This is a genomic window from Cellvibrio sp., from assembly GCF_039207905.1.
GTDB lineage: Bacteria > Pseudomonadota > Gammaproteobacteria > Pseudomonadales > Cellvibrionaceae > Cellvibrio.
The window spans coordinates 1-57,671 of record NZ_JBCECX010000015.1 but is presented as its reverse complement, the minus strand read 5'-3'; the positions used below and the strand labels follow the sequence as shown (position 1 = coordinate 57,671).

Sequence of the window (57,671 nt, the reverse complement as noted above, 5' to 3'; positions counted from 1 at the left end):
TGTCCGCACTACTGAGCCGAGGCTGCGTTGGCGTCCATTGTTTATCTGCAGCAAAAATCCACGGCCAAAACCGGCCAGTGTTGCGATCAATCAAACCGGTAACGGGCATTTGATTGAGCGAGTCGATACTCACAGGTGCTCCAACGCGCGCAATTAAATCGGGCGTGCCCACAACGTGCAAATAAACCTTGGCAAGTTGTCGCGCAATAAAACGACTATCGCGAATAAAACCGATACGCACACCTATATCGATTTTTTCATCGACCACATCAACGCGCTCATCGCTCAGCGTTAAATCAATATCCAGCTGCGGGTGCGCAGCTGTTAGCTTCATCAAGATCGGCATCAACCGTTTATGGCCAAAGCCAATCGGTGCGGTGATACGCACGCGTCCATGTAATTCATTGCTACCGGGTTTTGCGCTTGTTTGGAAAAGATCATCCACCGCAAGCAATCGTTCTTTCGCTTTGGCTGCCAGCTCCTCGCCCACCTGCGTTACCTGCACTTGGCGGGTATTGCGATGGAACAGCAGCTCACCTTGCAATTGTTCCAGCTCTTTAACTGCACGGGTTACCGCCTGGGGGGAGATTCCCAAACGATGCGCAGCCTCTTTAAAACTGGTGGCCTCAGCAGCAGCACAGAAAATCCGCAACATTTCGAGTCGATTCAGCATATGCACTCACCCAAGTGGCTTATCTCATTTATTCCATTTTTTGGAATTATGAAATCATAACATTTCCATTTATTGGTTTGTTGGCGGGCAGCATACTGAACCCGTTCCTTCAACATTCATCCCAATGAGGCAAGCAAAATGAGCAGCAATATCAGTAACAACACCAGCAACAATATCAGCAATAAAGTAATCGTAATTACCGGCGGCAGCAGTGGTTTGGGCGAGGCAACTGCCCGTTATTTGGCAAGCCTGGGCGCAAGCGTCGTGCTTGGCGCACGCCGCGTAGAAAGACTGGAAGCCATAGCCGCAGATATCCGCGCAGCCGGTGGCAAAGTCGCCGTTCAAGCCACTGACGTTACCCGCCCGGATCAAGTTCAGGCATTGGTAAAACTAGCGCACGACAACTTCGGCAAAGTAGATGTGATCATCAACAACGCAGGCTTTATGGCACTCGCCCCCCTCACCGATACACGCATCGAAGAATGGGACCGCATGATTGATATCAACGTAAAAGGTTTGCTCTACGGCGTAGCCGCTGCGCTACCGGTATTTAAAGCACAAAACTCAGGGCACTTTATTAATATCGCGTCGGTCGCAGGTACCAAAGTATTTAGCCCGGGCGGCACTGTTTATAGCGGTACAAAATTCGCAGTGCGCGCGATTACTGAAGGCCTGCGCCATGAAGTTGGTGGCAGCATCCGCACCACCATTATTTCACCGGGTGCCGTTCGCTCGGAATTGAAACTGGGTAGCTCCAATGAACAAAGCGCTACCGCAGTGAATGAATGGTATGAGCAAAATGAAATCTCGGAAGACTCAGTAGCGCGCGCAATTGCCTATGCTATCGAGCAACCAGCCGATGTTGATATCAGTGAAATTGTGTTACGCCCTACTGTGCAGGAATTCTAATAGCCTTGTGAATCACTGCTACAGAAAACAAAAAACCTCGATCAGTCATGATCGAGGTTTTTTATTAATACCGATAGCTTAATCAACGCTATTGGATAGCTGAATAAATCAGTGGAGTGAACCGGATAACTTCCGGTTTTGCAAATACTCAAATATCGTTTTTAAAATCAGGGTAAGCAACGCGATAGAGGCGAGCAACAAAGCAGCAGTAAACGCACCTACACTGTTGTAGTCCTGCTGCAACAATTGCACATGCAGCGGCAAGGTATTGGTATGGCCGCGAATCGCGCCCGAGACTACCGCCACTGAACCAAACTCCCCCACCGCACGCGCCGTCGTTAACACTGTGCCGTACAGCAGCGCCCATTTGATATTGGGCAAAGTCACACACAAAAACATACGTAAGCCACTTGCACCCAATACCATTGCCGCCTCTTCCTCCTCGGAACCCTGCGCCTCCATTAACGGAATCAATTCGCGCGCAACATAAGGACTGGTGACAAAAATAGTGACCAATACAATCACTGGCCAGGCAAAAATTACTTGTATGCCTTGGCTATCCAACCAACCACCGAGCCAGCTTTGGTTGCCATACAACAATAAATAACACAGGCCAGCAACCACTGGTGAGATTGCGTAAGGCGCATCGATAAAAGCGATTAATAATTTTCGCCCGGTGAACTGAAATTTGGTGACACACCAGGCGATCAAAGTACCGAACACCAAATTCACCGGCACGGTTAATAGCGCAACCCAGAGCGTCAGACGAATTGCAGCGAGCATATCTTTGTCGAGCAAATTGCTGGTAAACAATTCCCAGCCACCGCGAAAAGCAGAAACAAAAATCAGCGTAAGCGGCAGTATCAGCAACAGGAATACAAAAAATAGGCCCAAGCCAATCAGGACTTTGCCGAGGGTTTTAGGCTTTTGTGCAATATAAGTCTGCATAATTAAACCCTAGTGTGCCGTTTGCCGTAATAATTTTGCAGCAGCTGCACTGCAAGTAACAGGAGCAGTGAGGTAATTAAAATCAGCATCGCCACTGCCGCTGCAGCAGGATAATTATATTCACCGATATAGGTGAAGATCATCAGCGATACAACTTCTGTCTCGTAAGGCATGTTACCGGCGATAAAAATTACCGCCCCAAATTCCCCGAGGCTGCGTACAAAAGACAAGGCCACTCCAATCATTAACGCCGGCGTCATATGGGGCAAGATAATGCGAAAGAAAATTTGCCGCTTATTTGCACCGAGGGTTTCAGCAGCTTCTTCAAATTCGGGAGACAGATCTTCAAGCACAGGCTGCAAGGTGCGCACCACGAATGGAATACTGGTAAACACCATCGCCAAAATAATACCTAAAAAGGTATAGGAGATTTTGATATCAAACGGCACCAACAATTGCCCTACCCAGCCATTTTGGGCAAACAATGCGGAGAGGGTTAAACCGGCAACAGCAGTAGGCAGCGCGAAAGGTAAATCGATCAGGGTATCAACCAGTTTTTTACCGGGAAATTGGTAGCGCACTAAAATCCAGGCAAGCAAGACACCGAGAAACAGATTCAGCACCGTCGCAATACCTGCAGCCAAAAAGGTTACGCGGAAGCTAGACAAGAGGCGGGGATCAGTAATGTAAAAAACAAATTCATCCCAGCTAATATGCAAGGACTGCAATACCAGGGTAATTGCAGGCAGCAAAACCACAAGGCTTAAATAAAATACGCCCAGTCCAAGGCTGAGCGTAAATCCGGGGAGTACACGTAAGGATTTTTTTGTCACAAGCGCTTAATCACATTGTTGGTTGTCAAAACCAATAGTGAGAGCCACTCAGGAACCAACCCTCACCACTAGCCAATTATTTTTTGGCTTGACGCAACAATTGATCGAGGATGCCACCGGTGGCAAAGTGCTTGTCATTAACGTCTTTCCAGGAACCAAACACAGATTCGACGGTAACCAGTTTCAACTCGGGGAATTGCTTGGCGTAAGCGGCCTTTACCTTATCATCATGGATACGATAAAAGAAGCTCGCCAATACATCTTGCGCCGTAGGTGAATACAAGTAATTCAAATATTCAGTCGCGACTTTTTCAGTACCTTTGGCTTTTACCACTGACTCCACTACTGCCACCGGGAATTCTGCCAGCACGCTGATCTTGGGAACCACGGTGTCGTACTTATCAGTGCCGTACTCTTTGCGAATCAAATTGACTTCCGATTCAAAAGTCAGCAACACATCGCCTTGTGCACGATCTACAAATGAAGTGGTAGCGCCGCGACCGCCGGTATCAAACACCACTACATTGCCCAAAACCTTGGCAACGAAATCTTTGATTTTTTTCTCATCGCCATTAAAGGCATTGTTAGCGTAGATCCAGGCCGCAAGATAAGTGTAACGTGCGTTACCAGAGGTTTTTGGATTGGGGAACACCAGCTTCACATCAGCACGGGCGAGATCATCCCAGTCTTTAATATTTTTAGGATTGCCTTTGCGCACCAGGAAGGCGGTAGTTGAATAAAACGGTGAAGCATTATTCGGGAATTTATTCCGCCAGTCAGGGCTGACGAATTTCCCTTTTTGATGCAATACATCAATGTCAGTCGATTGGTTGAAGGTAACCACATCCGCCTTTAAACCTTGCAAGATTGCAGCTGCTTGCGCCGAGGAACCGGCATGGGATTGCTGGATGGTGACATCTTCACCGGATTTTTCTTTCCAATACTGCTGGAACTTTGGATTGATAGTGACAAACAACTCACGTGATACATCATAAGATGTATTCAGAATTTCCTGCGCTGCGCTAGCAGAAAATGCCAGTGATAAGCCCAGTGATGCAGCAAAGAATTTTACCAATTTGTTCACAGCCACGCTTAGCTCCTCAAATGTTGTGGTCAACAGTGGTCACAGTTAATCATATTTCGCCAACAGGATTTAGATTATTAATGCCTATGCTTATTACAAGCACCTGCACTTCGCGTTTATTCAATCTCTGCCAACAACCTTTTAACAACTTCAATATCCATGGGTTTAGTCATGTGATGATCAAACCCCGCTGCTTTTGATTCAGCGCGATCATTCTCAGCTCCCCAGCCAGTTAGCGCAATGAGGACAATATTTTCAATCGCAGGCTCCTTCTTAACCGCCACCGCAACTTGATTGCCGCTCATGCCCGGCATTCCGATATCAAGGAAGGCGATATCTGGCACAAAGCGTTGCGCTGCTTGAAGGGCTTGAATTCCATCGTGGGCGATGCAAGTTTCGTGGCCCATCAACTGAAATAATTTCACCAGCGATTCAGCCGCATCAATATTATCGTCAGCCACCAAAATACGCAGGCTTTTATCGCGCAGCCTGTGGGGCACAGGCGTAACGGGAATTGTAGTTACCTGAGTTGTTTCACTGCAAATAATAGCGGGCAAACGCACAGTAAATGTACTGCCTTTACCAACACCCTCGCTTTGTACACTCACCTTTCCGCCGTGCATATCAACAAGCCGATCCACCAATGAAAGCCCAATTCCCAGACCACCTTGTGCCCTGCTCATGTTAAGGCCGACTTGCGTAAACATCGCAAAAATTATTGGCAATGATTCCGCGGGAATACCAATACCATTGTCTGAAACCGCAATAACTAACTCAGCGCCTTGTATTTGCACGCTTAATGTAATCTGGCCACCGACAGGTGTGTATTTGGCGGCGTTGGTTAGCAAATTACCAAGTACCTGCGACAAACGCATCTGGTCTGCGTTGAGAAAAATCGCTTGCTCGGGTGTATCGACGGTTAATGCATGTTGATTCGCATTGATAATCGGCATACTGGTTTCAATGGCATGGCCGATAATTTTGCTGAGCGCGACGCGCTCTTTTTTAAGTTCGAGTTTGCCATTGCTAATGCGTGCGATATCCAGAAGATCATCGATCAGGTGAACCATCTGATCCACTTGACGCTGCATCATGTCCCGCACCTTGCTGAAGGCGACTGGATCATCGCCGGTCAAACGCAGCACTTCCAATCCGTTGCGAATCGGTGCAAGTGGGTTGCGCAATTCATGGGCGAGAATAGCGAGGAATTCTGTTTTATGTTGATTGGATTGTGACAATTCAGTTGCGAGATTGCGCAAGCCATTTTCTGCACGCTGGCGCTCTGTGCTATCAATACCATGCACCAGAATTCCGTAGACCTGATCATCCGCGTCCCTTAAGGGTAAATAAACGAAATCCAGAATTCGCTCCTCTTGCGGTTCATTTGCTTTGCGCTGCAACATTACATGTGCATCTTTTGCGACAAATGAATTCCCGCTTCGATAGACCTCATCCAAAATCTGCACATAACCCTGTTCAATGATTTCTGGCAAACCTTCACCAACGGTTTTACCTATCACATCGCGCTGACCAATAAGCTGGAAATAATTTTCGTTCACATTTTCAAAAATATGCCGCGGCCCTTTTAGGGTACACATAAATGCCGGTGCTTTTTGAAAAACCTCGGTCATCTGCGCATGCGCTGCTTGAACTTGACGGAACAGATGCTCGCTTTCAAGTTCAGCGGTTTTTTGTGCGCTGATATCTTTAAATAAAATGGCTACCAAATGGCTACCTTCACCACCTATGCGAAAAGCATAAACATCAAACCAGCGATTCATACTCGGTGCATCGAGCACAAAGCGCAACGGGATACCTGTTCGCGCTACACTGCCATACTGCTCAAACCAATGCTGCTCCAAATTGGGGACAAGTTTACTCGCAGTATTGCCTACAACGTTGTGCAAACCTGTTTGCCCTTCAAACACTGCATTTGCTTGTAGAAAGCGATAATCAAATGGTTTGCCATTCTCATCAAACAACATCTCGATGGTGCAAAATCCCTCATCGATTGAGTTGAACAACATTTTATAACGCTCTTCACTAGCGCGAATTTTTTCTTCAACCTTAGCGGCGTTATACAAATCGATAAAAATTTTAACTTTAGAGCACAACACAACAGGGGAAACAGGCAACAGGATGTAGTCAATCGCCCCCAGCGAATAGGCATCGTCCAGCGGGAATTCGGTTACTGGCAGATGATCGAGAAATATAATGGGTGTTGCAGGTGCAGGTGTCGCAGTGCGAATAAACTGGGCAAAATCTATTGCATGTGCGATGGGTAATTGAAGATTAATGATGATGACCGCGAAGTCGGTCGAGAGAAGATTGTAGCGCGCCGCATCATAAGTGTGCGCGTGAACCAGATTAACATTAAGTCCAGCCAACGCATCACTAATGAACGGCAGTTCAGTTGACTCAGAATCTATTAACAGGATATCGATCAATGGCGAGGCGCTCATTCTACATGCTCCTTGGTGCGCGATTTTTCTATTGCTGGATGCAGCATGGAATTAAATTAGCCAAACCAGGATTTCCCTCGCCGGGGCAATTAAATGCAGGGCTATAGTTGCAAGTGCCATAATTGGATGTGCCGTAATTAACGGGACTGCAATTAAAAGGACTATATTGAGAAAACATTTTCGGGTCAAGAAAGCATAGGCTTATTAGAAAACATAGATTTTAAAATATTAGTGCTACTGTAAAAATCATCGAATTGCTAAACTTGGCATTATAAAATTTTGTTAAGCGCAGCAAAAACCACCCTCTTAAAATACGCTCTATGCGCTAACGAACAGACAACCACTCAATACTAATTAGCTATTCAGGCACACCATTTACATGAGCACCTACACCATCCTCGCCCAAGCCGTTGAAAATACAACTGAGGAAAAGAACAGCGATTTCCTGACATTTCTTCATCCTGTCACTTCACGCGAGGAAGCTATGGAGCAAATTGATCAGTATCGCCAAACTTACGCAGATGCGAACCATGTGTGCTGGGCTTATGTGATTGGCAATACGCGACAACCGCAAACCCAAGCATTCAGCGATGCAGGCGAACCCTCGGGTACTGCGGGAAAACCTATGCTGCATGTGTTGACCGAGCGTGATGTGGGCAATTCACTCGCGGTAGTGGTACGTTATTTCGGTGGCGTTAAATTGGGGGCGGGCGGTTTGGTGCGCGCCTATTCCGGTGCGGTTTCCGAGGCAGTCAATCGTGCAGAACTGACCCAGGTGATACCGAGCCAGGAAATTCAGGTTGTCGCCAGCTTTGCCCACGAAGCTAAAGTTCGCCATCTTATTGCCCAGCATCAGGGCGCCCTGTTGCAGGTTGACTATCAGGCGGATGTCACCTTGAATATCAGCCTGCCGATCACGCAAATGCCATTGTTTACGCAGCAAGTTGTCAACGAAACCGCCGGTAACGCCGTGGTGCAAGAAAAAATAATGAATAAATAATTTTTCTATTGTCGATTTGGAAGAAGCCGGTTCGACTATGGGTTAGCAACAACATTTTTACCCAACACAATAGTTCATATAGGAGATATAAAAATGAAAGTTATGGTAATGGTTAAAGCATCCCCCAGTTCCGAAGCCGGCAAAATGCCGAGTGAAGAATTATTGACTGCAATGGGCAAGTTCAACGAAGAGCTAGTCGGTGCCGGCATTATGGAATCCGGTGACGGACTAAAGCCCAGCAGCCAAGGTGTGCGGGTAAGATTCAGCGGCAACAAACGCGTGGTCACTACCGGCCCATTTACCGAAACCAATGAATTAATCGCCGGTTATTGGATTTGGAATGTGAACTCGCTGGAGGAAGCCATCGAGTGGGTAAAAAAATGTCCCAACCCTATGGAAGAAGATTCTGATATCGAAATCCGCACCTTCTACACCATGGAAGATTTTGCCGAGATAGATCCGGACGGCAAAGAAGCCGCACACGAAGATGCAATGCGCCACACCATCGCGATGCGCAAAGCCAAGGTCAATAATTATTTATTCTTCTCCGGCCGCTGCGAAGAAGCGATGAATTTTTATCAACAACATTTGGGCGCGCGTATTAATTTTATGCTGCGCTTTAATGAAAGCCCCGATCCCGTTCCAGAAGGTATGCTGCAAGCTGGTTTTGAAAATAAAATCATGCATGCAGATTTCACGCTGGGTGATGCCAATATTTACGCGTCCGACGGCTGCGATGATGCGACAAGCTTCAGCGGATTCAGCCTGTCTTTAACTTTGCAAACCGCAGAAGATGCACACAAGGCATTTAATGCGCTGGCAGAAGGCGGCAAAGTGAATATGCCGCTCGCAAAAACCTTCTGGTCACCACTCTATGGCCAGCTGGTCGATAAGTTCGGCATTGCCTGGATGATAATGTTGCCCGGTGAAGATGCCCCGCAATAACCGCCCTCACCTACCGAATAACCATCATCGAAAACCGGTCGATCATCTTACTGATCGTCGGTCTAGATGGTGGAACCTGCAGCCCTCCCCTTTCCCAACCGTCCCAACTCCCGATCCATATATTCTCGCCGCGCAAAAATCTGCCTAATCTATAACCAAATAAAATTTGGTATTTTTACCTAATCTTGGTATTTTTACCTAAACTCATAAATCACCACTTTCTATGCAGGGTAAAAGACGGTGAAAACCAAAGAAAAAATACTCAATGCCGCCGTGGACGTCCTGTTGCAGGAGGGATTTCCCGCGCTAACGCAAACCCGTGTTGCTGAAGTGGCAGGAGTCAGGCAGGGCTTGCTGACCTACCACTACCCCAAGCGCATTGACCTATTAACCGCCGTGGTAGATGAAAGTAAAAGACGCATGAATGAATCGCGTTTTGGACCTGACAACAAGCCCCTGACGCTCGCGTCGCTAAAAGAAATGATGATTCATTTTGCAGTTACCCAAACCTTCCCGCGCATGATGCTCGCGGTAACCGTAGCGGCCGATGATGATCCATCGCTCTCCGCCTGGTTCACTGAGACAGATATACAGTCCCGACAAATCATGCGCGAACTGCTGAAACAAAGTGGATGGCAGGTTGAAGAAAATGTACTGCATACGCTGCGCGCCATCGTCATAGGTGCATCGCTAATTAATTTGCAACAAAACACCATCGAATCAGAGGCTCGGGTGCGCATAGTGATTGACTCTGCGTTCCAATACCTCACCGACAATTTGAAACCCCTTTAAACTTTCCGGAACAATCAACATGCTGTTATCGAATTACGATCCGCAAGATGAATGCAAATGTAAGTATCTCATCCTGAATATTATTGTGGTTATCGGTTTGCTACTGATGACCGCAGCACCTTTTGTTTTTGCTGCCGATGCAGACAAAGATGAAGATAAAGCACCACGCACACAAGTCACTACTGCAATCGCCAAGACGGCGGACTGGACAGTCTCTATTCCCGCACAAGGTGAAGTATTGCCTTGGGAAGTAGCCATTATCAGTGCAAAAACCAATGGCATAAGTGCAACAGAAATTAATGTTGTTGAAGGCGATAGCGTACGCAAAGGCCAGGTGCTGGCGCGCTTTGATGATCGCTTATTGCGCGCAGAACTAGCACAGGCGAAAGCAAATCTCGCACTCGCCGAATCCAACCTGCAACTGGCTAACAGCAATTTAAAACGCTTTGAACAGCTCAAAATAAAACAAACATTAAGCGAACAAGAGTTTGAACAAGTTTCCACCCAGGCAGCTACCGCAACCGCCACACGCGACCAAGCCGCAGCAGCAGTATCGCTCGCGCAAATTAAATTAACCGATGCCACTGTAGTTGCACCCGATGATGGAAAAATTCTGGAGCGCAATATTGAATCAGGTAAAGTGCCCGCTGCCGGTGAAGCCCTGTTTCGCTTGCTGCGCCAACACAAACTCGAATGGGTGGTACAGATTGATTCAGCCGATCTCGATCGCGTAAAGCCAGCCATGCAAGCCCAAATTAATTTACCCAACAACAAAACCCTGAACGGAAAAATCCGCAGCGTTTCACCGCAACTCAGCAGCAGTTCGCGCCTTGCAAAAGTGCGCGTCATTTTGGACGGCGCACCGGATGTAGCGGTAAACACTTATGCCGATGGAAAAATTATGGTGGGTAACGCCCAAGCGATTATCCTGCCAGCAGATACATTGGTGATTAAAGACGGCAAGACGTGGATCTTCCGTGTAAAAAATAACGCAGCCGAACAAGTGCTAGTGACACTTGGACGCCGTATGGGACAAGAAATTGAAATTTTGTCCGGCATTAAAACTGGCGATCAAGTGGTATTGGAAGGTGCTGGATTTTTAAATGATGGCGACAAACTCGCTGTGAAAGCAGCAAAAGCCAGCGGAGCCAAATAATGAATTTTGCAACCTGGTCTTTGCGTAACCCTAGCGCCGCTATCCTGATTTTTATTTTATTGACCTTCGCAGGCTTGTGGGGATTCCACAAGTTGAATGTGCAAGACTTCCCCGATATGGATTTGCCGATGGTCAATGTCTCATTGAACCAGCCCGGCGCAGCGCCATCACAACTTGAAACGGAAGTTGCACGCAAAGCCGAAGACGCTCTCGCCAACTTACAACTGCTGCGCCACATACACACCACCATTTCGCGTGGCAATGTGTCGATGGTGGTTGAGTTTGATTTGGAAAAAAATCTCTCCGATGCCGTCGCTGATGTTAAGGATGCACTCGACACTATTCGCAGCGATTTACCGCAGGACTTGCTTGAACCCCAAGTGAGTAAAGTTGAACTGGGTGCAGATAACCCTACCGTAACCTACGCTGTTTCTGCCGATCATTTATCCGAGGAAGAATTATCCTGGTATGTGGATAACACACTCGGGAAAAAAGTGATGTCGGTGCGCGGCGTTGGAAAATTCACTCGCCTCGGTGGTGTCAGCCGCGAGGTACAAGTGCTCGTTGATCCGCTGAAGCTTAATGCGCTTGGTGTTACCGCGACTGATTTATCCAAAACGATTAAAGAAATCCAGCAGGAAAATTCCGGTGGGCGCAGCCAACTCGGCGGCTCAGAGCAAGGTGTGCGCACCATCAACACCATGAAAACCGTGAGTGAATTAGAGCAGCTGCCCATTTATATGGCGAATGGCCAAACGCTGCGTTTGGGACAAGTTGCGCAAGTGATCGACACCAATGCGGAACGTACTCAATCCGCATTACTCGACGGTGAAGCAGCGATTGGCTTTCAAGTATTGCGCTCTAAAGGTTTCGATGAAACACGTTTAGCTACTGATATAGATGTGGTGCTACAAGAATTAGCGCAAGAAAATCCGGATGTATCCTTTCATTTAATTCGCTCCAGCGTGCCAAAAATCCTGGAGCAATATGAAGGTTCAATGAATATGCTGTACGAGGGCGCGTTCCTCGCAGTACTCGTGATCTTTTTCTTTTTACGCGATTGGCGCGCAACCCTAATCGGCGCTATTGCACTGCCGCTCTCTATTATTCCCACCTTTGCGTTTATGTCATGGGCGGATTTCTCGCTCAACACCATTACCTTATTGGCAATGGCAGTCGTTGTCGGCGTCTTGGTCGATGATGCAATTGTGGAAGTAGAAAATATTGCACGGCACCAACGCATGGGAAAATCCATCAAGCAGGCCACTATAGATGCAGTGAATGAAATTGCGCTCGCCGTTATCGCAACAACGGCAACCTTGGTGGTGGTATTTTTACCAACCGCATTGATGAGTGGTATTCCCGGCTTGGTGTTTAAACAATTCGGTTGGACGCTGGTTATTGCTGTACTTATTTCATTGCTGGTTGCCCGTATTATCACACCTATGACGGCGGTATTTTTACTCAAGCCGATTGAGCATGAAGAGAAGGAAGGAAAGTTTTTACCACATTATCTTAAAGCTGCGCACTGGTGTTTGTTGCATCGAAAGACAACACTCGCTGCCGGAACCATTTTCTTTATTTTTTCTATTGGCTTGCTTGCATTCCTTCCTGCTGGTTTTATTCCTGCATCCGATGAAGGCATGACCAACGTTCAAATTGAAACACCGCCGGGCAGCAGTTTTTTAACTACCCAAAACAAAGCCGAAGAAGTGCGCAACGCAATAAAAGATATTCCCGGTGTTGCACAAATCTTTACCACCATTGGCACAGCAACTGCAAATGGTGGCGCAGCTGGAATGTCATTGGGTGAGGTGCGCAAAGCAACCTTGATGGTCATCTTCAGCAAGTCACGGCCTACTCAAACGGAAATTGAAAATAGTATCCGCGCAAAACTGGAAACCATTGCGGGAATTAAATATTCCGCAGGTGCAGGCGGCCCTGGTGAAAAATTCCAGATCTTACTGACCGGCGACGATTCAGTTGCCCTCGCAACCAGCGCACGTGCCATTGAAAAAGAAATCCGCAATTTAGGCTACTTGAGTGGCGTTACCTCTACCGCCAGTTTGGAACAACAGGAAATACAAGTTATCCCCAACAGCGTGCAAGCCAGTGAGCGCGGTGTTTCCACTCAAGCGATTGGCGAAACCCTGCGTATCGCATTGGCCGGTGATTACGATCATATTTTGCCGAAGTTAAATCTGGATCAACGCCAATTGGGCATTCGGGTAATGCTGCCGCCCGAGATGCGCACCGATGTAGATACTATTGCCAATTTGCGAGTACGCTCCAATGACGGATTGATACCTTTAAAAAGTGTAGCGACTATCGAGTTGCGCAGTGCACCTTCGCAAATTTTGCGCATTGATCGCCAACAGCAAGTTTCAATTTCCGCAGACCTCGGTGGCCATTCGTTAGGTACCGCACTGGAAGATGCGAAAAAATTACCTAGCATGCAATCTTTGCCATCATCGGTTCAGTTTATGGAAGGTGGCGATGCGGAAATTATGGTGGATTTATTTATGGGCTTTATTATCGCCCTACTCACCGGTGTTTTCTGTGTGTACGCGGTACTGGTTCTGTTGTTTAAAGATTGGTTGCAACCGATCACCATTTTATCCGCAGTGCCCTTATCCGTTGGCGGTGCATTTGTTGCGCTGCTGATTGCAGGTGCAGAATTAGGTTTACCGGCACTGATTGGTTTGGTAATGCTGCTGGGAATTGTGACCAAAAATTCTATCTTGTTGGTGGACTTTGCCATCATCTCCATGCAGCAACCGCATGAATCCAAAAATGCCGCCATTCTTGAAGCATCGGGAAAACGTGCGCGCCCGGTACTCATGACGAGTGTGGCAATGATTGCAGGCATGTTGCCACTGGCACTTGGATTTGGTGGCGACGCCAGCTTCCGCCAGCCAATGGCGATTGCTGTGATCGGGGGATTAGTTACCTCGACTGCATTGAGCTTATTGGTCGTACCTGTTGTCTTCTCCTATATGACCGGATTTGAAGCGCGTCTGAAAAAACGCTTTGCATCCTTTGGCAGTCACCCAATCGCTACGGCTGACTCATAGTCAGCCGCAACTAACATTTAATTATTGAGGGTCACTGCCAGAAGGATAATAATTGCCAAGGTTGTGCACTTAAAGGAAAACCAAGTGAGCCCTCAATGACTAAAGAAATTGAATTACGAAAATCCAAACGCCTTGCGCTTTACTTTCTGGCGTTTGCTGCACTCACGTTTATCACCACGCTATTCTTACCTGCTGAGCGTTGGTGGGTTGGTCTGATCCGCGCAATTTCAGAAGCGGCGATGGTGGGAGCATTGGCTGATTGGTTTGCGGTAGTGGCGCTCTTTAAACGCGTTCCCATTCCCATCGTCTCCGCCCATACTGAAATTATCCCCAAGAACAAAGATAAAATTGCCGACAATCTCGCGATTTTTGTGCGCGATAAATTTCTGGATGTGAATTCACTGGTTGCCCTAATCCAAAAACACGATCCCGCACAAAAAGCAGCGGATTGGTTGAGTTCTGCCGACAACGCCAAAACCATGGGTACTTATTTGGTCAAAGTCACCGCTGGCATGCTCGATTTTATTGAAGACCGCGCAGTTCACAAATTTATGACCAAGGCTATTCATGCCATGCTGGATAAAATTGATTTATCCCAATCAGCAGGCATGTTGCTGGAAGTATTAACCAAAGATAACCGCCATCAAGCATTACTTAACGAAGGTATTAATCAATTTGCATCGATTTTGGCGGAAGAAGAAACACAGGTGTTTATCGCCGAAGGGATTGTCAATTGGCTGAAAGAAGAACATCCCGTTGCCGAAAAAATTATGCCCTCTGGCTGGGTTGGCCGCACCGGCGCCGACATAGCAGTTAAAGCCGCAAGCCGTTTATTGAATGAAATTAATGAAAACCCTGAGCATCAATTGCGCATTAAATTTGATGCTTACACCAAAGATTTTATTACCCGCTTGAAAACTGACCCTGAGTTTTTTGAAAAAGCAGAAGCGATTAAACGCTATTTAAAAAATGATGAAGCGTTCAATACGTATATGGGTGAACTCTGGCGCGATCTAAAGGATTGGCTCAAACGCGATTGCGTCGATGAACATTCAGTGCTGCATCAAAAAATAAGCAACGCAGGTCAATGGTTAGGAAAGACCTTGGCGGAAGATGCAAGCTTGCGCCAATCGCTCAACCAACATATGGAAGATGCAGCAAGCAAAATGGCTCCGGATTTTGCGCAGTTCCTCACCACCCATATTCGCGATACGGTAAAAGGTTGGGATAGCAAAGAAATGTCACGCCAGATCGAATTGAATATCGGCAAAGACCTGCAATATATTCGTATCAACGGCACAATTGTCGGTGGGTGTATCGGTTGCTTGCTGTACCTGATTGCGCACGCACAGGAGTTTTTCGTTTTTATCCGATCTATTTAACAACCATCGTTTGAGCTGCAGAAAAATTGTTAGTTGTTATTTAAAGGATGCGACGCAAGGGTAAATTGGAATTGAGTAGCAACCGCCTCTTTGTAAGCGGTTTCCAATAAGCCCAAGGTGGTAGCATCCAGCTTATCGCGCTGATCCAACACCGACATAAATGTGCGCTCGTAGTGTTCGCGCGGCTTAACAACCAGATAGACATCTACAATTCCACCTTCGCTGTAACCAGCAGGCAAGGCCACGCTGATGCGCCGTTTTTCTCCGGCAGGAATTCGTGTATCAAACACTTCCTGTTCAAGCCCTATATCAACATTCCAACCGATAATATCGCTTGCCAGCAACCTAAATTGCGCTGCATTTTTTTCGTGATAGCGCAATTCCACCGTGACTTTTGGAACCATATAAGTTGGAAAATAATGTCCGGCACCGGTATTGATAATATCGACATGAATTTGGTTGCCGTCGCGCGTCAGCACTGTAGTCAATGCTTTAGTCACCATCTGCTGGTCGTGAATACCACGCCATTGGTGCTTGCGATCAGGCATATGGCACGACTGGCATTGTTGCCCTGCTTTACCATAAGAAGAAGCTTGCCACTGCGCATAGGTATCTTCACGCAATTTGTTATTGGTGCGCGGACCGTCTTCAGGAAATTGATGGCAAGTCGCACAAAAACGGCCGTCGGAAAATGCCGGTGCGATAGTAAAACCATCGTGCGGTAATACTGCAGCGATTTCTTTGCGCGGCTCTGGCCCAAAGCGTTGGTGATTGCGCACATGGCATGCAGCACACACCAAACCTTGATGACCTAAATCCGCAGGCACATATGCAGGTGGTGCTTGTGTAGGCGCATTAGGCCAACCGTGGCTCTGCGCAACCAATGCTTTTTGTTCGGCGAGCGGTGCATGGCATTTCATGCATTTGTTTGCGTCCTCCTGCGGCATTAATTGGAATTGCCATAAAATTCCAGCGCCCATGGTGTGGCTGTGCAAACTTTGCGACCAATCGCGAAATTGTTCCTGATGACATTGACCACAACTCTCGGGCGCGAGCGATGCTTCGCCGTGAGAAAAGTGTGCAGGAGGTTTGCCTTGCGGCGGCAAAGGATCGCGCCAATGAGATGCTAAAAACGCAGCCACTGGATCTGTTGATGAAACAGCGTGGGATTGTGTATTTGCAGCGACTGAAGGTTGGGGAATAACAGTCGCAGCATCCGGTGATCTATTCAACCACCAGAAAAGCGCTGCGACCGCAACTAACACTAAACCGGCAACAGGAATTGCATTGCGTAATTTCATTAGATCCTGTTCCGGTTTTAAATCAGGCTTTGCGGATCGACCAGGTAAATGTGCCGGCTTGCTCGTCGCGCGCGAATAGATCGTCGCCGCTGGCGGTGCACAAATAAGTGATCGACTCACCTGAAGATGGATTATCAAACACCACAGTTAAACTTTTGCCACTGTCGATTTTCTTCAGCGCTTTTTCAGTATAGATCTGCACATGTGGGCAACCATAGCCGCGCACATCCAATGAAAAATTGCCATTTTCAATTTCTTCAAAAACGACAGACTCTTTTAACTTTAGACCCATTTTCTGTTCTCCACCTGTACTACCAATAAAAATCTGCTGTGCGCGTATTAAAAATCTGCGGTACGTGACAACTGCCAATCAATCCAGGCTTTAATCGCTTTGACCGCGAAGTAACCACCAATCGTCATACCCGCAAGGAATACCCAGCCGCTGATATCGCCGTTAGTGACAGTCGCAAAAAAGGCGCCGATGTTACAGCCCATACCGATACGCGAGCCCAAGCCCATTAATGCACCGCCAACTAACGCAAGGATAACGGTTTCGGTGTTAGGCCATTTCCATTTAAATTCACCGGTAATATTCGCCAGCATTGCTGCGCCGAGGATAATCCCGATGGACATCATGCCCGGTGCATTCAACAGTGGATTGGGTATGCCATTTTCCAAACCGAAGAAAATATTATCCATCATATTGAAACCCAATTTATCTAACACCCAACCGCCCCACTGCGCTTCCTGAGTGGTGATGTACCAGTAACCCGGATCAAATACACTGTCCTGAATGGATAAACCGGATGTATAACCCATCTCCGCTAACAATTCACCGAAGTTAAATATGTTGTAGTGCTCGCGCAATTCGCCAGTGAGTAACATATGCAACCCGGCAAAAATACCCAAACCGACACCGGCAATTGCCGTGTTGCGCGATTGAGTGAACATCGACCATATGCCTTTCAATTCGTAAGCGAAAGAAATGCGGCTTGATGCAGGCAACGGGTGTTGGCGAATAAAAATTTTGCGGTAGTTAAAGCGATACAACAACACTAATAAAATCAGCGACGGCAAAATCGCCACGACAAACGCATTAGCGAATAAATAATTACCGAGATTCTCGCCCCAGCCAGATAAAGTAGCCGCGGTAGTACCATTTAATTCCCACAAATAACCCGCAGTAAATTGATCAAACCAACCATCGGTTGCGGAAAGTTCATCGGGCATTTGCGCATTGGCCGCTGCGGCAGTCCAGGCTTCCGGCACAAGATTATTTAACCAACCGCCAGCACTGACAAACCACGCCTGTGAAAACGAAATGGAAAACAATACCAATGCACCAGCCAGATTGCCCTCACCGGTTTTATACAGTGAACTCGATGCACAGCCGCCGCTGAATACCATGCCCAAACCAAAAATCAAACCGCCAATCAATACATGCCAGCCCAGCGGATGCGCATGAAAACTATTAAAACCAGCATCCTGGATAAAGGCGGAAATAACCGCGTAGAGAATAATCGCGATAAGCACACCCACGGCCATACGCGGCACACCGACGGCAAACAAATCACGAATTGCCGATGCCATACAAAAACGGCCGTACTGCAAAAAGATGCCGTACACCACACCAAACCAGGCATAGACCAACAAATAAATAAAACGTGCATCTACCGCGAGATAGACCAGCGACACAGCCAACACAACGATAGCGATGGCTGCAGAGAATAAATAACCACGGCGGCGACTTTTCGTCGCCGTCGTGGCAGTGGTGCTAAGCCCCTGCATGAATTAACCCTTTCATTACAAAATAAATTGGAATCCAAATGTTGTTTGGTAGTTATCCTGCAATGAAGGAACTGACTCCACCGGATTCGCATAATCATTGCGACGATATTCGAGAGTTAATTTAATGCGCTGTCCATCGATGTAATAGTTCGCACCGCCACTAAATACACGTCTATCCAAAGTACCACCGGGGAGGTCGTATTCAGTTCCATCGTGACGGGCAAACAATTGCAAACGGCCAGGACCAACAGGATTCGGGAACAAATAACCCGCTTTCACATAAATACCGTCTTGCTGGGTGTTCGACGGTAATTCAGGGTCGGGTAACAGATTAATTGCATCACCTAAATCGTAATTAAAGTAAGCGGCCGAAAATGTGTAAGTACCACTTTTAAATGGATACTCAACAAAACCATCCACTGTCCAGGCCGAATAATCTTTGATCTCTTCACGATTTTCGTAATCCGCATAAGCGGCATCGGCTTGATAATCGTACGCAGCGCCGATGGTCAGAATTTTACGCGTACCCAAATAAGTACCGCGATAACCGTAATCGTATTCCGGATCTAAAAAGCTCCAGTGCACACGCGTTGTCACACGCGGCGATTTAATCGGCACATAATCGCCTTCACGACCATCAGCAATCATTAACCGATACTGGAATTTGGCGTCGGCAAGGTTGCCCCAAATTGCCGCACCGGTATCACGCGTACCCGCAAACGGCGTGTAGGAAATATCGCTACGATCCAACGTTAACGGCTCAAGACAAGCTTCCAGGTTCTCACGCGAGAACGTATTTTTAAAACGGCCGACGATAAAACGATATTCATCGGAGTAATCAAGCGTGACGTAAGCATCGCGGTAATAAACTTCGCGGTCATCCTGCCCTGCCTTACTGTCATTACCGGCTTCCAATTGTGCATAGAAACCAACGTAATCGTTGTACTGGCCGCTCAAGGTGATGCGGTTGCGACGTAAATAAATATCGGTAGTATCGCCATCGTGGTTGTTAGACGTATAGCTGCTGTTGGTTGCCCATACTTGCAAGGCGTAGTTAAATTGCAGCGAGCTTTCATCGCCAAATTCAATTGTTGGACCTGCATAAGCTGCGGAAGAAACCCCGGCCGCTAATGCCAGTACCAACGGATTTTTTAACCAAATGCTGGATAAGGTTTTCACGGATTAATACCTTCTACATTTTCAAATAGACGTGGATGACTTGTGCGATACACTGAAAGTAGACGGGTCGTTTCTTCGCCCGAGTGACAGGTAGCACAGGTTTTTTCCGACTGGGATACAGCATTGACGACTAAATTTTTGTGGGCGATTTCCTGCTTGAGAATGCGCGGATTTCCCTGATGGCAGCCAGTACAGGAGTAATTCACACTCTTGTGTTGGGCGTGCCAGGGCGCATCGACAGGAGAATAATTAGGCGCTTTTGCACGTTTGTCGTTGTGGCAACGGAAGCAACTGGAAGCACCCAGTCCGCAGGCATTGGCAAATGCAATTGGCGATAACTCGCGCGCCTGCTCATGAATAATTTCCAATGCCTCTGCGCCCCATGCATCATTGCTAACAATAGATTGCTGAATTGCAGGTACAGGGTTTGCCACAGCCACTGGTTGCGTGCGGGTTTCCAAATAATATCCACCCACTGCAATTGCACTGCTAACGACAAATAACGCTGCCCACAAAATAGAAGTAAGCGCAGTTGCTTTTGCTAAATGCTGTAACGATTTTTTTAAAATTTGATAAAGCGATTTCACGGCGAATTACCTTTTGTTTTCACCGGATTCTGTAGCTCCGGTTGCGGTTGCTCGATTAATCAGTTGTCTGTTTTTCGGTTCCGTTTTTGTCAGTGCTGCTGTCGATATCACCGGCGTTTTGCTTTGCCTTTTTAATATCTTTTTCCTGCAAACCATCAGCACACAAACACAAAGGGCCATCACGGAAACGCAGGCGCTTCGATTTTTTCTTTAGCTCCTGGCTCAGCGGATCAAGGCTCGGGCTGGAGTTTTCCCGTGCAGGCTCAAGCACTATTGTCTTATTGCCTCGTTCCTCGCTGGCACCACTCTTATCGCTCGCGTCACCGGTGTTAACCGAATCCTCAGCGAATGCAAAAACTGGCGATAACAGCGCAAGACTTAGCGCGCACAACAAGCTTCTGGAAAAAATTCTCATCGCTATTTCTCCGTAAAGGGTGAGCCTGCATCTCCAGGCTCACCATTTTTTGCGCGATTAACCGCCGCAAGGATTGGATGGAAGCGTTACGCCTTTTGAGCTACTGCTGCCACTGCTGGTGTTGCCACTACCTGCAGAAGAACTTGCAGCAGCCGGACGAATGTAGGCTTTATCTTCATTGATAACCTGGTAGGTATTTGCACCAAAACCATCCAGGATGCGCGGCGCAGCAGCGGTGTATTCCGCATCGCGTGGATTGATCAACTCCGGTTTGTTAGGGAAGTAAGGTGCAGATAATGCAGCGGTATCCCAAGGTGAATTTTTGGCAAGGATTAAATGGCCATCCTTATCGGTAAATCCAGCACTGAGAGAGTTCCACTCGATCATAGATGCGTCGTAAATACGGGTTGGCAAACCCAATACCACTACAGCAGCAATTTGTGTTACCGCCGCACGTGCAGCAGTTTCACACCACAAAATAATCTGGTCGCCTTTTTGATACGCATTGCCTGCACCTACATGTTTGTAAGTACCATCAACAAAACCTTTACCGGCCGCATCGATATTGCCTTCCAAATAAGCGCGCAGTTGTGCTTTGGTTTTAAATAAACCGGTTGCAGTATCAATCAAGTTGGTCCAGTTCAAATTCAATGCACCGCGTGGGTGACTTTGACGCGGAGCATTATTTTGGAAGCTGGAGTAACGGTTGGTTAATACGCCGCCAGCCTCACTCGCTTCGCCTGCACTGAATTGGTCAAGGCTGCGGCCATCCCACAAGAAATAACCATCTTTGGTGTTGTTGGTATCGTGAGTTGGCAACACATTAATCAAATCCTGCGCAGTTGCTTGCAAAATGGTGTTATCAACACCTAAATCGCGCACACTGCTAACGGGCTTATTAATGATCGGGCTTGGTTGATTTGCTACAGCGCCACTAAATGCAGTCGCAGTAAAATCTTCAGCAGTCCAGGTACCGCTCAGGAAATTATTTCCGCCGTCGAGGATCGCGAGATTTTTTGCATCTACGCCCCAATAACGGAAGGTGTACCAGCAGCGGCCTTGATCCATTGCTGCGCTACCACCAGTACCTTGCGCACACAAAATCAAATCGTTTTTCAGATCGATACCGTATCTACGTACCAATGCATCGGTGGTTTCACCGGAAATAACAATACCTTCAATTTCAGTCACGCCATTAAAGCGCGGCTCACGCCAGGTGTTTTCCAAATAAGTAAATACATTGGTGTTGTTAGGTTTGATAAATTCAAAACCAGCGCGGCCTTTTGTTGCCTGGAAAATAACAAGCTTGCCGGTAATGCCTGCCGGACGCTCTTTTTCCCAATTGCTGATCCAACGCTTCAAGGTTTTTCCGGTGATAACACCATTGAGGTTGTCATCGTAATTTTCGGCTGACTCCTGCGCGATATCCTTAGGTGTATTCACCTTGAATTGTGCTTGCTCAGGTGGAGTAACGGGAGTTGTATCCTTATCTTTGCTGGCTTCACCACCGCAACCGGTGAGTGCAAGGCCGATACTGATTAATAAGGTAACGATTAACGGTCGTTTACGAATGCTGTGAACGGTTGATTTCATTGTAGTAATCCTGTGCTTGGTAAAAAAAAGACAAATAGATACCATCCGCCGATGGTATTAGTGATCTAGTAACCAGGCGGGTCTTACAAATTTTTTAATAGATACTATTTGTTCAGCGCATGTTGGCTGTTTGGTACAGATCGATGCGCTGTTGCGAACAAAAAATTTCCAACCACAATGTGGAAATAAAAAAGCGAAGGAGAATCCGTTACTGCGCGAGTAGGCAAACTCTAGCTATGTCCTATAAGTTCCTACTTCCGTGATAGGCGTGTGTCTTCGATAACATAAATGCATTTACTGTGCATTATGGCGCCATGGTAAACACAACAGCTTTTAATGCCAATTTAAAATCCGGCAATATCTAGATTCATTATTTATATGCTAATAACTTAATGACTGTTTAAGCCATCATTCTGCTTTTGTTATAGTTTTCATCTGAAATGTGAATTTTATTTTTTGAATAAACATTGAGAGTGTTGTTTGCTTTTCAAACAAACCAAATTCAATTTGAAAACAATTCTCAACGTGACCCAAAAAAATATTAAATTATTTTTAAATATGTAAAGTTATACAAAGGCAACTATGGCTCGCTTTCCGCTACTCATTTCCGGCAAAGAACTTTCTGCTCATTTGGGCGAACAAAACCTGATTGTTGTAGATGTTGGAAAATCAACAGTTTACTCCCAGGCACATATTCCCGGTGCAATTCACGTTGATTATCGTCGACTACAGAAAGGCGAATTGCCTGTACCTGGTCTGGCGCCAGCGCTAGAAGATGTAGCAGCACTACTCACAGAAATTGGTGTAACACCTGAAACTCATGTCGTTGCTTACGATGATGAAGGTGGTACGCGGGCTGCGCGTTTTTTGTGGCTGCTTGATGCCTTTAGCCATCAGCATTTCAGTTTTCTCGATGGCGGTATCCACGCATGGCTTGCCGAAGATTTGCCTTATGAAGTTGAACCTGCGGTAGCAACATCAGTGCAATATCCACTCACATCATTAATTGCAAAACCACAAATAAACCTTGATTACTTGTTGAATCATTATCGTGATGAAGATGTGCAGATATGGGATGCACGCACTCCCGAAGAATTTTCAGGTGAGCGAGTTATGGCCCAGCGTCGCGGGCACATTCCCGGAGCGATTAATTACAACTGGGAAAACGCAATAGATCGTGCAAATGATGACCGGGTGCGTAACATCGATATAATTCGCACAGAATTAAATCGCGCGGGGATCAGCGGCGATAAAAAAATTATCACTCACTGCCAAACACACCATCGCTCCAGCTTCACTTGGCTGCTGGGGAAAATATTGGGGTTTGATATTATCGGTTATCCGGGTGCATGGGCAGAGTGGGGAAACCACCCTGCCACTCCGGTAGCGACCCTTTATCAAACTGAAGATTTATCAAGCTAAAAATCAAGCAGTAAAGCCGGCAGCAATTGTCGTGGATATAGTAGGAGTACCAAAAAAAAATCGCAGGCTATTAACCTGCGATTTTTTTATTTACTTTTTGCTGCGCATTAGTGAGCGCTTATCACTTCCTTTTTCAGCGAACAATTTTCCCATGCCGCTACAATAATAAGTACGCCGGTAGTAGCGGCGCTCATCGCCAACGCAGACCAATGCAATAGCGATGCTATGGGAACCAATAGTATTAACAACAAAATACCAATCAGGTGTGACAAAGGCGGCGCACGCCGATCATTAGTTACCCACTTAAACAACATACAACCGAGCAAATAGAGTGCAGGGCCGCCGAAGATTGCCGCTATACCCGCAGCAGATGCGTGATCGGGATGAACGAGCACCAACTCATCCGCAACAGCGCACACGATAATGCCGGCAACAATAGGTGCGTGCAGATAGGTGTACGCAAGCCGCGCCTGGCTGCCAGGATCAGCGGAGCCAAGAATGCGATGATGGGCGCGTTCCAGACCGGAATCAAAATAAATCCACCAAAGCGCGATTGACCCTGTCACTGCAACTAAAAAAGCGGCGATCACTTTTCCATCCCATTGTTGGTCGGAAAAAGTAGCACCAGTCACCAGCAGCGATTCGCCCAAGGCAATAATCACAAACAGTGCGCAACGCTCGGCCATGTGATTGCCTTCCACATCCCAATCCATTGTGCTCCCACGCCCCAAACCCGGCACCCAAAAAAGTGCGGCAGGTGAAATAAATTCAATAAAAAAAGCGATGCACCACAATAAAAATCGCGTAGGCCCTTCCGCAAGCCCACCGGCAATCCAGAAGATTGCAGACAGACACAACCAAATAAAAATCCGCTGGAAGCTACGCACAAAATGACGAGCACTATTGCGGATTGCATACAGGAAAAATGCTGTGCGCCCTACTTGCATACACACATAGGCGCTGGCGAATAATAATCCGCGCTCACCAAATGCATCGGGAATAGACACTGACATTAGCAAGCCAGCCAACATGAGTGCGAATAAACATAAACGCACCGGCAATCGGTCCGGGTCAAGCCAATTGGTTACCCAGGAGGTATAAATCCAAACCCACCATACCGCTAATAACAATAGGAAATGTTTGAGCGCACCGTCGAGCGTTAAATTGGCTAACAGGGAATGGGATATTTGGGTGATAGCAAATACAAATACGAGGTCGAAAAACAATTCGACCATAGTGACTTTGCCACTATGGTCGCTGCCACGTGTCCGCAATAGCGACAACATGCATCAGGTTCCTTTTTTGAAATGGGTGAATCGCCACCAGAGAAAAACTGCCGCAGCAGCAGGAACAGCGAAATTTAAAATAAACAGCGGTAACTCTTGCATAAAAGTGTAACCCGCCTGCGTAACACCGACCCACATATTCACTGCGGTCACAATAAACCAGAGCGGAATAAAAACTTGTACACCGCGCCGCATAGGTGTGAGCCCCGGCCCCGCGAACGCGCGCGCAACTAACAAGCAAAAAAACAATAATACAAAACCAGCAGTTAATACCATGATTGTATGCATAAAGCCTCCGGAAACACGGTTAGTCAGTTTATTATCATTTTCGTATGAGGTATTGCTGTACATCCACTTCATCAATTTGCGCAGGTGCAAGAAACCGCTGCGCATAATTCATATAGGTACCACTTGTTAGAAATAATTCAAATACATCGCGATCAATATGCTCATCAAGCATCATTTTGTGCAATATAGCAATGGATTCGCTCATCGACTTGGCTTTTTTATAGGGGCGATCAGCCGCCGTCAAGGCTTCAAAAATATCAGCCACTGCCAGTATCCGTTCCGGAATAGATAAGTCCTCCCCTTTTAGTTTGCGTGGATAGCCAGTGCCTTTCATAGTCTCATGGTGGGTGGATGCATACTTTGGCACCCGCGCCAGCTCCGCCGGAAACGGCAGCCCCTCCAACATACGAATGGTACTGATCATATGTTCATTGATTTTAAATCGGTCCTCTGGAGTTAGAGTGCCGCGCGCAATAGCCAAATTATGAAGCTCGCCCATGTTGTAGAGATGCTCAGGCACATCCATTTTGATGTTGTAACGGGCATGATGCTCCACACCGCCGGTGCGCGCAATAATGTGCTCCGGCTTATCCGCCAGTAAATATTCCTGCACTGGAAGTGCGACATCCCCCTGACTGAAACGCACTTCTTCTACCGGCGACAGTCCGAGGCGATTATCAAAATGGCGCTCCCAAGTGATCTGTGCAATTTCCTGCAAACGCTCGCTATCTGCCTGACTAAAAAATTCACCACCAATATTGGATTTGGCGATAAACGCAAAATCATCATGTAACTTACGACGTTGCTGCTCCAATTCAGTTTTAATTTGATCAGCTGCTTGTGGATGCTCTGCGATGGATTTTAAATAAACGATTTCCGCATCGCGCCACAAGACTTCAAAACGCATACGCACTTCGTGGATGCGATTATAAATTGCCTCCAGTTTGCTGCCCTTGTCGGCAACATGTTCCGGTACGGTAATTTTTCCACAGTCATGTAACCAGGCAGCAATCCTGAACTCCCGATACTCTTCTTCTGATGCAAATGAAAAATCCTTAAACGCTGGATCAGTGGAAGCGACAGCAGCGTCCACCAGCATTAATGCCAACTCGGGCACTCGCTCGCAATGGCCGCCGGTGTAAGGTGATTTTTGGTCGATGGCTTCGGCAATTAATTTAATAAAAGCCTCCATTAAATCACGCTGCTCCTGTTCGTGTTTGCGAATCGATGCAGCCATATCGACCATAGCGCGAGAGAGTTCATCAATTTCCTTGATCATACTCGGGTGATATTGCACCTGATTATATTGCCGCTCTTTAACACTGATGCTTTTTTCAAACAATTTACTGATCGGCTTAACCACCGGATTTGCCACCAACCAACACAGCGGCAAAAGCAATAGCAAACAACTACCGGACACGATAATAGAAACCGAAATGCGATCCAAACTGTCCTGTACTATCTTGCTCGCCGGAACAACAACCGCAAAATAATCTGGCTGGTTGTGAAGTTGTCCTAACGGAGTCACATAGGCAAAATATTTTTCTCCATTGAGTTCGAATCTCTGTAATTCATTATCTACATAACCAATTTTTGTTATATCAATCAGTTCCTTGTAGGGTAATTCTTTTATTGCAAGCGTTGATGCCAGCACCTCACCCGAATCGCGATAAACAAAAATTTCCCCTTCAGCACCACGCTGCTGTTGCTGCAAATATTCTGAGAAAGATTCGAGGGTGATATCGATCCCCAGTACAGCACCAGAGCTGGGCAAACGGATCGCATAGGTCTGCCCGGTAACTTGCTGATACGGAAATACATAGGGCAGGGATTTTTCTACACTATTTTCATGTGCGTTTTTAAACCACGGACGAGTGCGCGGATCGTAATCGCTGGCTTCATAACTAGTGGTGCGCAAATGAAATGCAGCATCAAAATAATCCAACCGCCGAACGCGTTTACCATCAACCTCGCTTACCGTATTGACTACCCAGCGATCTTCCACATTAGCCTTGATGCTAGTGCGTACCCCCTGGCTATTCTCCAGATTAATCAGTTCATAGAAGCGGCCATTGGGCATGCCCAGATAAAGACTGTAAAAAATATTGTTGTTGCGGATGATCTGTGCAAACAGATCACGTACACCCGGCGCTTCATTTTCTGCATCAATCAACAGTGGATATTGCACCACTACACTGGCGACCTGGCTCGCCCGTTTTTCAATAGCTTCAATAAAGGTTCCGGTGTTTTTTGCAGTCGCTTGATAGTTGGCTAGTGCATTATCAATCGCCATGCTGCGACTGAAATAATACTGCAAGCCTATAGCAAAGCAGGAGGTAATGAACGCGGTCATCATTACCAAACCAACTACCATCAGTCGGGCGGAAATGCGGAAGGGTATGGATGAAATCAGGGTTGGGTTTTGCGGGCTCGACGGAGGCTCGGAAGACAAAATACGTTTCCTTTAAACAGTAAACATTGAAATGCAAGGTACGCGGCGCGCACTCTATCAGCTATAACATACCATTGTGACGTGAATAAAAATACTTTGAGTTAAAACAAAAAAGAGCGAAATTTCTTTCGCTTTTACATTTTTTAACGCGCAATATTTATACTGCCGGTTTAATTAGTAAACAGCGACTCACTAATTCCACCATCGCAGTCAATTGCTCATTCAATTCAGCAACCAATGCACTTTCGTATTTTCCGGTGTGTAACTGCTGTTCAAGATTAAAACAAATAATCTCCAGTTGATTCATCCCTAAACTGCCCGCTAGCGATTTAAGCGAGTGCACCTGATTAAGTGCCTCCGATAAATTAGCCACCAAAAGCTGACGTAATTGATCAGGAAATTGAGCGCGTTCCTGAGCAAAACGTTCCAGCAGGCGACGATACAACGCCTCGTTGTTCATCAGATTATGCAGCGCGCGTGCGGTGTCTATGCCACCATGTTGTAAAAATTCAAACGTGTTCGCCTTGGGCACCAAACTTTCCGCAAGGCGGCAGGTGTGGCCCCACAGCTCTAACACCTGATGTAATTGGGTCGGTTCAATGGGCTTGGATAAATAGTCATCCATTCCCGCTGCCAGATAAGTTTCTTTATCGCCCGGCAATGCATTGGCGGTGACGGCCACTATAGGCAAATGTTTACCTACAGCCAGTTCACGAATGCGCGCCGTCGCTTCTACGCCATCCATACCAGGCAATTGGATATCCATTAATACCAAATCAAAAACCTGTTGTTGAATCGCTGCAATCGCCTCAGGCCCGGAGCCAACGCAGAGCGCTTTTACCTCCATGGATTCCAATAGCGACAGCATAATCTCCTGATTCAATAAATTATCTTCCACCACTAATACGGTGCAATTAATCGGTGTTAATTTGGTTGGTGCAGTAGCTGCTTTGATCAGGTTCGCTGGTGCGACTTGCCGATTATTTTTTTCCAATTGCACCCGCAGCATAAAACAACTACCCTGCCCCAACTGGCTTTTTACATCGATATGCGCGTTCATTAATTCAGCGAGATTTTTGCAGATAGATAAACCCAAGCCTGTTCCTTCAAACCGGCGGGTGCTGGATGAGTCGACTTGCTGGAAAGGTTTAAACAATTTTTCCAACTTATCCGCATCTATTCCAATACCAGAATCTTCCACTTCAAATAATAATTCAACCCGCTCTTGCCAATCGCGCACCTGGGTGACGCGAATACTGATGCTGCCTTGATCGGTAAATTTCACCGCATTCGCACAAAAATTGATAAGGATTTGCCCGAGCCGCAGCGCATCACCAAGCAATCGAGGTGGAATATTTTTGTCGATATTGACCTTAACGTCCAAACCTTTTTCTGCCGCTTTTTCCCAAATCAAATCAACAACTTTATCGATTAATTGATCAATCGAAAATTCGCTGTGGTCGAGTGCGAGCTTGCCCGCCTCCATCCGCGAGAAATTTAAAATATCATTGATAACTTGCAACAAATGCTCACCCGAGCCGCGCATTTTTTCCAAATAGGTACGCTGCCTCGGTTCAGGTTTACTCGCGAGTGCAATGTGCGCAAGACCGATAATCGCATTTAACGGCGTGCGAATTTCATGGCTCATATTGGCGAGGAATTCGGCTTTGGCTTGCGATGCAGCAAGCGCTTCATCTTTTGCGCGCATCAATTCATGGGTGCGTTCATTTACCAAATATTCAAGATTGTGATTCACCTCTGCCAAGCGCTGGCTGGTGATTACCTGATCGGTTGCATCCATCCATAAGCAGGCAAATGAATGGGGAATTTGTTCTTCGCTGTAAATAACAGGGAAGCGCACAATGCGGTAATAACACTGTTTTCCATCGGGATCACGCAGCGCAGTAATAAAATCATTCCAGTAGGATTCGGGACCAATATGTTCTTCAGCTTGCATCAAGGGCGTAAGCCATTTGGGTGCAGGAACTTCGTGGAGGTTGCGGCCGAGCAAATCACTCTTATCTATTTTCATAAGTTTGCAAAACGCAGGATTCACCACCAATAGGCGATGATCTACTGAGGTCATATGTGTCGCCGCAGGCAAATTATCGAGCAGCGAACGGAAGCGGCCTTCGCGCACAATCAAACGACGACGGTTGGCAATTGCGGTCATGGTCAAGACCACAATCAACACAATCGCACTCAAACTTAAACCAATAATAATATTGCGCGATGCGAGATAGGGAGCCATTGCCTCACGCACATCCTGCTCGATGATAACGCCCAACTCCATTTCGCTAATCCAACGACCAGCACCCGCGACCGACATACCGCGATAATCGTCGTAACCAATTTTAATAAAACCGGCTTCACGATTAATTAAAAAATCCACCATTTCTGTCAGCACTCCGGGTTCACCATCAGCGTCGGGAACTTTAACCTCTGTGCCGATACGCGAGTCATCCCAGTGGGGCTCGGTACTGGTTAAATTGGTCGACCCAAAACGCGGTGGGGTGATAAAGCGGCCGTGATTATCGATTGCATAAATTTCGCCGGAAGCGCCATTGCGGCCTTTAAAAAAAATCGGGAAAAAACTCGATTGCGTATTAAAACGCAAACAAAAATAACCGGGCGCGGTAACTTCCGATTCAAATAACACGCACATGTTTTGCATAAGTGAACCCGCCGGTTGCAGGCCACGCGGGCCATCAAGCGGGCGAATTGCCACCACCGGGCGGGAAATTGCCGGGCGCCGTGTAAGCGCTTTATCCAGTACTTCCATCGTCTCGGGCAACAGCACTGGTTGTTTGCGATAGGAACTGGTGCTGGCCGCCACAATAATCCGCTCGTGATTAATCACCGAAAAACCATCAAAGCCCATTACGGTCAGCACAGGATAAAGCCAATCGCCCAAAGCCTCGTGAGTCACAGGATTATCGCCCTGCTCCAACAACACTTGTTTTAATAAAATTTTACCTTGCGACGAATTAACCAGCATTTGCAGCGCACCGAGATTCTGCTGCTGCCAGATAGTGATCAACTCAGAGAAGGAATTAAGTGAGGTTTGTAAATGCGCGCGGATTACCCGCTCCTGGCTGGAGTGGATGTGGCGCAATGCGAGGGTAGTAAAAAAAAATAGCAGCACTATTGCTAGCGCTGCCGATAACAGGGTGGGATTGACTAGCGAGAAAAATCGAAAGTGTTTGTTTATCCAATACTTGAGGTTTGGCATATGGTTGATTTACGTTGTAGATCCTGTTCGACCCAGCCTATCAGATCGCGCCCCGGCATGGGTCGCGCTAATAAGAAGCCCTGCACCTGTTTACAACCCAGGCTTTTGAGCAAGTGTAGCTCGGCTTCGGTCTCTACACCTTCTGCAACGGTAGTAATTCCTAAACGTTGACCCATTTCGATGGCCGATTTCAAAATATTGCGCATATATTGTCGCGCCGGCGCGCCGTTAATAAACGAGCGATCTATTTTCAATTCGGAAAAGGGGAAGCGCGACAACTGCTGCATGGATGAAAAACCCGTGCCGTAATCATCGATAGAAATGCCAAAACCTTTGAGGCGCAAGCGGCTGATAGTAGCCAATGCAGATGGTAGATCCACCACCAATGCGCTCTCGGTAATTTCAAAGGTGAGGTAGTGCGCAGGAATACCCTGACGGATAACGCGCTGGATAATTTCGTTGGCCAGGTTAAATTCAGCGAGAGATTTAGCGGAGAGATTGATGGCCACGGGAATATACTGGCCCTGGTCCCACCAACTATTCATATCCTGCAAAACCTGATCGAGCACCGAGAGGGTCAAGTCGCCAATCAAACCGTGCTCTTCGGCCAAAGGAATAAATACGCTTGGCTGAACCCATTCACCTTGATGATTTTTCCAACGCGCCAGCGCTTCAACGCCCGCTACACGCATGGATTCAAGATCAATTTTTGGTTGGTAATACACCTGGATGCGCGCGCGATCCAATGCGGTTTTTAATTGCCCGACATCGGTGCTGACCGCATCGCCGGATGCGGCATCCAATGGACAAATACCGGAGTTGTAACTATTGAGCGCGTCCGCTAAATCGGTTGGGTTTACTGGCTTGCGAAATGCGCCGAGCAAGGTAATTCCCAAGGCTTCAGCCATAGTGGCAACTGCACTGATAAGCACTTCATCGGAACTGCTCGCGAGAACCACAGCAGGTTTGTGCGATAACTCCGCCAATTGTTGCAGCACTTCAATGCCGTCCATTACCGGCATTTCCAAATCGAGCAACATCACCGCCGGAACTTGTGCGAGCTGACCCAATTGATCCATCGCCAATTTACCATTGGCCGCTTCGTATACCTGATTAATTCCAAACGCGCGCAAGCACAGATGCGCACTGTATCTGTGCATGCTGCTGTCATCGACAACCATTACGCCACGCTCATGAATATTTTCATGCAGGTTGACGGCCTGGCTCAGGTTCGCTGATGTATTAAGAGAAATCATAAATCGCTCAGAAGCTCCGAAGTACGGAAGAATAGCAAATTTATACACATTAATAGCTACCTGTTCCGGTTAACTTGCAAAACGCTTGAATGCAGCGGCTGCTTGCGGCTTGCGATAAATCGATGGCCGCACAGTGGTCAGGCCAGTATTCAAACCTTGTAAGCTCTCGCAATGCCCCAGAATTAACCAACCACCAGGACGCAGTGCGCGCAATAAATTTTCAACCACTTTTTGCTTGGTTGCGTTGTCGAAATAAATCATTACATTGCGCAAAAAAATAACATCGAATTGCGCATCGTCTTCGCGGGCATTTAACAGATTGTGTTGTTCGAAGGTGATGTGCGAGCGCAGTGACGGTACTACCGCAAGCATACCTTCGTATTCACCAATACCGCGACGGCAATAATTTTTGAGGTAATCTTCAGGAATTTGGTTGATGCGTTCAGCGCGGTATACACCCGTGCGGGCGTGTTCAAGCACTTTGCCGGAAATGTCGGTGGCCAAAATATCCCAATTGGTTTTACCCAAGGTATCGGCCAGCACCATTGCGATACTGTGAGCTTCTTCACCAGTGGATGAAGCTGCGCACCAGACGCGCATTTTGTTGTAGCCCTGCTGCGGAATAATTTCATCGCGCAGGAAATTAAAATGCGCTGGCTCGCGGAAAAAATAGGTTTCGTTGGTGGTCAATAAATCCAGCATGGTATTGCGCTCTTGCGCACCCTTGGGGCTGGAGACAAACGAAAAATAGGCTTCATAACTATCAAACCCGAACAGCTCCAGTCGACGCCACAGACGGCCAGTCACCAATGCAGTTTTATCTGCACCGATAATAATACCCGCCGTGCGATGCACGTAATCGCGAATCTTGTGGAATGCAAAAGAGCTGATTTGAGTTTGGGAGCCCATGGTCTTAGGCCACCTGCCTGGTTGGAGTCATTGATGAAATCAAAGGTCTGTTCATTAGGTGGTTCCTTGACTGTTAAGAGCGAATATATTGATGAGCGTGAATAAAACCTTATTGCGAATTACGGGAGCTATTTACCGGGCACTTTGGACACCAGTTGCAGTGGTTCCCAGTGTGGGGGTTTGGCAAAAAACCGGTGAGAGTAAAAATACTCAGGTGGCGTGAGGAATTACCCCTAGGACAACCTTGTCAGCAATGACCCAATCCATAGGCCGGTTCCGCTGTAGCTGCAGGATAACGGCTACAGCAGAGGTAAATCCCAAGGATCTGGCATCTCGATCAGGTGCGGAAAAAGCCCATGACTTCTTTGAGCTGCAACGCCTGGCTACTCATCTCTTCAGCCGTTGCGGTCAACTCTTCCGAGGCAGAAGCATTGGTTTGGGTGGTGAGGGATAGATCGGCAATTGCCATATTGATCTGGTCAAGACCGGTGCGTTGCTCAAGCGAGGCAGCGGCGATCTCGCGCACCAAATCCGCCGTTTTCGCAATCGATGGCACCATCTCACCCAGCAAGCGGCCCGCTTGCTCGGCAGTATTGACGCTGGATGTTGCCAGGGTTCCAATCTCCTGCGCCGCAACTTGCGAGCGTTCGGCCAGCTTGCGCACCTCGGCTGCCACTACCGCAAAACCGCGACCATGCTCACCGGCACGGCCTGCTTCAATAGCGGCATTGAGCGCGAGCAAATTGGTTTGGTAGGCGATGTCATCAATGATGCCGATTTTCGCAGCGATAGATTTCATCGCCTCCACGGTTTGGCTAACCGCTCCACCGCCTTCTTTGGCGTGGCGCGATGACTCGGAAGCCATACCGTCGGTGATGTTGGCGTTATCCGCATTTTGCGCGACGGTAGAGGCAATCTCTTCCATAGATGCGCTGGTTTCTTCCACGCTGGAGGCCTGATTTGCCGCATTTTGCGCGAGGGTGTTAGATGAAGCGGAAATTTGCTCGGACGCTGCCGCCAGCGCTTCAGCTGAACTGGCAACTTGACGGATCACATCGGTAAGGCGGCCCACCATATTACTCATGGCCGCAAGCAAACTGGTGGTATCGCCTTTGCGCAATTGGATCGCAACCGTCAAATCACCTTCGGCGATTTGGCGTACCACCTGATTGGCATAATCCGGTTCACCGCCCAATTGACGGGTCACTATGCGCGTGACAAACAGGCCGAAGCCTATAGCTAACCCCATGGACACCAGAATAATCACAATCATCACACTGCGCATTTCGGCAATTGCTGCCTTGCCTCTTACATCAGCTTCTGCGCCCTGTTTATTGTTGCCTTCAATCAAAGCCGCGTAGGCTTCTTCAATCTCATAACTGGCGAGGCGCAATTCGTTATCGCTCAATACCGTTGCTTCCGCGACCTTGCCGTCTAACAGTAACGCCGCCAGCTTATCAGCCAAAACCAAATAAGTTTCTTTGGCCTTTTTCATTTTTTCGACCAGCACTTTTTCGTCTGCATCCAAATCCGATTGGGTGTACAGCTCAAAACTTTTCGACGAATTAGCCCAATGGGTCACCATGCGCGTTTGGGTTTCCTTGATGTCTTCCGGCGTTTGCGAAGGCAGGCGGGTGACTGCGCGGGTATACACCAAAAAGCGGCTGTAGGAAGTGGAGAGGTTATCGATAGCCACCAGATTGTTGTTGTACATATCGCTCATCAAATGGCCCACGCGTACAATATTTTGTAGCCCGTACACGCCAACGCCAGCGGTAATTAACGCAAGGGTGATAAACGTAGTCAGTAATTTTGCGGCGAGGCTGAGCCCCATAAACCATTTCATTGCGCGATGCCCTCATCCAAACCTGAAAAAAGCGGCCGACCCGGCAACCAAACCGGTATCACCGCCTGCATTTTCTGCTCGTAAATCCCTAGGCGACCAAATGATAAAAAATACTAATTCGCCCGGAAAAATAATCAGAAGCGCAGCTCGCTGGATAAAGGGAGATAAGGAAGGTAATGAGGATGAGTGATGAAAGCGCCGCGCAAAAATCGCGGCGCTATGTCTGTATAGCTTGCACTATGTGTGACGGATGGGGATCAGGGTAAGTAGAAGCTTAGCGCGCAGCGACAGGTTGCATAAAATCGCGCATCAATTCCAGGGCTGAATTCACGCGCAGTTTTTCCATAATACGTGCGCGATGGTTTTCAACCGTGCGCACACTCAGGTTGAGTTTGCTGGCGATATCTTTACTGGGCAGACCATCGAGTACCGCTTGCAGGACTTCCTGCTCTTTCGGGGTGAGCAACGCCATGCGCGCTTCCCGCGCAGCCAGATACAAACGCTGTTGGTGCAACTGGCGGCTGAGTGAGAGAGCCGCTTGCAGCTTCTCTAAAAATTGGTGGCCATTAATCGGCTTTTCGACGAAATCAAACGCGCCCTGCTTCATCGCTTCCACTGCCGCACTGACCTCGGCATAGCCAGTGACGATAATCAGCGGCGGCGGCACTGCGTAGCGCTCTTGCAAGGCTTTGTGCAGCTGTAAACCGCTGACGCCGGGCATGCGCATATCAGAAATCACACATTCGCAAGGCAGCGGAGAATAGGCGCTCAGAAAGGCTTCGGCACTGTTAAAACACACGGGCTCGACGCCTATGGGTTCCACAATACCGCTCATCAATTCGAGGGTGATACTGTCATCGTCAATCAAATAAGCCGTTGCTGCTGCCGATCTATTCATGAAGCACTCGTCGTTAACACTGCTAGTAAATTAAATCCCTGATGCTTCCTGAGTGTAGCAGAATGCGCCAAAATTACCGGCGCCCAACCTTGCGTTTGTGCGCTATCTCCGTTAAAAAGCCGCCAAATTTATTGCTGTATCCTTAGGTTGCTAACCCAGCCAACCTTTATTCAGAGTCGCTTATGAACAAACCCGTCTCCCCGGACTATCTCCAACGCTTTGGCGGCCTCGCCCGGTTATATGGACAGGATGCGCTGCCCGCATTGGCTAATGCACATTTTGCGGTGATCGGACTGGGCGGTGTCGGCACCTGGGTAGCGGAAGCACTGGCGCGCTCCGGTGTGGGCGAGCTGACATTGATCGAGATGGATGAGGTTTGCGTTACCAATACCAATCGCCAATCACACGCACTCAAATCCAATCTTGGCCGCTCCAAAAACCAGGTGATCACCGAGCGCTTGCGCGATATCAACCCGGAATTGGTGATTCATTCGATTGAGGATTTCATCGATCAGGACAATATGAAAACCCTGATCGGTAAACAGCACCACGTGGTGATCGATGCAATCGATGCGGCGCATTTGAAAGCGCGTTTGGTGGCCTACTGCCTCGCGATTAAAGTGCGCCTGATTACCATCGGCTCTTCGGGCGGCAAGCGCGATCCACAAGCAGTAACCGTGGATGATTTGGGCCGCAGCATCAGCGACCCTATGCTCGCCAAAGTGCGCAGCCAACTTTATCGCCACCACAATTTTGCGCGCGATAAAAACCGCAAATTCCGCGTTGATGCCGTCTACTCCACCGAGCAAATGGTCTACCCAAAACCGGACGGTTCAGTGTGCATGGACAAACAAGCGCTGGCCGACGGCGTAAAACTCGATTGCGCTGGCGGTTTTGGCTCCAGCGTGATGGTGACGGGGACGTTTGGTTTTGTCGCGGCGACGCGTGCGATTGAGCGCTACCTGACACGAGTAGCCGGCAAAGATAAATAAAAAACGAGGGAATCAGGCAGCATCCAACAATTGATGGATGCGCGCAATAATGGCCTGCAAACCATTATTGCGTGACGGAGTCAGGTGTTTTTCCAAACCCAACTGCTGCAATTGCTGCTTCAAATCCAATCCCTGTAATTGCGCCGCTGACTTTCCATTTACCAAGGTCAATAGCAGCACCGCCAAACCGTTAATGACACTGCTGTCAGAATCGAACGCGAAATAATGCAATCCTGTATCGTCCTGATGGTGTAACCACACGGGCAACTCGCAACCTTTGATCAGATTGGCGGGCACACGTATCTCCGGTTTACGCTGCACCAATTTTCCCCACTGGATAATCAGGCGATATTGTTGCTGCCAATTGGTGCTAGCCATCAAGTCAGCGATTGCTACACTGGTTAAATCATCGCGGGGAATCACGCTGGCGGTCTCAAATCGGGGAAGAGGCGCGATTATAAGGGCAAGACGAAACTTTAAGAATCTTTACCCGCAGGAAAGATCCCATTCCTGTTGGTCACAGTTAGAATGCGGCGATAAACAATAATTGCTGCACGACAGCAACTGTAACTACCACCGCCCCCACACTCTAGCGAACGATCATCATTAGCTTGTCCTTTGAGGGATGTTTATGAAATCGTTTTTGTATTCCGTTGCTGCACTGGTATTTGCCATGTCACTCGCTGCTTGCAGCAATCAACAAACCGTCACCCTGGCCGCAAAACCGGCTGACACCACGCCACCGGCTTCTGCCAAAGTGCTTGCCTATTACATGGGGGATGGCTCGGATTTACAGCGCTACAACTTCAACCAACTCACACACATCATTTACAGCTTCCTGCACTTAACGGATAACAAGCTGAGTTTTGATTCAGATACCGACAAACAGGCGCTGCAGCGTTTGGTCGCACTGAAACAACAATATCCGCATTTGAAAGTGATGATCGCACTCGGTGGTTGGGGTGGCTGTGAAACTTGCTCGGATATTTTTAATAGCGCCGAGAATCGCAAAGTGTTTGCGCAATCCACCCTCGCGATCCTCAAAGAATACAACGCCGATGGTTTAGATCTGGATTGGGAATACCCGACTATTCCCGGTCATCCAGGGCACAAATACGCGGCTTATGATCGCGCTAACTTTACCGCCTTGATACAAGAATTGCGCACGGCATTTGGTAACCAATATCAACTCAGTTTTGCCGCCGGCGGCTTTGATGACTTTTTAAAAAAAGCCGTTGATTGGGATGCGATTATGCCGCTGCTGGATAACGTCAATCTGATGACCTACGACATAGTCAACGGCGCGACGCCACACACCGGCCATCACACTGCACTTTTCTCTACACCACAACAAAAAGATTCCACCGATAACGCCGTGCAATTTTTATTGCGCAAAGGTGTAGCGCCGGAAAAAATTATCATCGGCACCGCATTTTACGCACGCGTGTGGAAAGAAGTCAGCGCAACCAATAATGGACTTTATCAACCCGGCGTTCACACCGACGGCGCACACTTTAAAGCTTTCCCTACGCGCTTTGATAAGGCTGATGGATTTGTTTATCACTGGGACGATATCGCCAAAGCACCCAGCATTTATAACCCGGAGAAAAAAATATTCGCCACCTTTGATGACCAGCGTTCAATGGCAGAAAAGGCAAAATACGTTAAAGACCATAAGCTGGGCGGAATGATGTTCTGGCAATTACCGCACGACACCGACAAAGATGGCTTGCTGGATTCCATCTATAAAAATCTGACCAATACAGTCAAATAATTCGACACCAGTAAAACACTGGTTGCAAAGCGCACTTTTACTGCAAACTTAATTATGAGTTTGCAGTAAAAGTCTAATAAAAGTTATAAAAATAATAAGAGTGTAAACTCTTGCTGTCAGACCGATAAAATTTGTGCTTTACTTGCGAAAATTAACAAAAAACCGCACTGACCATGACCATCCAGCACGACATACTGAAAGCACGACTGCTCGGATTATTAATTGTTGTTACCCTGATCGCGCTCGCGTTCCAAAATTTTGGACCGGAAAAGCTACTGGTCCTGGGGCAGGACGATAGTATTCATGTGGAAGTGATCGACGACCGCAACAACGGCGGCAACTCAATTGCATCGCTCAAGCGCGATGGCGAGAGTTTTATCCTCAACTGCGAAATCATTCCTTCCGATTACCAATGGCCCTATTGCGAGATCAGTTTCATCCTGATTGATGCGAAAGGACGGGGCATAGATTTAAGCAACCATCATCAGGCAACCGTCTGGGCAAGATACTCAACACCGCAAGATTTCGGGGTTCGCTTTCAGTTGGTGAACTTTAATAAAGCCTACTCCAACGTCAAAGACTCCAATACCCTTAAATACAATGCGATTGAATTGTTCAATACCCACGAGCGCTATCCACAAATAGTCCAACTGCACCATATGCAAGTGCCGACCTGGTGGCTAAGTCAAGGCAGAATCCCTCCGGATTACTGGGGACCAGAATTCAATGAAGTGCGCGGAGTGCAAATATCAACGGGCGAGCATGTAAAACCCGGTGTATACCAACTGATTATTGATCGGGTGGAAATCAGCGGAAAATACATCAGCGATCGCACACTCTATTTTAGCTTGCTCTGTGTGTGGACTCTGCTTGCGCTGGCCTATTTCGTCGACACCCTGCGTAAAGCAAAAAGAGAGCTGCACAACAATCAGCAGCGCCAAAAACAATTGGAAGCGCTCAACACACTGCTGAATCAGGAACATCAACAACTGGAAGAACGCCTGACCCGCGACCCACTCACCGGAGTCCTGAATCGCGACGGCTTGGCGCCGGTGTTTAACCAAAACTTTAGTGGCGACACCACGCCCATGCTGTCTCTGATTTTTATTGACATCGACCACTTTAAAAACATTAACGATACTTACGGGCACAATGTCGGTGATCAGGTGTTACTGGCATTTTCACAAGCACTGAGTGAAAACACACGCACCCAGGATTTGATTGCGCGCTGGGGCGGTGAGGAGTTTGTATTGGCTTGCCCGGATACCACCATAGAAAATGCCGTTGGTCTGGCCGAAAAATTACGTCGCTGTATTGAAGAAAATGATTGGCCTAAAGCCTTGCGGGTTACCGCCAGCTTTGGTGTAGCACAAATGCAAAAAAATGAATCGCCCACCGATTTTATCGCACGCGCAGATCGCGCACTCTATGTGGCAAAAGCGCAAGGCCGCAACTGCGTGCGCACCTCCAATCAATCAACCTCTAACACATCACCCAACACTAACTAAGCACAATAATTATTGGCGATAAAAAAGTGTTTGGGTATTGTTCCATATTGCAGCTTCAATATCGGCGCAGCTAACACCACGCAATTCCGCTAATACCTGCGCAACCAGCGGAATATATTCCGGACTATTACGTTGCCCTTGTTTGCCGTGCAGCGGCATATCCGGTGCGTCGGTTTCCAGCAGTAAATATTCAAGTGGGATTTTTGCTACTGCCGCGCGTGTTTTTTGCGCCCGCTCGTAGGTGATAGATCCACCCACCCCCAAATAAAAACCCATATCAACGAATTGCCGCGCAATTTCGTAGCTGCCGGTAAAAGCGTGGATAACACCACCAGAATTCACTCTCGATTTTTTTAACTGCGCAATTAATTCATTGTGCGCCCGCACGCAGTGAACGATGAGCGGTTTGTGCAATTGATTGGCAACGTCGATATGAATATCCAGTAATTGCTGCTGCAGCGCCACAGGTGTGGCGATCATTTTATCCAGCCCGCATTCGCCCACTGCCACGCACGTTGGAGAACCAGCGATTTCATCGCAAATAAGCGTGCGGATTTTTTCTTGTGTTGATTCATCAAGAAAGCCTTCAGCATTTTTTTTGAACCACTGTTGCTGTTCGATCCAATGCGGATGAATTCCCGCGGCATAACACAAACCGGGATATTGCTCACACAATTGCGCCGCCCTTTCCCACTGCACAGGCGTCACCCCCGGCATTAGCAAACCGGTGATGTCTTGTTGATTACATGCCTGCCAGAGCGCAGCGCGGTCAGCATTGAACTCGGCAAAATCAAAATGACAATGGCTATCAAAAAACGGCATGGTGTTAATCGCTGTATTTGTTTATCGCGGCAAGGCTGCAGGTAAAAAATGCGTTGAGTCCATAGTGTGGCATAATTTGCATGCTACTACCGGGAACCCTAGATGAACATATCGACACGCGCACTACTGGTTTGCATCAGCATCACCCTGCTCGGCACTGCGCTCTCCAGCTGCACAAGCAACCCACTACCCTCCAATCACAACGCCAAAGAATGCGTGATTCTGCTACACGGCTTAGCTCGTTCCAGTGACTCCATGTTGCCCATGGCAGAAAAATTACACGCGCAGCATTATCGTGTAATCAATGTCGATTATCCCTCGCGCCAGTTTCCTATCGCAAAACTCGCTGAGCTTGCCATCCCGCCCGCGTTGGCAAGTTGTCGGGAGCATCCCATCGACAGTATTCATTTTGTGACCCACTCACTTGGTGGAATTCTGGTACGCCAGTATCTGAGCGAGCACAAGATTCCTGAATTAAATCATGTTGTCATGCTGGCGCCGCCCAATAAAGGCAGCGAGATAGTGGACCATTTAAAAGACTTGCCACCGTTTGAATGGCTTAATGGTCCAGCCGGAGATGAACTGGGCACAGGTGAAGAAAGTCTGCCGAATAAACTCGGGCCAGTAAATTTTGATGTGGGTGTGATCGCAGGCACACGCAGTGTGAATCTTTTATTATCGCTGTACTTGCCCAATCCTGATGATGGCAAAGTCTCGGTCGAGAGCACTAAAATTGCGGGCATGCACGATTTTATTTCGCTGCCGGTATCGCACCCGTTCATCATGAAAGATGAAGCCGTTATCGAACAAATAATTCATTATTTACGCGATGGACATTTTGCTCACCCGCCGGTAGCGATTGAGCACAAGGAGCCTTAGATGCATGTCAAATTACCCCTTGTTGTATTGCTTGTAACAGTGTTTTTTATTGGAGGTTGTTCCACTTTGCGCAACGCGAAACCCTGGCACCGTATCGATCTAACTCAGGAATATTCCGCAAAAAACTTTTTGCAAAAAGACGACGACCAATGGCGGGATTATCTCGCGCAGGAAGATAAAGTGTTTGCCGAACTCACCGAAAAATTGGCGGAATCGGACACCACCAATGGCTATCGCTACGAACAAAATTCGCCGTTAAATCCACTCTTGCAAACACCCAACTGGAATCACACCTTTGTCTTAACGCCTAAAAAAATTCGCGCAGGCATTGTGATGCTGCATGGCCTGACCGATTCACCTTATTCAGTGCGCAGCCTTGCGCAATCGCTGGAGCAACAAGGGTTTTTAGTGATAGCCCTGCGCACTCCCGGCCACGGTACTTTGCCCTCGGGATTATTGAGCGCGCGCTGGCCGGACTGGGTGGCCGCAACTCGCCTTGCCGCGCAAGAAGTAAAACGGCAACTGGGCGATAACCCGAATTTTTATCTGCTCGGCTATTCCAACGGTGGCACCCTCGCGCTGAATTACACGCTGGATGCACTGCAGGATAAAGACCTGCCCAAACCCAAAAAAGTTATTTTGTTATCGCCCATGATCGGCATCAGCGAATTTGCCGGCCTGAGTAAACCGCTGGAAATTATTGGCCACTTGCCGCTGCTAAGTTCCAACCGCTGGCTGAACAGAACACCGGAATATAACCCGTTTAAATACAATTCATTTCCCGTGAACGCAGCCTGGCAAGCGCATCGTTTTTCGCTGCAATTGCAATTCAAAATTTTGAAGATGTCGAAGCTGCATCAGCTACAAGATCTCCCACCGATACTGACCTTCCAATCGGTGATGGATGCCACAGTCAAAACCGACGCGCTAGAGAAATATTTGTATCGCCACATGCCCGCGAACAATAGTGAGCTGGTGTTGTTTGATATCAACCGCCACCACAGTTTTGTGCCCATTACACGCCCGGCTGCGACGAACCTTATGCGCAATACCTTTGGGGTCGGACCACACACTTACGATCTGGTAAAAATCGGCAATCGCGATGCAACCACCATGGCAGTCAGCGAACGGCGGCAAGCGGCGGGTACGACAGATGAAGTAGTGCGACCGCTCGATCTGGAATTTCCGCCGGGCGTATTTTCGCTGTCCCACGTCGCCCTGCCGTTTCCGGTGGACGATCCGGTTTACGGCCTCACTCCACGGCAAGATGAGTTTTTCGGCATTCGTTTGGGCAGCCTGCATTTGCGCGGGGAAAGCAACACGCTGATCATCAAAGCCGAAACCGACATGCGGCTCTACTCCAACCCCTTTTATCCCTATATGCAGGAGCGCATTTTTGAATGGCTGGACGTTAATGCAAATGGGACTAACACCGCAGGCGGACAGACCTTATAACGATTTTCCCCGGAATGAGGCAAAACAGGGAATTGCCAACTATGCTGTGATCTATAAAAAGCCGGCACGGGTGTTGTGCCAATAAAAGATCACAACGGGAGATCCCGCCGGAGACCATGCTCACCGACGCCAAAAACAAATTCCAACGCGGATTGGTTTACCTGTTCGCGTTGCTCGCCAGCCTTGGAATAGCGCCTTTCTGCGTTATCCGCTACCTCAATGGCGAAATAGTAAAAGCGCTGGTCGATTTGGCGATTGTAGTTGTGGCACTGAGTAGCGCGGCCTACACCTATTGGCGCGGCCAGGCGACCCAATCAGTATCCAATATTACCGCGCTGCTTTATTCCGCTGGTTCCGTTGCAGTTGCCCATTTAAACCAACCGCTGCTGGTGTTTTGGCTGTTCCCGGCATTGCTCGCCAACTTCTTTTTACTCACCGCCAGAACGGCACTCATTGCCAACTTGCTAACCATTGCCGCCGTACTGCCTATTGCCATCAAGCTGGAAAATACGACCGAAGCCTTCGCAATGATGTCGTCGCTATTGATGTGCGGCAGCATGGCTTATGTGTTTGCGCTACTCACCCATCGGCAGCAGCTGCTATTGCAAGGTTATGCCAATCAGGATGCACTCACCCAACTGGGCAACCGCCGTGCAATGGATGAAGAGATGCGTTTGAGCATCGCCGACTTTGCGCGCAACCAAACACCGGTCACGTTGATTGTGTTGGATCTGGATTTTTTCAAAATGGTGAATGACAAATTCGGCCATAACATTGGCGATATAGTCTTGGTGGATCTAGCCAATTTGCTCAGCAAACGCGTGCGTAAAACCGACCGGGTATTTCGTTTTGGTGGCGAAGAGTTTGTGGTGATTGCCCGCAACACACCGCTTGCAGATGCGTTAGTCATCGCCGAGCAATTGCGCGTACAAGTTGAAACCGAATTACACGATCCCGACGGCACACTCACCGCCTCCTTCGGCTGCGCCCAGTTGCATCCCGATGAAACATTAGAAGAGTGGTTTGTGCGCGCCGACAAAGCGGTTTACCAAGCCAAGCAGCAAGGCCGCAATTGCGTAGTCGCTGCTGACTGACTAATAGCTCGCGTGAACTGGCGCCAGCTTTGCGATTCTTTATCCCCCACTCCATCACCCCTGAGCTATGCTGGCAGCTGAATAAATAGCTTCCAGGGTTTCGCATGCAGTCACTGATTAGCAAGGTTATCGAGCAAGTCGACCAAATCGTTTTAGGTAAAGACCAGCAAGTCCGTCTATCCCTCGCCTGCCTGTTTGCCGAAGGCCATCTTCTAATTGAAGACTTACCCGGCATGGGCAAAACTACCCTCGCCCACTGCCTCGCCAAAGTGTTGGGATTGAAGTTCGAGCGGGTGCAATTCACCAGTGACTTGCTGCCCGCCGATATCCTCGGTGTGGCGATTTTTGAGCGCGAACAAGGGGTATTTAAATTTCATCCCGGCCCCGTTTTTACCCAAGTATTGTTGGCCGATGAAATCAACCGCAGCTCGCCCAAAACCCAGAGCGCGCTATTGGAAGCGATGGAAGAAGGGCAAGTGACCATTGAAGGAAAAAGTCGCCCGCTGCCCAAACCTTTTTTTGTGATTGCGACGCAAAACCCGCTATCCCAAAGCGGTACCTTTCCATTGCCCGAATCGCAACTCGACCGCTTCTTGATGCGTATCTCGCTCGGCTACCCGAGCCCTGCGTCAGAGCGTGCGTTATTTGAAGGAGTCGATCCGCGTGCGCGTATCCGCGAACTTGCGCCCATGGTTACCCACGAGCAACTCGCCGCAATTCAAGCAGCTGTGCATCAAGTCAAAGCCAGCAACGCGCTGCTCGATTATGTCCAGCGCCTGGTTGCCTTTACCCGCACCGATTCGCAATTCACCTACGGTTTATCGCCGCGTGGTGCGCTGGCATTATTGCGTGCCGCCAAAGCCTGGGCGCTGATTCACAACCGCGAATATCTGGTGCCGGAAGATGTGCAAACCGTACTGCCCGCCGTGGTCGGCCATCGGGTGCGCGGACGCGGTCACAGCCAGGATACTGAACCACTCGTCAAACACCTGCGCGACAGCGTGGATGTATTGGGTTAAGCATGCTCCCCCTGATTGCAAATAGCCTTGTCGCCGGATTGCGGGAGCGCTGGCAGCAGCGTGTTTATCGCTGGATTGACCGCCGCTCGCCGCGTGCGCTGCAAGTGCAGCTCACGCGCAAAAACCTCTACACCTTTCCCAACTTTACCGGCCTACTGTATTTATTGGCCGCGCTGGTGATCTGGCTGCTCGGCACTAATTACCAAAACAATTTAATTCTGGGCCTGAGTTATCTGCTGATTAGTATTTTTGTAGTCAGCATCCTGCATGGGTTTGCAAATTTATCCGGCATCACTGTGCGTTTTGTGAGTGCGCGACCAACATTTGCAGGCGATAGCGCCGCCTTTGTGCTGGAACTCACCTGCATACACAAAGCGGGTTGCGATAATCTCGAGCTGCGCTGGCAGAACGGCGAAACCCAAACCGTTACCCTCAACTACAACGAACCCTTGCAGGTCACAGTGCGATGCGAAAGCCGCACGCGCGGTTATCTGCGCCCCGGTCGGTTGCTGGTACAAAGCCGTTTCCCGCTCGGCATTATCCGCTGCTGGAGCTGGCTAAATCTGGATGCAGTAGCACTTATCTACCCAGCGCCTATCGCAACCGATGAACCCCACGCGCAAGCCAGTGATGGTCGTGAAGAAGGCGGCACCAGCCAGCGCGGTGGCGATGACTTCAGCGGCCTGCGCGAATATCAACCCGGCGATCCAATCAAACACATCGCCTGGAAACAATTTGCGCAAGACAAAGGCCTGTTCACCAAGGAATACCAGGCTTACTTCTCGGCCGAGAAATGGCTGGATTGGGATAGTTTGAATCACCTGCAAGAACTGCGTTTATCTGGACTGTGCTATTGGGCAATGGAATATGAGCGCCGCCAGATTCCTTTTGGGTTGCGCCTCCCGGGTATTGCCATCGCCCCAGCATTAGGTGATTACCATCAACAAACAGTACTGAAGGCGCTGGCCGAATTTAATCTCCCGCGCGAGGCAAACCATGCTCGCTAGATTGCGCGGTCGCGCCAAACCGACAAAAACAGCAGCCAAACGCCAACCGGAATATTTAGTGCGCGACAAACTCGCTTTACTACTGGTGATGCAAGCGCTGTTGATCCTGCCACTATTGTTTAATCTACCCGCGTGGTTGTGGCTGGTGTGGGCGATAGCAGCCCTATGGCGCACCCAGATGTTTCGCGGTCGCTGGGGCGCCCCCGGCAGCTTGGTTAAAGCGATACTCGTATTCGCTTGTGCGGCGGGCATGCTTGCCAGCTATTCCGGCAGGGCAAGCACGGAAACCATGGTTGGGCTGCTGGTGTGCACTTTTTCGCTCAAACTATTGGAGGCCAATTCCCCCCGCGATGCCCAGTTACTGATATTTATCGGCCTTGTTGTTACCGCCACCCAATTTCTCTTTAGCCAAACACCACAAGCTGCTGCCTACGGCTTACTCTGTGTCGTGCTCATACTCACTACCTGGCGTTCGCTTTACCTGACTCACGAGCAGACAACCCCCGTGCGCTTGAAACGCGGCGCCATGATTTTGCTCCACGCACTGCCGATGATGTTAGTTCTGTTTGTGGTAATCCCTCGCTTGGGGCCGCTGTGGGCAACCCCGAATCAACAAATGGCCAAAACTGGCTTTAGCGATAGTGTCTCACCCGGAGATTTGGGAAACCTGGCGCTTGATACCTCGCCGGCCTTTCGAGTGGAATTTACCAATCAACCACCATCTACCAATCAACTCTATTGGCGTGGACTGGTATTGGATGAGTTCGACGGAAGAGCTTGGCGCATGCGCGAACGCTGGGGCGGACGACCAGCAGATTTGACGGCAGAAGATAGCGAGCGCGAATTGGTTGATTACAGCATTATTGTCGAACCACACGGACAACCTTGGCTATTTAGCTTAATGACGCCACGAGCTGTTGATACTCCGGGCAAATCAATCCGGATAACAGCTGACTCCCTACTAATGAACAGAAGTCCTGTGGCACAGCGAATGCGCTATCAGGTTACGTCTGACCTCAAGATCGACCGGAAAGAGGCCCTGCAACTTAGTGACAGCCAGCGCATCTTCTATACCCAATTGCCGCGCGATAGCAATCCTCAAACCCGCGCACTGGCTGAAAGCTGGCGCAACCAAAATTTGAGAACCGATCAGATAATTGCACGCGCGCTGGCATTATTTAATCGCGAGTTTACTTACACGCTTCAACCACCAGTTCTGGGACAACACTCTGTTGACGAATTCCTGCTGGTCAGCAAGCGTGGGTTCTGTGAGCATTTCGCTAGCAGCTTCAGCGTTCTATTGCGTGCAGCTGGAATTCCAGCACGTCTGGTAGTGGGTTACCAAGGAGGACGCTGGAATCCCCTCGAAAACTATTTGTTAGTGAGTCAATCTGACGCCCACGCTTGGACAGAAGTGTGGATAGATGGACAAGGCTGGCAAATGATAGATCCCACTGCAGTAGTTGCACCTAATCGCATTGAGCAAGGCATGAATGAAGCCCTCGGTGCAACTGATCAGGAACTTGTGACTGACGCATGGCAATCATCCAGTTTGCTTTACAACCTGCAATTGCGCTGGGATGCAGCAACCTACACATGGCAACGGTGGGTTTTAAATTACGACAGCACAGCACAAGAAGGTCTTCTATCACGCCTGCTGGGAGGAACCGAAACCTGGCGTATCACGCTCTGGCTGATCGGTTTAGGGCTTATCGGCGCAGCCCTATTCGCATGGGCATTAGTGAGAAGCCATAAAAAGCCCACGAACAGTGCGGAAATCCGGGCGATTAAAAATCTGGAGCACAAGCTGCGCCAGTTAGGATATAAACGTAAAACTGGCGAAACTCTAGGTGATTTCACTCGCCGCATTCTTGTTAGCGAACCGCAATTACGTACAGGTCTAACAAAAATCCTGATCCTGTTTGAGCAAATAGCCTATCAAAACCAGCCCGAAAAACTATTTGAACTGCAACAGACAATTAAACAATTTCCGCGTTAGTTTTTACAAAAAATAAGTCAAAAAAAACCGCTCATTGAGCGGTTTTTTTCAATGCAAACACAATTATGCGCGCACTTTTCTTCTCATCAAACCAAGGCCAAGCAAACCAAGGCCAAACAGGATCAATGAGCTTGATTCAGGAACGCTTACTGGTGCGTCTTTAGTAACTACATTCAGGATTGAATTCTTGATAACAAAATCACCCAAAGTGCTAGTTACTTTAACGAACAAAGTACCGTCAGCATTCAATTTAACCAATGAGCTAATACCAAGTGCGCCAGCCCAATCAACGGTAGGATTCAAAACCAAGCCACCATCTTTACCGTCGAAGTTGCCAAGTTGTACCAACGCGATTTCAAATGGTGCGTACCATGGATCTTTAGCATCGTCACGGAATTCAATAGTCAGAGTAGCACTCAGGGCTGAACCCAAATCGAAACCTTGATCAAGAATATTGTGGGTCCAAGAAACACTCTTGGTCCAATCTACAGTTTTATTCACTGCTTCAACATCAGTGATCAAACCAGCAAAGCTGTTAACAGAGAACAGGCAAGCTGCAGCAAAAGCAACACTTTTTACAAACTTAGTAAACATGGAGTTTCCCTTTTTAAAATAAACAAGGCAGCACATGCCACCCAACAACATTGCAAGAGAACGGCAAAGCCGTTAACTCTTACACGAAACACGCATCGGCGTGCAAATCAAATCCAACAACTAACTAAACAGCGCTGGAATTGAATTCTTTTTGTGCAGCGTTAAGAAATCGCTGCCACTAACAAAAAAACAAAAAGAATTGCGGACAATTCTTTTTGTTTCGATAAATAAAATGGGAACTATGCTTGTGCGCGGTTCTTTCTTCTCACCAGAATCAAACCGGCCAGACCAATCATCAACATAACCAATGGGTTGGACTCAATAACATTTGCCTTGGTAGTAACCACAACCTTATCGAGAAAGTTTCCAATGGTGCCCGCATCAACACTGGTAAAGCGCAAGGTAGTAGATGTGCTATTGGCAACAAAGCTGTTGGTGTATTGATTCCACGCACCAACAACATGATCATTAATCAGCGTACTTAGTGTGCCGACACTGAAGCTGAATGCTTCATTGGCACTTTCGCGCGCGCTGTAAAAGAAAGATACATCGTAACTTTGGCCAACAACGGTATTAAAGGTTTGGAAAATGGAAAATACATTTCCGGTGTAAGGATGCGCATTTAATTCTGCGTGTTGTTTTCCATCCGGTGCCGTTACACCACCAAAAGTATTCCAGATCTCAATATTGCTGCCTTCCCAACCATTCACGCTGGCTGAGTCAAAATAGGCCCAATTGCCTGGTGCAACACTGTTATCTTCAAAGCTACCGTTCACAATCAAGTTGGCGTGAGCGGTCAGAGTCAGCATTAAGCCGCCCGCTAAGCTGGCACAACGGGCGAAGAATGTTTTATTCGACATGAACGTATTCCATAAGTTGATAGAAATGTGCCGGTGTAGACTAGCCTTCATCAGGTGTGGCCTTAGCGATACATGTCGCTCTACTTTCGGCAATCGGGTTTCTAAATGGTCTATGTCGTCAGAATTAGCAATTTCCGCGCCACAGAAAAAATTGTCATTTAAATCAGCAAATTAATGATAACCAAATCACAAAAATGCAGATAAAGTGTAAAAAAAACCGACAAAAAACTCCTTTTCCAAGGAATTCAACCCATGGATCGTCTCAGTAAAACCAGAAACCTGACGCTATTTACAATGCCAATACCCGGACTGACTATGGATCACTCCCGATGACCAAGAGCGACCAAACTACGCAAATCTATGCCGCCCAAGCGGGCGATGGTCATGCGTTTGAGGTGCTTCTTGGGGACTGCTACGACAGCATCTACCGCTTCGCTTATCGCTGGTGCGGTAATAGTACTGATGCGGAAGACATCACCCAGCAGGCCTGTATCAAGCTTGCCCAGAACATCCGTCAATTCCGCTTTGAGTCAGCTTTTAGTAGCTGGCTGTACCGGTTGGTTATCAACTGCGCCAAGGATTGGTACAAAAGCCAGAATCGTCATCAACACCAAAATATAGAAGATTGGATCGAGCCTGAATCTGCACCCGATCAATCAGCCGAGAATGGCATTTATCTCCAACAGGTATTGCGCCTGCTTGATCAACTCGCCGACGGATTTAAAGAGACGGCATTGCTCGTCCACGGCGAAGGACTCACCCACGCCGAAGCCGCCGAAATCTTGCAGCTAAAAGAGTCCACGATTTCCTGGCGACTCCACGAAATTCGCAAACAACTTCAGCTTCTGCAACAACAGCCCGATGGAAGCTGGGAGCACTCCCTATGAACAAGCAAGATATGAACGACCACGAATTACAACAACTCTTGCAACAGCAACCGCCCAAACCTGATGCGGCAGCAAAAAGTCGCCATCTGGCCGCGGCTATGGCTGCATTTAATGAGCAACGCCAAGTTCAGGAAAATGATGAAGAAACGTTAGCGACACCCGACGTAGCGACGCCCGAAAAAAATAACTCCAACATCCTCCAAGGATTTTTACAGCGCTTGCGTCTTACCCGTGACACCAACCACCACGGGACCAACAACATCATGAAAAGCACTGTGAACGATGCAATCAATAACAACAGCTTTGACAATCGTCCTTTCTGGCAAAAGCCAGCAATGATTTCCGGCATTGCAGCATCAAGCCTTGCCGTAGTTGCAGGCCTGACATTTATGCAGCATCTAACAATTGATTCAGACCAACACGAGTTGGCGGCACGGATTGCCGAGCAAGCGCCAATCGAATTCGAGTTAGCGAAACCGGCTGCTGAAGCTAAAAAGGCAATACCTGAACCGGTTATTGAAGAAGTCATCGCCATGCCATCTGCACCGGCTCCAATTCTGGAGTCACCAGCAGATTCATTTGCCCCTGAAGATACCAACACTGCAATCGCATTGGAAAAAAACGAGGCACGGCTTGCAACTGTTGCTGCCGCACCCGTCGCAAAAATGAGCGCTCCAGTACCAGCGTTACAGCGCGTTGCAGGAATTGAAGTGCAACCTCAACCCGTAGCAGAATTTCGCGACCGCTTTGAAAACGTTAAAGAAAACACAGTTGTTGCGGTGAGCGAAAATCCAGTCTCAACATTTTCAATCGATGTGGATACTGCCTCCTACAGTTTTGCGCGGCGCATGCTTAACAATGGCCTGTTGCCACCAAAAGATGCAGTGCGCACCGAGGAGATGATTAATTATTTTGATTACGCGTATCCATCGCCAACCAATCGCAAAACACCTTTTGCAACTTATACCAGTGTGATGGATTCCCCCTGGAAAGCGGGCAATAAATTAATCCATATCGGCATTCAGGGTTATCAGTTAGCGGCCAGCGAAATTCCACAATCCAATCTGGTATTTTTACTGGATGTTTCCGGCTCTATGGACGAACCAACGAAATTGCCGCTGGTAAAACAGTCCATGAGTTTGCTGTTGGACACCCTCAAACCAGACGACACTATTTCAATAGTCGTTTACGCGGGTGCGGCCGGAACCGTGCTGGAGCCAACCAAAGTTAAACAGAAAAGCAAAATCCTCGCTGCACTGAATAATTTGCAAGCGGGTGGCAGTACCGCCGGTGCAGAAGGTATCGCCCTCGCCTATCAATTAGCGGAAGCAAATTTTAATTCCAAAGGCGTTAACCGCATTATCCTCGCCACCGACGGCGACTTTAATGTCGGCCAAACCGGTGATGAAGCGCTGCAGGATTTTGTGGAACGCAAACGCGAGAAAGGTATTTATTTATCGGTACTCGGTTTCGGCCAGGGAAATTATCAGGATGAAATGATGCAAACCCTGGCGCAAAACGGCAACGGTACTGCCGCTTACATCGACACTCTTAGCGAAGCGCAAAAAGTATTGGTGACTGAAGCCACTTCCAATTTATTTCCAATCGCGAAGGATGTAAAAATCCAGGTGGAATTTAATCCTGCCACAGTTAAAGAGTATCGCTTGATCGGTTATGAAACTCGCGCGCTGAATCGCGAAGATTTTAGCAACGATAAAGTGGATGCTGGCGAAATTGGCGCAGGTCAACGTGTAACCGCCATCTATGAAATAACACCCGCTGGTGCTGATAGTGGTTTATTAGAGGAAAGCCGCTACCAAAAAGAAAGTAAACCGGCAGCAGGAAAAAGCAGTGAATATGCCTTTTTACGTTTGCGCTATAAATTACCGACAGAAACCAAATCTAACCTGATCGAAAAGCCGATTGGCGCAACCAATAACGATATGAAAAACTCGCTTGTACAACAGGAAACAAACTTCGCAACAGCAGTCGCTGGTTTTGCGCAGTTATTGCGCGGCAGCAACTACACCGGTGACTTTACTTACGACAAAGTAATTGAACTTGCACAAACCAATAAGGGTAACGACGAATACGGCTACCGCACTGAATTTATTCAGCTGGTACGCAAGGCAAAAATAGCACAGTAAAAATATGTAACGCTTTAACTAAAAAAGCCGCTCGGTTTTATCCAAGCGGCTTTTTTATTGGTTATCAGCTTTAGTTGTGCTCAGCAAAACTCTCGCTTACTTTTAGCAGTATCGCCTTATTTTTTTCAAAACGAGAATGGGCTGTTGAGGAATAGATCGCATAGAAATTCTCAGCCCCCTCAACAGTGGTAACTGCATAAACAATATCATTACCCCCCATAGTAGCAGACAGATACTGCTGCTTCGCCGGCAAGCCATTTACACTCAAATCTTGTGTAGATGCAATGGAGGCAAGCCCAGGCACTGTAGTTTCAAGCCCCGTATAAATAAAACCCGTGTAATCACCCAGACTAATGCTTGAACTAAAATTTGTCTTTGGCTCACGCAATACCATGACGTAGACCTCATCAACTGAGTTGGACACGCCAAGAATCGCCGCCGGATTTAATCTACGGTTTTCTTGCCAAGCACTTGGAACTGAGAGGGATATTTTTTTATCGTCGCTGTAAAAGCGTTTATTGGCAGGTGCTACTGCAGCAGTACCCTGCTCAGAACTAGCTACATCGACTTCGCCACCGCGACATTCCGGCATGCGGTATTTATCCGGCATGGTTCCACTTTTGCAATCCCAGACAATATCGCCACCGCGCTTTGCAGGTGTCCACACAATAGTGTTTCTGCCATCGTTCAAGCTGGGAATATTAAAGGTGACAACCATCTTCGCACCTTCACTCAATGCGATTGAAGAAATGTTGTCACTGCTGATTACCTCAGGTAATCCAGCGAGGATATTTTCACTTGGGAAAAAATCCTTCTGTTTAATTACTTCAGTGACTTTTTGACGTGTTTCATTAATGAGAGGTAAAGATGCCTGTACTTTTGCGCGCGCGGTGTAATCCATATAGGCAGGTAAGGAGATAGACGCGAGGATACCCACAACAAAAATAAATGCAAAAAATACCGCTACTGCAATGGCCGCTTTTAAACCGGGAGTTGCAGCAGGTACTTGGCCATATTTTTGGTTCCAGCGCTCATTCGAGCTGAACCAAAATACAAATGATTCAACCAAAGCAACAATACTGGGAATCAAGGTCGCCCAAAAAATAACGTAAAAAATCCCCCACCATTGGCCGAGATAAAAACGGTGCGCACCAAATCCACCGAGGAAAAAGGCAAGAAATCCTGCAGTGACTTTGCTTTTGCTATTGAACTGGATTTGCGGCGCGCGGCAATAAGGGCACTGCGTCAAACCCGATGTGATTGAACGGCCGCACTTATAACAAAAGTGCTCGGTCGATTCGCTGTTAGTCTCGGGCGTAGAATAGGGAGATGAATAATCTGTATTACCTGACGCTGACTCATCTGGAGCAGATGTCAATTGGGTTGGTTCAACCGGTGCAATGGTCAGCGTTGGGCGTGCTGCCACAGGACTTAATGCATCAGTCGGAAATAATTGTTCGCCATGATTGACCAATTCACATTGGCCTCCGGCTTTCAGGATAGCGGCTTTGTATTTGGCTGCTGTTGCGGCATCGATATTGGACTTCAATAAACTGCGCGACTTACGCAGCATTTTCTCGATGACAGGAACTTCTTTTTTGAAGGTGGTGGCGAGGTTGCGCACCAGTGTTGATCGATCTATACCCGGTTGCGGTTCACCGAGCAAATATACATCCAGCCGAACCTCTGACATTTGCACGCATCCTTTATAAGTTTCGTACGCTGTTCGCGCAGCGTACGAATTGATTATTGGAGCGCCATATTAACTTTTGTACGGCATGCTTCCAAGATAATCCTTCTTACCCACCTCAACACCGTTGTGACGCAGGATGGCGTAGGCAGTGGTGATGTGAAAATAAATATTCGGAATTGCGTGCTGGATCGCAAATTCAGTACCGGTCAGGTACTTACCTTCCCAACGAGGCTGGCTGATGTGACGCTCGGCAGTCTCGGCAAAATCTTCTGGCTTGAAGCTGCCGATGTAATCCAGTACGGATTGAATGCGCGCCTTCAATTCCGGTAGTGTCGCTTCGGTATCGGCATGCACCGGAGCCGACTCGGCTTTACCGGTCAGACGAGCAACGCCCAACTTGGCGGTATCGCAGGCGATTTGCACCTGGCGAATCAGGTTGAATTGATCCGGCGCGAGACGTGAATTCAACAGCACGGATACATCAATTTTTTTTGTTTCGGCGTAAGCCGCACCTTTATCAAGGATTGCATTGAGGTTGGACAGTGCTTTGCTGAATTGCACAACGGTGAGTTCGTAAAACATGGGATTCTCCTTGGAATACCGGTGGATAAACGACTATAGACAGCCAATGTTACTTTTGTGAAACACCACTAAACAGACTCAGCGATTTGGGGGCCATAGCCGCCTATTCAATCCCATCCCGGAAAAATAGCGGGGTAAAAAAACGCAAAAATCGCGCCATAGGTTGCAATGCTTCACTTTCAGCAAATATAGTTGTCCCTCATTCACCTAAAATTGATCTGCCTATGCCTCATAACATCAGCCTTATTACCACTATTGCCGCCGGCCTCGGATTGGCCATGATTTTCGGGTTTCTCGCAACTCGCTTGCGTATGCCCCCCCTCGTTGGTTATTTAATCGCCGGGATTATTGTCGGGCCTTATTCGCCCGGTTTTGTGGCGGATATGGAATTAACCGCGCAATTGGCCGAAATAGGCGTGATGTTGTTGATGTTTGGTGTGGGCTTACACTTCTCGATTGGTGATTTGCTGGCGGTTAAACGTATCGCAATTCCCGGTGCGATCTTACAAATTTCTATCGCAACCTTACTCGGTGCCTTGGCGGGTTATTTTTGGGGCTGGAATTGGGGTCAATCGATTGTATTCGGCCTTGCGCTCTCAGTTGCCAGTACCGTGGTATTGCTTAAAGCCCTTGAGGCGCGCGGCCTGATTGACAGTATTAACGGCCGCATCGCGGTCGGCTGGCTGGTGGTCGAAGATTTGGTGATGGTATTAGTGCTGGTTCTTTTACCTGCACTTGCCGCACTGATGGGCGGACATGCTGCTCACCCTGAACAACACGCGGCTGGTACTGACACCAGCGTTACCATGACTATCCTCTTCACGCTCGGCAAAGTGGTCGCGTTCATCGCATTCATGTTGATCGTGGGCAAGCGCTTATTGCCCAAGTTGCTCTGGTGGGTTGCCGGTACAGGTTCGCGCGAGCTGTTCAGTTTGACCGTTATCGCTACCGCCGTGGGTGTAGCCTACGGTTCTGCGGCGCTCTTTGATGTCTCCTTTGCACTCGGCGCATTCTTTGCGGGCATGATGTTGCGCGAATCGGAATTTAGCCATCGTGCGGCGGATGACTCCCTCCCACTGCGCGATGCCTTTGCCGTATTGTTTTTCGTATCGGTCGGCATGCTGTTTGATTTCCATATTTTGCTTAACGAACCACTCAAAGTACTCGCAGTGGTTGCCATCATTATGTTTGGGAAAACCATTGTGGCGGTCGCCTTGGTGGTGGCATTCCGCTATCCCCTCAACACGGCACTCACGGTGGGTGCGAGCCTCGCACAAATCGGGGAGTTCTCGTTTATTCTCGCCAGTGTGAGTATGAGTTTGGGGTTGATGGATACAACGGCGCAGAATTTAATTTTGGCTGGTGCGCTCGCCTCCATCGCTTTGAACTCATTGATTTTTGCCAGTGTCGAGCCGTTACAAAAATGGATACGCGCCCGTTCACCTTATGCGCGCTCCCTCGAAATGCGCGATGACCCACTCGCAGTGTTGCCGATGAGCACCGACGAGGCTTTCTTGGCCGGCCAAGCCGTATTGGTAGGTTATGGCCGCGTTGGCCGCCGCATTGCACGCATTCTGGATGAAAAACAAATTCCGTATGTGGTTGCCGATACCAACCGTGAGCTGGTTGAAAAACTGCGTAAGAACAATATCCCTGCAGTATGTGGCGATGCGGCGGACCCGAATGTATTGATTCAGGCGCACATCGCTAAAGCCGGTATCTTGATCGCGGCAACCGCCAATACATTTCATGTGCGCCAGATGGTTGAAACAGCACGTGCATTGAATCCTAAAATTGAAATTGTGATCCGCACACACAATGAAGAAGAAGCCGAGCTTTGGGTACAAGAAAAGATTGGCAAGATATTCTTGAGCGAACAACAATTGGCGAGCGGTATGGCCAATCATGTTGTACAGCGAATGGGGAAAGGCGATAAACCACAAGCTGGATTACAACATCATTAATCCAATGTGAAATAAACAATGAGTGCAATAAAAACACGGGCTGATTCTTCAGCCCGTTTTTTTATGTTCGCCGTTTATGTCAGCGCGTTTTTTGTGAGTCCATACTTTGGTAAATCTAACACCGGAGGATTATTGCGAGTTAGCCGCATCAATCGCATCGTCTACTTCCGATGGAGAGAGGAAGCGCTGTGCAGGTTCTGGTTGCGGTGATGGCGGAGCAAACGTATCGCTACTTTTCATCAGCTGACTACTATCAATCCCCACACCACTACCCAGTGCTTCGGCCACCGCTTTTTTCAGCACGATAATCGCTATACGACGGTTAATCGGCTCGCCCGGTTTATCCACCAATAACGGCGCAGCAGAACCCATACCTTGTACCGTGGCAACTTTCGCTTCCGGATACGAACCTTCCAGCAGCGCACGCCGCGCAGCATTCGCACGATCAGCAGATAACTCCCAGTTAGTGTAGGTCGCGCCTGCACCATAAGGCGTTGAATCAGTATGACCGGTGACGCTGATTTTGTTTTGCACTTTATTCAGGATTGGAGCCAACGCATGTAGCACATCCGATGACCACTTCTGCAAATTCGCGCTGCCGATATCAAACATTGGTCGCTGGTCTTTATCAACAATCTGGATACGTAAACCCAACGCCGTGAAATCAATCAGGATCTGATCTTTA

The 57,671-nt window shown here is 48.2% G+C and carries 47 protein-coding genes (1 of these 47 running past the window's edge); 20 read left to right on the top strand and 27 right to left on the bottom strand.

Translation table 11 applies throughout. The features are described from left to right. Positions 1-673: the 5' portion of a LysR family transcriptional regulator gene (locus AAGC78_RS10975; protein WP_435784123.1), read on the bottom strand. It extends 218 nt beyond the left edge of the window; 673 of the gene's 891 nt are visible here — the first part of the coding sequence; its start codon is at positions 671-673; the stop codon falls past the left edge of the window. 138 nt (positions 674-811) lie between these two features. On the opposite strand from AAGC78_RS10975, the gene AAGC78_RS10970 reads away from it, so the two are divergent. Next, positions 812-1,582 (top strand): SDR family oxidoreductase, encoded by a 771-nt coding sequence (locus AAGC78_RS10970; RefSeq protein WP_435784122.1) that lies wholly within the window; start codon positions 812-814, stop codon positions 1,580-1,582. Between the two features lie 108 nt (positions 1,583-1,690). Here AAGC78_RS10970 and cysW read toward each other — a convergent pair whose 3' ends face one another. The 4 genes from cysW to AAGC78_RS10950 form a co-directional block, all read right to left on the bottom strand. Next, positions 1,691-2,530 carry a sulfate ABC transporter permease subunit CysW gene (gene cysW / locus AAGC78_RS10965; protein ID WP_435784121.1) on the bottom strand — a complete coding sequence of 280 codons (840 nt, stop codon included), beginning with the start codon at positions 2,528-2,530 and terminating at the stop codon, positions 1,691-1,693. A gap of 2 nt (positions 2,531-2,532) precedes the next feature. Then, positions 2,533-3,363: a sulfate ABC transporter permease subunit CysT gene (gene cysT, locus AAGC78_RS10960; protein WP_435784120.1), complete on the bottom strand. Its 831-nt coding sequence runs from the start codon at positions 3,361-3,363 to the stop codon at positions 2,533-2,535. A gap of 76 nt (positions 3,364-3,439) precedes the next feature. Further along, entirely contained in the window at positions 3,440-4,453 is a 1,014-nt protein-coding gene (gene cysP / locus AAGC78_RS10955) for a thiosulfate ABC transporter substrate-binding protein CysP (RefSeq protein ID WP_435784119.1), read from the bottom strand. A 110-nt stretch (positions 4,454-4,563) separates the two neighbouring features. Beyond that, on the bottom strand, positions 4,564-6,909 hold the full coding sequence (locus tag AAGC78_RS10950; protein WP_435784118.1) for an ATP-binding protein: 2,346 nt from the start codon (positions 6,907-6,909) through the stop codon (positions 4,564-4,566). A 379-nt stretch (positions 6,910-7,288) separates the two neighbouring features. Here AAGC78_RS10950 and AAGC78_RS10945 point away from each other — a divergent pair, with 379 nt between their 5' ends. The 6 genes from AAGC78_RS10945 to AAGC78_RS10920 all read left to right on the top strand — a co-directional run bounded on the left by AAGC78_RS10945 (position 7,289) and on the right by AAGC78_RS10920 (position 15,258). Beyond that, on the top strand, positions 7,289-7,909 hold the full coding sequence (locus tag AAGC78_RS10945) for a YigZ family protein (protein ID WP_435784117.1): 621 nt from the start codon (positions 7,289-7,291) through the stop codon (positions 7,907-7,909). A 93-nt stretch (positions 7,910-8,002) separates the two neighbouring features. Then, positions 8,003-8,854, top strand: coding sequence for a YciI family protein (locus AAGC78_RS10940; RefSeq protein WP_435784116.1), 852 nt, complete (start codon positions 8,003-8,005; stop codon positions 8,852-8,854). A gap of 240 nt (positions 8,855-9,094) precedes the next feature. Beyond that, on the top strand, positions 9,095-9,646 hold the full coding sequence (locus tag AAGC78_RS10935; protein WP_435784115.1) for a TetR/AcrR family transcriptional regulator: 552 nt from the start codon (positions 9,095-9,097) through the stop codon (positions 9,644-9,646). A gap of 19 nt (positions 9,647-9,665) precedes the next feature. After that, positions 9,666-10,802, top strand: a complete 1,137-nt coding sequence (locus tag AAGC78_RS10930) for an efflux RND transporter periplasmic adaptor subunit (protein WP_435784114.1) — start codon at positions 9,666-9,668, stop codon at positions 10,800-10,802. After that, entirely contained in the window at positions 10,802-13,876 is a 3,075-nt protein-coding gene (locus AAGC78_RS10925) for an efflux RND transporter permease subunit (protein ID WP_435784113.1), read from the top strand. Before AAGC78_RS10930 ends, AAGC78_RS10925 begins: the two co-directional genes overlap by 1 nt. A 95-nt stretch (positions 13,877-13,971) precedes the next feature. After that, a complete protein-coding gene (locus tag AAGC78_RS10920; protein WP_435784112.1) occupies positions 13,972-15,258 on the top strand; it encodes a DUF445 domain-containing protein in 1,287 nt (428 codons plus the stop codon). Positions 15,259-15,287: 29 nt separating this feature from the next. Here AAGC78_RS10920 and AAGC78_RS10915 read toward each other — a convergent pair whose 3' ends face one another. Genes AAGC78_RS10915 through AAGC78_RS10885 form a run of 7 tightly spaced genes read right to left on the bottom strand, consistent with a single transcriptional unit; the run spans position 15,288 to position 22,121 of the window. Then, on the bottom strand, positions 15,288-16,559 hold the full coding sequence (locus tag AAGC78_RS10915; RefSeq protein WP_435784111.1) for a multiheme c-type cytochrome: 1,272 nt from the start codon (positions 16,557-16,559) through the stop codon (positions 15,288-15,290). Between the two features lie 22 nt (positions 16,560-16,581). Continuing rightward, positions 16,582-16,851 carry a sulfurtransferase TusA family protein gene (locus AAGC78_RS10910; RefSeq protein WP_435784110.1) on the bottom strand — a complete coding sequence of 90 codons (270 nt, stop codon included), beginning with the start codon at positions 16,849-16,851 and terminating at the stop codon, positions 16,582-16,584. Positions 16,852-16,898: 47 nt separating this feature from the next. Further along, positions 16,899-18,347: a YeeE/YedE family protein gene (locus AAGC78_RS10905; RefSeq protein WP_435784109.1), complete on the bottom strand. Its 1,449-nt coding sequence runs from the start codon at positions 18,345-18,347 to the stop codon at positions 16,899-16,901. Positions 18,348-18,362: 15 nt separating this feature from the next. Continuing rightward, positions 18,363-19,526, bottom strand: coding sequence for a selenite/tellurite reduction operon porin ExtI (gene extI / locus AAGC78_RS10900; protein ID WP_435784108.1), 1,164 nt, complete (start codon positions 19,524-19,526; stop codon positions 18,363-18,365). Then, positions 19,523-20,113, bottom strand: a complete 591-nt coding sequence (locus tag AAGC78_RS10895) for a hypothetical protein (RefSeq protein ID WP_435784107.1) — start codon at positions 20,111-20,113, stop codon at positions 19,523-19,525. The genes extI and AAGC78_RS10895 overlap by 4 nt, the downstream gene beginning before the upstream one ends. Positions 20,114-20,168: 55 nt before the next feature. Then, complete coding sequence (locus AAGC78_RS10890; protein ID WP_435784106.1) at positions 20,169-20,528, bottom strand: hypothetical protein; 360 nt, start codon at positions 20,526-20,528, stop codon at positions 20,169-20,171. Between the two features lie 57 nt (positions 20,529-20,585). After that, positions 20,586-22,121 carry a sulfurtransferase gene (locus AAGC78_RS10885; protein WP_435784105.1) on the bottom strand — a complete coding sequence of 512 codons (1,536 nt, stop codon included), beginning with the start codon at positions 22,119-22,121 and terminating at the stop codon, positions 20,586-20,588. Between the two features lie 582 nt (positions 22,122-22,703). Here AAGC78_RS10885 and AAGC78_RS10880 point away from each other — a divergent pair. Beyond that, the gene (locus tag AAGC78_RS10880) at positions 22,704-23,543 is read left to right on the top strand and encodes a sulfurtransferase (RefSeq protein ID WP_435784104.1); all 840 of its coding nucleotides are present in this window, start codon (positions 22,704-22,706) and stop codon (positions 23,541-23,543) included. 107 nt (positions 23,544-23,650) lie between these two features. Here AAGC78_RS10880 and AAGC78_RS10875 read toward each other — a convergent pair whose 3' ends face one another. The 8 genes from AAGC78_RS10875 to AAGC78_RS10840 all read right to left on the bottom strand — a co-directional run bounded on the left by AAGC78_RS10875 (position 23,651) and on the right by AAGC78_RS10840 (position 35,710). Further along, a complete protein-coding gene (locus AAGC78_RS10875; protein ID WP_435784103.1) occupies positions 23,651-24,829 on the bottom strand; it encodes a low temperature requirement protein A in 1,179 nt (392 codons plus the stop codon). 3 nt (positions 24,830-24,832) lie between these two features. Continuing rightward, a complete protein-coding gene (locus AAGC78_RS10870; RefSeq protein ID WP_435784102.1) occupies positions 24,833-25,117 on the bottom strand; it encodes a hypothetical protein in 285 nt (94 codons plus the stop codon). Between the two features lie 34 nt (positions 25,118-25,151). Continuing rightward, complete coding sequence (locus tag AAGC78_RS10865; RefSeq protein WP_435784101.1) at positions 25,152-27,569, bottom strand: HD domain-containing phosphohydrolase; 2,418 nt, start codon at positions 27,567-27,569, stop codon at positions 25,152-25,154. A gap of 157 nt (positions 27,570-27,726) precedes the next feature. After that, on the bottom strand, positions 27,727-30,801 hold the full coding sequence (locus tag AAGC78_RS10860; RefSeq protein ID WP_435784100.1) for an ATP-binding protein: 3,075 nt from the start codon (positions 30,799-30,801) through the stop codon (positions 27,727-27,729). Then, positions 30,777-32,057 carry an EAL domain-containing response regulator gene (locus AAGC78_RS10855; RefSeq protein ID WP_435784099.1) on the bottom strand — a complete coding sequence of 427 codons (1,281 nt, stop codon included), beginning with the start codon at positions 32,055-32,057 and terminating at the stop codon, positions 30,777-30,779. Before AAGC78_RS10855 ends, AAGC78_RS10860 begins: the two co-directional genes overlap by 25 nt. Positions 32,058-32,126: 69 nt before the next feature. Continuing rightward, positions 32,127-32,966 (bottom strand): CheR family methyltransferase, encoded by an 840-nt coding sequence (locus AAGC78_RS10850; RefSeq protein ID WP_435784098.1) that lies wholly within the window; start codon positions 32,964-32,966, stop codon positions 32,127-32,129. Positions 32,967-33,303: 337 nt separating this feature from the next. Further along, entirely contained in the window at positions 33,304-34,812 is a 1,509-nt protein-coding gene (locus AAGC78_RS10845) for a methyl-accepting chemotaxis protein (protein ID WP_435784097.1), read from the bottom strand. A gap of 274 nt (positions 34,813-35,086) precedes the next feature. After that, complete coding sequence (locus tag AAGC78_RS10840; protein WP_435784096.1) at positions 35,087-35,710, bottom strand: response regulator transcription factor; 624 nt, start codon at positions 35,708-35,710, stop codon at positions 35,087-35,089. A 182-nt stretch (positions 35,711-35,892) separates the two neighbouring features. Here AAGC78_RS10840 and tcdA point away from each other — a divergent pair, with 182 nt between their 5' ends. Next, positions 35,893-36,702, top strand: coding sequence for a tRNA cyclic N6-threonylcarbamoyladenosine(37) synthase TcdA (gene tcdA / locus AAGC78_RS10835; RefSeq protein ID WP_435784095.1), 810 nt, complete (start codon positions 35,893-35,895; stop codon positions 36,700-36,702). A gap of 12 nt (positions 36,703-36,714) precedes the next feature. Here tcdA and AAGC78_RS10830 read toward each other — a convergent pair whose 3' ends face one another. Further along, positions 36,715-37,125, bottom strand: a complete 411-nt coding sequence (locus tag AAGC78_RS10830; RefSeq protein ID WP_435784094.1) for a SufE family protein — start codon at positions 37,123-37,125, stop codon at positions 36,715-36,717. A 208-nt stretch (positions 37,126-37,333) separates the two neighbouring features. Here AAGC78_RS10830 and AAGC78_RS10825 point away from each other — a divergent pair, with 208 nt between their 5' ends. Beyond that, entirely contained in the window at positions 37,334-38,476 is a 1,143-nt protein-coding gene (locus AAGC78_RS10825) for a glycoside hydrolase family 18 protein (RefSeq protein WP_435784093.1), read from the top strand. Between the two features lie 173 nt (positions 38,477-38,649). Beyond that, complete coding sequence (locus AAGC78_RS10820) at positions 38,650-39,984, top strand: GGDEF domain-containing protein (RefSeq protein WP_435784092.1); 1,335 nt, start codon at positions 38,650-38,652, stop codon at positions 39,982-39,984. A gap of 9 nt (positions 39,985-39,993) precedes the next feature. Here the strand turns inward: AAGC78_RS10820 and AAGC78_RS10815 are convergent, their stop codons facing one another. Further along, the gene (locus AAGC78_RS10815) at positions 39,994-40,806 is read right to left on the bottom strand and encodes a TatD family hydrolase (protein WP_435784091.1); all 813 of its coding nucleotides are present in this window, start codon (positions 40,804-40,806) and stop codon (positions 39,994-39,996) included. Positions 40,807-40,908: 102 nt separating this feature from the next. On the opposite strand from AAGC78_RS10815, the gene AAGC78_RS10810 reads away from it, so the two are divergent. From AAGC78_RS10810 to AAGC78_RS10785, 6 genes are all read left to right on the top strand, one after another. Then, positions 40,909-41,685 carry a lipase family alpha/beta hydrolase gene (locus AAGC78_RS10810; RefSeq protein WP_435784090.1) on the top strand — a complete coding sequence of 259 codons (777 nt, stop codon included), beginning with the start codon at positions 40,909-40,911 and terminating at the stop codon, positions 41,683-41,685. Continuing rightward, positions 41,686-43,140, top strand: coding sequence for an alpha/beta hydrolase (locus AAGC78_RS10805; RefSeq protein WP_435784089.1), 1,455 nt, complete (start codon positions 41,686-41,688; stop codon positions 43,138-43,140). Positions 43,141-43,256: 116 nt separating this feature from the next. Then, positions 43,257-44,234 (top strand): diguanylate cyclase, encoded by a 978-nt coding sequence (locus AAGC78_RS10800; RefSeq protein WP_435784088.1) that lies wholly within the window; start codon positions 43,257-43,259, stop codon positions 44,232-44,234. A 104-nt stretch (positions 44,235-44,338) separates the two neighbouring features. Further along, positions 44,339-45,253 carry an AAA family ATPase gene (locus AAGC78_RS10795; RefSeq protein WP_435784087.1) on the top strand — a complete coding sequence of 305 codons (915 nt, stop codon included), beginning with the start codon at positions 44,339-44,341 and terminating at the stop codon, positions 45,251-45,253. Positions 45,254-45,255: 2 nt separating this feature from the next. Next, on the top strand, positions 45,256-46,260 hold the full coding sequence (locus AAGC78_RS10790; RefSeq protein ID WP_435784086.1) for a DUF58 domain-containing protein: 1,005 nt from the start codon (positions 45,256-45,258) through the stop codon (positions 46,258-46,260). Next, a complete protein-coding gene (locus tag AAGC78_RS10785; RefSeq protein ID WP_435784085.1) occupies positions 46,250-48,259 on the top strand; it encodes a transglutaminase TgpA family protein in 2,010 nt (669 codons plus the stop codon). Before AAGC78_RS10790 ends, AAGC78_RS10785 begins: the two co-directional genes overlap by 11 nt. A 63-nt stretch (positions 48,260-48,322) precedes the next feature. Here AAGC78_RS10785 and AAGC78_RS10780 read toward each other — a convergent pair whose 3' ends face one another. Together AAGC78_RS10780 and AAGC78_RS10775 are read right to left on the bottom strand one after the other, a co-directional pair. Continuing rightward, a complete protein-coding gene (locus tag AAGC78_RS10780; protein WP_435784084.1) occupies positions 48,323-48,853 on the bottom strand; it encodes a PEP-CTERM sorting domain-containing protein in 531 nt (176 codons plus the stop codon). Positions 48,854-49,092: 239 nt separating this feature from the next. Beyond that, positions 49,093-49,713 (bottom strand): DUF642 domain-containing protein, encoded by a 621-nt coding sequence (locus AAGC78_RS10775; protein ID WP_435784083.1) that lies wholly within the window; start codon positions 49,711-49,713, stop codon positions 49,093-49,095. A 329-nt stretch (positions 49,714-50,042) separates the two neighbouring features. On the opposite strand from AAGC78_RS10775, the gene AAGC78_RS10770 reads away from it, so the two are divergent. Together AAGC78_RS10770 and AAGC78_RS10765 are read left to right on the top strand one after the other, a co-directional pair. Further along, the gene (locus AAGC78_RS10770; RefSeq protein WP_435784082.1) at positions 50,043-50,600 is read left to right on the top strand and encodes an RNA polymerase sigma factor; all 558 of its coding nucleotides are present in this window, start codon (positions 50,043-50,045) and stop codon (positions 50,598-50,600) included. Continuing rightward, entirely contained in the window at positions 50,597-52,747 is a 2,151-nt protein-coding gene (locus AAGC78_RS10765) for a vWA domain-containing protein (RefSeq protein WP_435784081.1), read from the top strand. Before AAGC78_RS10770 ends, AAGC78_RS10765 begins: the two co-directional genes overlap by 4 nt. Positions 52,748-52,817: 70 nt before the next feature. On the opposite strand, the gene AAGC78_RS10760 is transcribed toward AAGC78_RS10765, so the two are convergent. Then, a complete protein-coding gene (locus tag AAGC78_RS10760; protein ID WP_435784080.1) occupies positions 52,818-54,440 on the bottom strand; it encodes an NINE protein in 1,623 nt (540 codons plus the stop codon). Positions 54,441-54,509: 69 nt separating this feature from the next. Then, positions 54,510-55,022: a DUF1993 domain-containing protein gene (locus AAGC78_RS10755; protein WP_435784079.1), complete on the bottom strand. Its 513-nt coding sequence runs from the start codon at positions 55,020-55,022 to the stop codon at positions 54,510-54,512. A 224-nt stretch (positions 55,023-55,246) separates the two neighbouring features. Between AAGC78_RS10755 and ybaL the strand changes: the two genes are divergently transcribed. Beyond that, positions 55,247-56,986: a YbaL family putative K(+) efflux transporter gene (gene ybaL, locus AAGC78_RS10750; protein WP_435784078.1), complete on the top strand. Its 1,740-nt coding sequence runs from the start codon at positions 55,247-55,249 to the stop codon at positions 56,984-56,986. Between the two features lie 129 nt (positions 56,987-57,115). On the opposite strand, the gene AAGC78_RS10745 is transcribed toward ybaL, so the two are convergent. Further along, positions 57,116-57,671: OmpA family protein (locus tag AAGC78_RS10745; RefSeq protein ID WP_435784077.1), on the bottom strand; the 556-nt coding region annotated here is incomplete at its 5' end.

Excerpts from the sequence above, each read along its gene's own strand:
- AAGC78_RS10970 (WP_435784122.1), top strand. The coding sequence starts at position 812 with ATGAGCAGCAATATCAGTAACAACACCAGCAACAATATCAGCAATAAA.
- cysW (WP_435784121.1), bottom strand. The coding sequence starts at position 2,530 with ATGCAGACTTATATTGCACAAAAGCCTAAAACCCTCGGCAAAGTCCTG.
- AAGC78_RS10950 (WP_435784118.1), bottom strand. The coding sequence starts at position 6,909 with ATGAGCGCCTCGCCATTGATCGATATCCTGTTAATAGATTCTGAGTCA.
- AAGC78_RS10945 (WP_435784117.1), top strand. The coding sequence starts at position 7,289 with ATGAGCACCTACACCATCCTCGCCCAAGCCGTTGAAAATACAACTGAG.
- AAGC78_RS10940 (WP_435784116.1), top strand. The coding sequence starts at position 8,003 with ATGAAAGTTATGGTAATGGTTAAAGCATCCCCCAGTTCCGAAGCCGGC.
- AAGC78_RS10930 (WP_435784114.1), top strand. The coding sequence starts at position 9,666 with ATGCTGTTATCGAATTACGATCCGCAAGATGAATGCAAATGTAAGTAT.
- AAGC78_RS10925 (WP_435784113.1), top strand. The coding sequence starts at position 10,802 with ATGAATTTTGCAACCTGGTCTTTGCGTAACCCTAGCGCCGCTATCCTG.
- AAGC78_RS10920 (WP_435784112.1), top strand. The coding sequence starts at position 13,972 with ATGACTAAAGAAATTGAATTACGAAAATCCAAACGCCTTGCGCTTTAC.
- AAGC78_RS10915 (WP_435784111.1), bottom strand. The coding sequence starts at position 16,559 with ATGAAATTACGCAATGCAATTCCTGTTGCCGGTTTAGTGTTAGTTGCG.
- AAGC78_RS10910 (WP_435784110.1), bottom strand. The coding sequence starts at position 16,851 with ATGGGTCTAAAGTTAAAAGAGTCTGTCGTTTTTGAAGAAATTGAAAAT.
- AAGC78_RS10905 (WP_435784109.1), bottom strand. The coding sequence starts at position 18,347 with ATGCAGGGGCTTAGCACCACTGCCACGACGGCGACGAAAAGTCGCCGC.
- AAGC78_RS10890 (WP_435784106.1), bottom strand. The coding sequence starts at position 20,528 with ATGAGAATTTTTTCCAGAAGCTTGTTGTGCGCGCTAAGTCTTGCGCTG.
- AAGC78_RS10885 (WP_435784105.1), bottom strand. The coding sequence starts at position 22,121 with ATGAAATCAACCGTTCACAGCATTCGTAAACGACCGTTAATCGTTACC.
- AAGC78_RS10880 (WP_435784104.1), top strand. The coding sequence starts at position 22,704 with ATGGCTCGCTTTCCGCTACTCATTTCCGGCAAAGAACTTTCTGCTCAT.
- AAGC78_RS10875 (WP_435784103.1), bottom strand. The coding sequence starts at position 24,829 with ATGTTGTCGCTATTGCGGACACGTGGCAGCGACCATAGTGGCAAAGTC.
- AAGC78_RS10870 (WP_435784102.1), bottom strand. The coding sequence starts at position 25,117 with ATGCATACAATCATGGTATTAACTGCTGGTTTTGTATTATTGTTTTTT.
- AAGC78_RS10860 (WP_435784100.1), bottom strand. The coding sequence starts at position 30,801 with ATGCCAAACCTCAAGTATTGGATAAACAAACACTTTCGATTTTTCTCG.
- AAGC78_RS10855 (WP_435784099.1), bottom strand. The coding sequence starts at position 32,057 with ATGATTTCTCTTAATACATCAGCGAACCTGAGCCAGGCCGTCAACCTG.
- AAGC78_RS10850 (WP_435784098.1), bottom strand. The coding sequence starts at position 32,966 with ATGGGCTCCCAAACTCAAATCAGCTCTTTTGCATTCCACAAGATTCGC.
- AAGC78_RS10845 (WP_435784097.1), bottom strand. The coding sequence starts at position 34,812 with ATGAAATGGTTTATGGGGCTCAGCCTCGCCGCAAAATTACTGACTACG.
- AAGC78_RS10840 (WP_435784096.1), bottom strand. The coding sequence starts at position 35,710 with ATGAATAGATCGGCAGCAGCAACGGCTTATTTGATTGACGATGACAGT.
- tcdA (WP_435784095.1), top strand. The coding sequence starts at position 35,893 with ATGAACAAACCCGTCTCCCCGGACTATCTCCAACGCTTTGGCGGCCTC.
- AAGC78_RS10825 (WP_435784093.1), top strand. The coding sequence starts at position 37,334 with ATGAAATCGTTTTTGTATTCCGTTGCTGCACTGGTATTTGCCATGTCA.
- AAGC78_RS10820 (WP_435784092.1), top strand. The coding sequence starts at position 38,650 with ATGACCATCCAGCACGACATACTGAAAGCACGACTGCTCGGATTATTA.
- AAGC78_RS10815 (WP_435784091.1), bottom strand. The coding sequence starts at position 40,806 with ATGCCGTTTTTTGATAGCCATTGTCATTTTGATTTTGCCGAGTTCAAT.
- AAGC78_RS10810 (WP_435784090.1), top strand. The coding sequence starts at position 40,909 with ATGAACATATCGACACGCGCACTACTGGTTTGCATCAGCATCACCCTG.
- AAGC78_RS10805 (WP_435784089.1), top strand. The coding sequence starts at position 41,686 with ATGCATGTCAAATTACCCCTTGTTGTATTGCTTGTAACAGTGTTTTTT.
- AAGC78_RS10800 (WP_435784088.1), top strand. The coding sequence starts at position 43,257 with ATGCTCACCGACGCCAAAAACAAATTCCAACGCGGATTGGTTTACCTG.
- AAGC78_RS10795 (WP_435784087.1), top strand. The coding sequence starts at position 44,339 with ATGCAGTCACTGATTAGCAAGGTTATCGAGCAAGTCGACCAAATCGTT.
- AAGC78_RS10790 (WP_435784086.1), top strand. The coding sequence starts at position 45,256 with ATGCTCCCCCTGATTGCAAATAGCCTTGTCGCCGGATTGCGGGAGCGC.
- AAGC78_RS10785 (WP_435784085.1), top strand. The coding sequence starts at position 46,250 with ATGCTCGCTAGATTGCGCGGTCGCGCCAAACCGACAAAAACAGCAGCC.
- AAGC78_RS10780 (WP_435784084.1), bottom strand. The coding sequence starts at position 48,853 with ATGTTTACTAAGTTTGTAAAAAGTGTTGCTTTTGCTGCAGCTTGCCTG.
- AAGC78_RS10775 (WP_435784083.1), bottom strand. The coding sequence starts at position 49,713 with ATGTCGAATAAAACATTCTTCGCCCGTTGTGCCAGCTTAGCGGGCGGC.
- AAGC78_RS10770 (WP_435784082.1), top strand. The coding sequence starts at position 50,043 with ATGACCAAGAGCGACCAAACTACGCAAATCTATGCCGCCCAAGCGGGC.
- AAGC78_RS10765 (WP_435784081.1), top strand. The coding sequence starts at position 50,597 with ATGAACAAGCAAGATATGAACGACCACGAATTACAACAACTCTTGCAA.
- AAGC78_RS10760 (WP_435784080.1), bottom strand. The coding sequence starts at position 54,440 with ATGTCAGAGGTTCGGCTGGATGTATATTTGCTCGGTGAACCGCAACCG.
- AAGC78_RS10755 (WP_435784079.1), bottom strand. The coding sequence starts at position 55,022 with ATGTTTTACGAACTCACCGTTGTGCAATTCAGCAAAGCACTGTCCAAC.
- ybaL (WP_435784078.1), top strand. The coding sequence starts at position 55,247 with ATGCCTCATAACATCAGCCTTATTACCACTATTGCCGCCGGCCTCGGA.